The sequence below is a fragment of the Chloroflexus sp. genome (assembly GCF_049970315.1).
GTDB lineage: Bacteria > Chloroflexota > Chloroflexia > Chloroflexales > Chloroflexaceae > Chloroflexus.
In genome coordinates this window covers 1-57,671 of sequence record NZ_JBMFNE010000015.1, presented here as the reverse complement: position 1 = coordinate 57,671, position 57,671 = coordinate 1, and the positions used below count along the sequence as shown (strand labels likewise).

Annotated in this window: 48 protein-coding genes (1 of these 48 running past the window's edge); 23 read left to right on the top strand and 25 right to left on the bottom strand. The window is 54.6% G+C overall.

Annotation, left to right across the window (positions count from 1 at the left end):
- The 7 genes in view from ACP5OT_RS11515 to ACP5OT_RS11485 are tightly spaced (at most 32 nt apart) and all read right to left on the bottom strand, a layout consistent with a single transcriptional unit that may run on beyond the window.
- Positions 1 to 950: the 5' portion of a GGDEF domain-containing response regulator gene (locus ACP5OT_RS11515; protein ID WP_428112433.1), read on the bottom strand. The gene continues 73 nt to the left of window position 1, outside the view; 950 of the gene's 1,023 nt are visible here — the first part of the coding sequence; its start codon is at positions 948 to 950; the stop codon falls past the left edge of the window.
- 3 nt (positions 951 to 953) lie between these two features.
- Positions 954 to 1,289 (bottom strand): response regulator, encoded by a 336-nt coding sequence (locus ACP5OT_RS11510; protein WP_428112431.1) that lies wholly within the window; start codon positions 1,287 to 1,289, stop codon positions 954 to 956.
- Positions 1,290 to 1,292: 3 nt separating this feature from the next.
- The gene (locus tag ACP5OT_RS11505; RefSeq protein ID WP_424676376.1) at positions 1,293 to 1,439 is read right to left on the bottom strand and encodes a hypothetical protein; all 147 of its coding nucleotides are present in this window, start codon (positions 1,437 to 1,439) and stop codon (positions 1,293 to 1,295) included.
- A gap of 9 nt (positions 1,440 to 1,448) precedes the next feature.
- A complete protein-coding gene (locus ACP5OT_RS11500; RefSeq protein ID WP_424676375.1) occupies positions 1,449 to 1,910 on the bottom strand; it encodes an Hpt domain-containing protein in 462 nt (153 codons plus the stop codon).
- On the bottom strand, positions 1,891 to 2,289 hold the full coding sequence (locus ACP5OT_RS11495) for a response regulator (protein WP_424676374.1): 399 nt from the start codon (positions 2,287 to 2,289) through the stop codon (positions 1,891 to 1,893). The genes ACP5OT_RS11500 and ACP5OT_RS11495 overlap by 20 nt, the downstream gene beginning before the upstream one ends.
- 32 nt (positions 2,290 to 2,321) lie before the next feature.
- A complete protein-coding gene (locus ACP5OT_RS11490) occupies positions 2,322 to 6,026 on the bottom strand; it encodes a PAS domain S-box protein (protein WP_428132188.1) in 3,705 nt (1,234 codons plus the stop codon).
- 2 nt (positions 6,027 to 6,028) lie between these two features.
- Positions 6,029 to 7,465: an ATP-binding protein gene (locus tag ACP5OT_RS11485; protein WP_424676372.1), complete on the bottom strand. Its 1,437-nt coding sequence runs from the start codon at positions 7,463 to 7,465 to the stop codon at positions 6,029 to 6,031.
- Positions 7,466 to 7,796: 331 nt separating this feature from the next.
- Here ACP5OT_RS11485 and ACP5OT_RS11480 point away from each other — a divergent pair, with 331 nt between their 5' ends.
- The 5 genes from ACP5OT_RS11480 (at position 7,797) to ACP5OT_RS11460 (ending at position 14,282) form a co-directional block, all read left to right on the top strand.
- Complete coding sequence (locus ACP5OT_RS11480) at positions 7,797 to 9,050, top strand: GAF domain-containing protein (protein ID WP_424676371.1); 1,254 nt, start codon at positions 7,797 to 7,799, stop codon at positions 9,048 to 9,050.
- Positions 9,038 to 10,567: an HD domain-containing phosphohydrolase gene (locus ACP5OT_RS11475; RefSeq protein ID WP_428132185.1), complete on the top strand. Its 1,530-nt coding sequence runs from the start codon at positions 9,038 to 9,040 to the stop codon at positions 10,565 to 10,567. Before ACP5OT_RS11480 ends, ACP5OT_RS11475 begins: the two co-directional genes overlap by 13 nt.
- Positions 10,560 to 12,209 (top strand): hypothetical protein, encoded by a 1,650-nt coding sequence (locus ACP5OT_RS11470; protein ID WP_424676369.1) that lies wholly within the window; start codon positions 10,560 to 10,562, stop codon positions 12,207 to 12,209. Before ACP5OT_RS11475 ends, ACP5OT_RS11470 begins: the two co-directional genes overlap by 8 nt.
- 3 nt (positions 12,210 to 12,212) lie before the next feature.
- Positions 12,213 to 12,635 (top strand): hypothetical protein, encoded by a 423-nt coding sequence (locus ACP5OT_RS11465; protein WP_428112413.1) that lies wholly within the window; start codon positions 12,213 to 12,215, stop codon positions 12,633 to 12,635.
- 87 nt (positions 12,636 to 12,722) lie between these two features.
- A complete protein-coding gene (locus tag ACP5OT_RS11460) occupies positions 12,723 to 14,282 on the top strand; it encodes an ATP-dependent acyl-CoA ligase (RefSeq protein ID WP_424676367.1) in 1,560 nt (519 codons plus the stop codon).
- Positions 14,283 to 14,350: 68 nt separating this feature from the next.
- Here the strand turns inward: ACP5OT_RS11460 and ACP5OT_RS11455 are convergent, their stop codons facing one another.
- From ACP5OT_RS11455 to ACP5OT_RS11435, 5 genes are read right to left on the bottom strand one after another with little or no spacing between them, the layout of a single operon-like run.
- Positions 14,351 to 15,385: a Gfo/Idh/MocA family protein gene (locus tag ACP5OT_RS11455; RefSeq protein WP_424676366.1), complete on the bottom strand. Its 1,035-nt coding sequence runs from the start codon at positions 15,383 to 15,385 to the stop codon at positions 14,351 to 14,353.
- Positions 15,386 to 15,406: 21 nt separating this feature from the next.
- Entirely contained in the window at positions 15,407 to 16,876 is a 1,470-nt protein-coding gene (locus ACP5OT_RS11450) for a sugar transferase (protein ID WP_424676365.1), read from the bottom strand.
- 8 nt (positions 16,877 to 16,884) lie between these two features.
- On the bottom strand, positions 16,885 to 18,231 hold the full coding sequence (locus ACP5OT_RS11445) for an NAD(P)/FAD-dependent oxidoreductase (protein WP_424676364.1): 1,347 nt from the start codon (positions 18,229 to 18,231) through the stop codon (positions 16,885 to 16,887).
- Between the two features lie 24 nt (positions 18,232 to 18,255).
- Positions 18,256 to 19,353, bottom strand: coding sequence for a DegT/DnrJ/EryC1/StrS family aminotransferase (locus ACP5OT_RS11440; RefSeq protein ID WP_424676363.1), 1,098 nt, complete (start codon positions 19,351 to 19,353; stop codon positions 18,256 to 18,258).
- Entirely contained in the window at positions 19,350 to 19,958 is a 609-nt protein-coding gene (locus tag ACP5OT_RS11435; RefSeq protein ID WP_424676362.1) for a D-sedoheptulose-7-phosphate isomerase, read from the bottom strand. Before ACP5OT_RS11435 ends, ACP5OT_RS11440 begins: the two co-directional genes overlap by 4 nt.
- Between ACP5OT_RS11435 and ACP5OT_RS11430 the strand changes: the two genes are divergently transcribed.
- Entirely contained in the window at positions 19,953 to 20,198 is a 246-nt protein-coding gene (locus ACP5OT_RS11430) for a hypothetical protein (protein WP_424676361.1), read from the top strand. The genes ACP5OT_RS11435 and ACP5OT_RS11430 overlap by 6 nt on opposite strands.
- A gap of 49 nt (positions 20,199 to 20,247) precedes the next feature.
- On the opposite strand, the gene ACP5OT_RS11425 is transcribed toward ACP5OT_RS11430, so the two are convergent.
- A complete protein-coding gene (locus tag ACP5OT_RS11425; RefSeq protein ID WP_428112409.1) occupies positions 20,248 to 22,662 on the bottom strand; it encodes a penicillin acylase family protein in 2,415 nt (804 codons plus the stop codon).
- Positions 22,663 to 22,843: 181 nt separating this feature from the next.
- Here ACP5OT_RS11425 and ACP5OT_RS11420 point away from each other — a divergent pair, with 181 nt between their 5' ends.
- Positions 22,844 to 23,947 carry a sensor domain-containing diguanylate cyclase gene (locus ACP5OT_RS11420; RefSeq protein WP_428132182.1) on the top strand — a complete coding sequence of 368 codons (1,104 nt, stop codon included), beginning with the start codon at positions 22,844 to 22,846 and terminating at the stop codon, positions 23,945 to 23,947.
- 9 nt (positions 23,948 to 23,956) lie between these two features.
- Here the strand turns inward: ACP5OT_RS11420 and trhA are convergent, their stop codons facing one another.
- Positions 23,957 to 24,604 carry a PAQR family membrane homeostasis protein TrhA gene (trhA, locus tag ACP5OT_RS11415; RefSeq protein ID WP_424676358.1) on the bottom strand — a complete coding sequence of 216 codons (648 nt, stop codon included), beginning with the start codon at positions 24,602 to 24,604 and terminating at the stop codon, positions 23,957 to 23,959.
- Positions 24,605 to 24,726: 122 nt separating this feature from the next.
- Entirely contained in the window at positions 24,727 to 26,520 is a 1,794-nt protein-coding gene (locus ACP5OT_RS11410; RefSeq protein ID WP_424676357.1) for a S8 family peptidase, read from the bottom strand.
- 140 nt (positions 26,521 to 26,660) lie between these two features.
- On the opposite strand from ACP5OT_RS11410, the gene ACP5OT_RS11405 reads away from it, so the two are divergent.
- Genes ACP5OT_RS11405 through ACP5OT_RS11385 form a run of 5 tightly spaced genes read left to right on the top strand, consistent with a single transcriptional unit; the run spans position 26,661 to position 30,454 of the window.
- On the top strand, positions 26,661 to 27,680 hold the full coding sequence (locus ACP5OT_RS11405; RefSeq protein ID WP_428132180.1) for a lysylphosphatidylglycerol synthase transmembrane domain-containing protein: 1,020 nt from the start codon (positions 26,661 to 26,663) through the stop codon (positions 27,678 to 27,680).
- Positions 27,677 to 28,084: an HIT family protein gene (locus ACP5OT_RS11400; RefSeq protein WP_424676355.1), complete on the top strand. Its 408-nt coding sequence runs from the start codon at positions 27,677 to 27,679 to the stop codon at positions 28,082 to 28,084. The genes ACP5OT_RS11405 and ACP5OT_RS11400 overlap by 4 nt, the downstream gene beginning before the upstream one ends.
- A 9-nt stretch (positions 28,085 to 28,093) precedes the next feature.
- The gene (locus ACP5OT_RS11395; protein WP_424676354.1) at positions 28,094 to 28,945 is read left to right on the top strand and encodes a hypothetical protein; all 852 of its coding nucleotides are present in this window, start codon (positions 28,094 to 28,096) and stop codon (positions 28,943 to 28,945) included.
- A gap of 24 nt (positions 28,946 to 28,969) precedes the next feature.
- On the top strand, positions 28,970 to 29,425 hold the full coding sequence (locus ACP5OT_RS11390) for a hypothetical protein (protein WP_424676353.1): 456 nt from the start codon (positions 28,970 to 28,972) through the stop codon (positions 29,423 to 29,425).
- 30 nt (positions 29,426 to 29,455) lie between these two features.
- Positions 29,456 to 30,454 (top strand): ribose-phosphate diphosphokinase, encoded by a 999-nt coding sequence (locus tag ACP5OT_RS11385; RefSeq protein WP_424676352.1) that lies wholly within the window; start codon positions 29,456 to 29,458, stop codon positions 30,452 to 30,454.
- Positions 30,455 to 30,700: 246 nt separating this feature from the next.
- On the opposite strand, the gene radC is transcribed toward ACP5OT_RS11385, so the two are convergent.
- The 3 genes from radC to ACP5OT_RS11370 all read right to left on the bottom strand — a co-directional run bounded on the left by radC (position 30,701) and on the right by ACP5OT_RS11370 (position 34,926).
- Positions 30,701 to 31,390, bottom strand: coding sequence for a RadC family protein (gene radC / locus ACP5OT_RS11380; RefSeq protein ID WP_424676351.1), 690 nt, complete (start codon positions 31,388 to 31,390; stop codon positions 30,701 to 30,703).
- 86 nt (positions 31,391 to 31,476) lie between these two features.
- Entirely contained in the window at positions 31,477 to 33,189 is a 1,713-nt protein-coding gene (locus tag ACP5OT_RS11375; RefSeq protein WP_428132176.1) for a universal stress protein, read from the bottom strand.
- A gap of 135 nt (positions 33,190 to 33,324) precedes the next feature.
- Complete coding sequence (locus ACP5OT_RS11370; RefSeq protein ID WP_428132174.1) at positions 33,325 to 34,926, bottom strand: complex I subunit 4 family protein; 1,602 nt, start codon at positions 34,924 to 34,926, stop codon at positions 33,325 to 33,327.
- Positions 34,927 to 35,658: 732 nt separating this feature from the next.
- Between ACP5OT_RS11370 and ACP5OT_RS11365 the strand changes: the two genes are divergently transcribed.
- Together ACP5OT_RS11365 and ACP5OT_RS11360 are read left to right on the top strand one after the other, a co-directional pair.
- Positions 35,659 to 36,444, top strand: a complete 786-nt coding sequence (locus tag ACP5OT_RS11365) for a TatD family hydrolase (RefSeq protein ID WP_424675475.1) — start codon at positions 35,659 to 35,661, stop codon at positions 36,442 to 36,444.
- Between the two features lie 7 nt (positions 36,445 to 36,451).
- A complete protein-coding gene (locus ACP5OT_RS11360; RefSeq protein WP_428132172.1) occupies positions 36,452 to 38,824 on the top strand; it encodes a transglutaminase TgpA family protein in 2,373 nt (790 codons plus the stop codon).
- A gap of 68 nt (positions 38,825 to 38,892) precedes the next feature.
- Here ACP5OT_RS11360 and ACP5OT_RS11355 read toward each other — a convergent pair whose 3' ends face one another.
- The 3 genes from ACP5OT_RS11355 to ACP5OT_RS11345 form a co-directional block, all read right to left on the bottom strand.
- A complete protein-coding gene (locus tag ACP5OT_RS11355) occupies positions 38,893 to 39,387 on the bottom strand; it encodes a Crp/Fnr family transcriptional regulator (protein ID WP_424675473.1) in 495 nt (164 codons plus the stop codon).
- 110 nt (positions 39,388 to 39,497) lie between these two features.
- A complete protein-coding gene (locus ACP5OT_RS11350; RefSeq protein WP_428132170.1) occupies positions 39,498 to 40,628 on the bottom strand; it encodes a lysylphosphatidylglycerol synthase transmembrane domain-containing protein in 1,131 nt (376 codons plus the stop codon).
- A 41-nt stretch (positions 40,629 to 40,669) separates the two neighbouring features.
- Positions 40,670 to 40,948 (bottom strand): acylphosphatase, encoded by a 279-nt coding sequence (locus ACP5OT_RS11345; RefSeq protein ID WP_424675471.1) that lies wholly within the window; start codon positions 40,946 to 40,948, stop codon positions 40,670 to 40,672.
- A gap of 178 nt (positions 40,949 to 41,126) precedes the next feature.
- Here ACP5OT_RS11345 and ACP5OT_RS11340 point away from each other — a divergent pair, with 178 nt between their 5' ends.
- Positions 41,127 to 42,365, top strand: coding sequence for an MFS transporter (locus ACP5OT_RS11340; RefSeq protein ID WP_428113361.1), 1,239 nt, complete (start codon positions 41,127 to 41,129; stop codon positions 42,363 to 42,365).
- A 10-nt stretch (positions 42,366 to 42,375) separates the two neighbouring features.
- Positions 42,376 to 42,909, top strand: a complete 534-nt coding sequence (locus tag ACP5OT_RS11335; protein ID WP_424675468.1) for a shikimate kinase — start codon at positions 42,376 to 42,378, stop codon at positions 42,907 to 42,909.
- A 57-nt stretch (positions 42,910 to 42,966) separates the two neighbouring features.
- On the opposite strand, the gene ACP5OT_RS11330 is transcribed toward ACP5OT_RS11335, so the two are convergent.
- The 3 genes from ACP5OT_RS11330 to smc are packed head-to-tail and all read right to left on the bottom strand — an operon-like array spanning position 42,967 to position 48,246.
- Positions 42,967 to 44,037, bottom strand: a complete 1,071-nt coding sequence (locus ACP5OT_RS11330) for a deoxyguanosinetriphosphate triphosphohydrolase (protein ID WP_424675467.1) — start codon at positions 44,035 to 44,037, stop codon at positions 42,967 to 42,969.
- 11 nt (positions 44,038 to 44,048) lie between these two features.
- On the bottom strand, positions 44,049 to 44,696 hold the full coding sequence (locus tag ACP5OT_RS11325; RefSeq protein WP_428132167.1) for a hypothetical protein: 648 nt from the start codon (positions 44,694 to 44,696) through the stop codon (positions 44,049 to 44,051).
- Positions 44,662 to 48,246 (bottom strand): chromosome segregation protein SMC, encoded by a 3,585-nt coding sequence (smc, locus tag ACP5OT_RS11320; protein ID WP_428113364.1) that lies wholly within the window; start codon positions 48,244 to 48,246, stop codon positions 44,662 to 44,664. The genes ACP5OT_RS11325 and smc overlap by 35 nt, the downstream gene beginning before the upstream one ends.
- 265 nt (positions 48,247 to 48,511) lie before the next feature.
- Here smc and recO point away from each other — a divergent pair, with 265 nt between their 5' ends.
- The 4 genes from recO (at position 48,512) to ACP5OT_RS11300 (ending at position 53,775) form a co-directional block, all read left to right on the top strand.
- Positions 48,512 to 49,267 carry a DNA repair protein RecO gene (gene recO / locus ACP5OT_RS11315; protein WP_424675464.1) on the top strand — a complete coding sequence of 252 codons (756 nt, stop codon included), beginning with the start codon at positions 48,512 to 48,514 and terminating at the stop codon, positions 49,265 to 49,267.
- Positions 49,268 to 49,311: 44 nt separating this feature from the next.
- Positions 49,312 to 50,001 (top strand): PH domain-containing protein, encoded by a 690-nt coding sequence (locus tag ACP5OT_RS11310; RefSeq protein ID WP_424675463.1) that lies wholly within the window; start codon positions 49,312 to 49,314, stop codon positions 49,999 to 50,001.
- Positions 50,002 to 50,090: 89 nt separating this feature from the next.
- A complete protein-coding gene (locus tag ACP5OT_RS11305) occupies positions 50,091 to 50,909 on the top strand; it encodes a purine-nucleoside phosphorylase (RefSeq protein WP_424675462.1) in 819 nt (272 codons plus the stop codon).
- A gap of 61 nt (positions 50,910 to 50,970) precedes the next feature.
- Positions 50,971 to 53,775, top strand: coding sequence for a C1 family peptidase (locus ACP5OT_RS11300; protein ID WP_428132165.1), 2,805 nt, complete (start codon positions 50,971 to 50,973; stop codon positions 53,773 to 53,775).
- Here the strand turns inward: ACP5OT_RS11300 and ACP5OT_RS11295 are convergent, their stop codons facing one another.
- Entirely contained in the window at positions 53,776 to 54,432 is a 657-nt protein-coding gene (locus ACP5OT_RS11295) for an HAD hydrolase-like protein (RefSeq protein WP_428132162.1), read from the bottom strand.
- A gap of 251 nt (positions 54,433 to 54,683) precedes the next feature.
- Here ACP5OT_RS11295 and ACP5OT_RS11290 point away from each other — a divergent pair, with 251 nt between their 5' ends.
- From ACP5OT_RS11290 to ACP5OT_RS11280, 3 genes are read left to right on the top strand one after another with little or no spacing between them, the layout of a single operon-like run.
- The gene (locus ACP5OT_RS11290) at positions 54,684 to 55,655 is read left to right on the top strand and encodes an AAA family ATPase (protein WP_287906246.1); all 972 of its coding nucleotides are present in this window, start codon (positions 54,684 to 54,686) and stop codon (positions 55,653 to 55,655) included.
- A 10-nt stretch (positions 55,656 to 55,665) separates the two neighbouring features.
- Complete coding sequence (locus ACP5OT_RS11285; protein WP_424675459.1) at positions 55,666 to 57,096, top strand: VWA domain-containing protein; 1,431 nt, start codon at positions 55,666 to 55,668, stop codon at positions 57,094 to 57,096.
- 46 nt (positions 57,097 to 57,142) lie between these two features.
- Positions 57,143 to 57,538: a hypothetical protein gene (locus ACP5OT_RS11280; RefSeq protein WP_424675458.1), complete on the top strand. Its 396-nt coding sequence runs from the start codon at positions 57,143 to 57,145 to the stop codon at positions 57,536 to 57,538.
- The last annotated feature ends 133 nt before the right edge of the window (positions 57,539 to 57,671 follow it).

The window sequence follows — 57,671 nt, the reverse complement described above, 5'->3', positions numbered from 1 at the left end:
TCGACGTTGTCGATCATATCGTACATCAGACCATGCGCGCCGAGAGCTTGCCGCAGCAATCGCCGTTGAATTCCGTTGGCGCTGATAACGAGTGTGCGCCAGGTGGGTACGGGCACAGTTGAGGGTATCTCCGATCCTTCTTTGACACCCGGCACCGACTCTTGACCGGTAGTATCAACCACAACCCGGTTGCGTCCCTCTCGTTTGGCCTGATAGAGTGCTTGATCGGCTGCTTGCATCATGCCAATCAGACTGCGATGCTGTGGATAGCCGGCAATACCGGCGCTGAACGTCACACCGAACATACCTGCCGGCCCATAGTGATGTAATGCCGCAAAACTGCTGCGCACGGTGTCGATCAGTGTGAGTGCCTCAACTAATGAAGTATTCGGCAACGCAACTAAGAATTCTTCTCCGCCGTGCCGCCCCATCAGATCGCTCTTGCGCAAGCGTTGTTGGAGTAAGCGGGCAAAGCTCCGCAAAACATGGTCACCGACGACGTGACCATGCGAGTCGTTGATCCGTTTGAAATGATCGAGATCGATAATGGCAATTGCCAATGGCTGATTCAGTCGTTCGGCGCGGGCAAACTCGCGGGCCAGTTCCTCTTCAACCGCCTGATGGTTGAGTAGGCCGGTCAGGCTATCACGGATGAGAAAACGGCGGATATGGCGCGCACGTGTAGCGCGAGCTGAGATGGCGGCGACCAGTTCTGATGGGCCGATCGGCTTGGTGAGAAAATCGTCGGCGCCGAGCGACAGTGCCGATTGTCGTTGTTGGCGATTGGTTTCTGCCGAGAGAAAGACAATCGGTATTGCAACGTAACGATCTTGTTGGCGGATGATACTGACCAGTTCTTTGCCGTTGCAGAGCGGCATATACATATCGAGAATGACCAAATCCGGTTGAAATGCTTGTAGTTGTTCGAGCGTTTCGCGGGGGTCGGCAATTGCTCACGCGATCATGCCGGCCGCTTCTAAACTTTGGACACATTGCTGACCAAAGTCGGCGTCATCGTCGACGATCAACACGCGCAGTGGTTGATTCTCTTCTGAGCCGGTGAGACGGTCGAGGGCATCGATCAACCGTCCGGCATCAACCGGTTTAGTAAAGTAAGCATGACCGCCACTGCGAACTGCGGCCAAGCGAGCTGCAAAATCATCCCGCTGTGACACAAAGATAACCGGAAGTGGGGAGGTACGCTCACGCTGAACGATGGCGATAGCTTCGATGCCGACCAGATCGCCGTTGGGAAAGATGATATCCATAACAACCGCCGCCGGGTTCAGTACTCACACCACGGTCAGCAGTCCTTCGAGATCGTGGAAGACATGAACAGCGTAGTTAAAGAGACGCAGTTGTTCGCTTAAATTGGCGGCGAATGCCTGATCATCCTTGACAATAATGATCGAATGAGGGTAGCTACGGGCCTCTTGCACCGCTACTGTCTACGGGGTTAGTGGCGGCGATGTCGGCGATGGTGAAGCAGGAGGCGACTCTGGAACCGGTGCAGCTTCGGGTGGTAGTGACGAAAGTACTGCCGAAGGTTGCGCGGGGTCTGGTGGCAGTACCGCAGTGACGTTGCCCTCACGTAGCATCCGCTGCAAGTGTTCGATCTGCTGGGCAAGATGGTGACGGATCATTGTATTGAGTGACCGGCCGTTTTCCAGCCACTCTTTCAGGCCAATATCGATCTCGCGGGCAACAGCACCCAGATCGGCAAAACCGAACATAGCGGCAGAGCCGGCTAACCGGTGAGCCAGTTGCCGTGTCTCGGTACCGATGCTATTGTCCCATCCACTCTGCTCAAGCCGACGCCACGCATCGACGATGGCCTGAATGCGATCGGCAATTTGTGTTGCGTATCGGCGTCGTAACGCTTCAAACTGTTCAGCGGGATCCGGTTTCATGAGCTTTCGTCCAGATTGCTGCAACTTGGCTTGATAACGTCATCGGATCGAATGGTTTTGAGATGACATCGGCAGCGCCTAGCTCCAGATACTGTTCGATTTCGTGTCGCTGAACCCGGGCCGTCATGAAGACGACCGGTGTATTGGCCAGCGTCGGCTTCTTGCGTAGTTCGGTGAGGGTAGTTGGCCCGTCCATTCCCGGCATCATCACATCGAGCAAAATGAGATCGGGGGCAAACTGCTCGGCGACGGCCAGTGCCTCCATTCCAGAGCTACACATCTGCACGGTATAGCCCCCGCCTGCTTCGAGTGCGAGCTGTGCCACCATCTGAATATCGGGATCGTCTTCAACAAACAAGATTTTTTGAAGTGAAGCCACAGTTATTTCTCCTTCAGTTGCAAGAATCACGTTCACATGTTCGACGATGACAGCACCGCTGCCTGATTGAGCAATCGCACCACAGTGTTCCGCAATTCGGTGTTCGAGTTGCGTGATTTGACGAGGGTGACCGCGACTCTACCGGTAATGTCAGGCTCAAAATCACGCACCGAAAAGAGAATGACCCGTAGTGGTGGTTGTTGCTGTTCAATGAGTGGCAAGAGTTCAATCCCGCTTCCATCGGGAAGGTTTTGATCGAGAATAATCAGATCGAACAATTGTGCCTGTAGGAGACGTTGGGCGTCGGCCAGCGTTGCCACTTGCTGTACGTCAGCAATATCGGCCAGCAGCATGCTTATCACGGTGAAGACATCGTTATCGTCTTCGACGTGCAAGATTTGCGAGCGACCGGTGTTCTTGCGGCGGGCTGCGCGTTGGAGAGCAGCGAGCAGGCGTTGTTGATCGATTGGTTTGGGTAACCAGTCTATCACATCAAGCTGTTCCTCGCTAGTGATCTGCGCTTCGCCGGCACGTGCCGATACCACGATGATCGGCAGATCGCGAACCTTTTCATTGGCGCGTATTTCTTGAATAAAGGCTCTTCCATCGTCGTTCGGCCATATCAGATCGAGGGTCATAGCTTGGTAGTCGTGTTGAGCAAGTAAGTCACGCGCTTCGTCGAGGGAATGCGCTACATCCGTGGCATAGCCGGCCTGTTGTAACATCAACGACAGCAAGGCACCGATGTCCGGATCGTCTTCACAAATCAGGATGCGTGGCGCACGCGGTCGCGTTGGTAGTGGTAGCACATTGGTCGTGTTGGGGCGATATTCGGCCAAATCAACGTAGAACGTGGTACCGACACCGGTTGCCGTCACGAAGCCGATCTGTCCGCCATGGCGCTCCACAATCGCCCGACTAATGCTCAGACCAAGACCGGTACCGCCTTGCTGACGGGTATTCGAGGAATCGGCTTGCGCAAACTTCTGGAAGATACGATCACGAAACTCGGGAGGAATACCTGGCCCGTGATCGGTAACGGTAATCCGTACCCGTCCCTGCGGTTCACGGCCAATCGCGACTTCGACTTTGTACCCTGGCGGGGAGAACTTCACTGCATTCGAGATCAGATTCGTAATGACCTGTGTCATCCGGTCGGGATCGACGTAGACCTGTACACCGGGCAAAGTAGCGGTGAGTTCAATCTGAACATCGTACTGCTGACCAAAGCCGCGGTTCGCTTCGATAGTCTGACTAACCAGTTCGTCGAGTATGACGGGTTGCATCTTAAAGACCATCTTACCCGATTCGATCTTCTCGATGTCGAGGATGTCGTTAATGAGTCGCACCAGACGCTCGCTATTCTTCAAGGCAATATCGATCATTGCCGCAGCGCGTGGTGGCAATTCCCCGGCCACACCGCCGGCAATCAGGCCCAAGGAGCCGCGGATCGACGTAAGTGGTGTGCGCAGCTCGTGTGACACAACGGCCACGAACTCGTTCTTCATGCGCTCGATTGCCCGTCGTTCGGTGACATCGCGGAAGAACCAGACTCGTCCGTAATAATCACCTTCACTGCTGATCACCGGTGCGCTGTAGCGCTCGAAGGTACGACCGTCTTTCAATTCAATTTCCGCTTTGCCGGTTAGGTGTGGATGGGCGTACAGTTCCTCGATCTCGTTTCTCACTCGTTCGGGATCGCAAACTTGTTCGAGTATCTTTTCCATGCTCGCGGCGCACATTGCCTGCTCGACGTTAAGTTCGCCTAGCTTCCACATCTCGCGGAAGCGTCGATTGGCATAGAGACAGCGACGGTCGGGTGAAACGACCAATACGCCATCGGGTGATGCTTCCGTCTGACATTCGAGCAACGTCTTTTGAAAACGTAGCTCTTGTTCGGCATTCCGGCGGGCGGTAATGTCGTGGAAACTGGCGACGGCAGCATAGACATTCCCGTGCTCGTCACAGAGTGGCTGTGAGTTGATCGAAATCCAGATCAGTTCACCACTTGGCTTGCGGATACCCATCACCACATCGCTTTGCGGGCGACCGGTGGTGAGCGAAACCATAATCGGGTGTTCTTCACCGGGAAACGGCGTGCCATCTTCGTGGATTGCCTCCCAACGTGGATCGAAACTGGTGCGCCCGACGAGTTGATCGTAGCTGAGGCCGAGAATGCGTTCGGCGCTGGCGTTACACGTCTCAATCACACCAGCTTTATTCATGACGACGATGCCCTCACTCATGGCCGTAATTACCGAACGGTAGCGCGTCTCGCTGGCACGCAATTGTTCTTCGCTCTTCTTGCGACCGGTGATGTCGAACCGCACAGCGAGGTAGCGTTCGGGTTGACCATTATCGCCGATAAACGGGACAATTGTCGTATCCACCCAGAACAAATGGCCATCTTTAGCCCGGTTACAGATCTCGTTGCGCCAAATCCGACCGGCCTTGATCGTGGTCCACAAATCGGCAAAAAACTCCGGTGGATGGATGCCTGATTTGAAGATACGATGGTCTTTGCCGATCAACTCATCGGGCCGATAGCCGGTAATTGCACAGAAACGCTCATTTACTTCCAAAATACGCCCTTCAGGATCGGCAATTGATAAAATCGCCGATTGGTCAAGCGCATTCATAATATCACGACTCTCTTTGAGCGCCGACCGTAACATACGCTCCATCTCTTTCTGATGTGTAATATCCGATTCTATCGCGATGAAGCGAATGAGATTATGCTGTTCATCGTACACCGGTGAAATATCAAGCGATAACCAATAGGGTTGACCATCTTTTGTGTAGTTGATAATTTCGGTTTTGATCGATTCCCCATTCCGAATCGCCTGGCTAAGAGCTACTACCGTTTCTTGGTCAGTTTCCGGTCCCTGTAAGAAATCACCGGGTTTTTTACCGCGTACTTCATCAAGTGTGTAGCCGGAGATACGGGTAAACCCTTCGTTCACCCATTCAACCTGCCCGTTGCGGTCGGTAATAATCACCGCATTATCGGTATAACGTGCGACGAGTGAGAGCATGCGGAGTTGCTCGGCTTCCTGGCGTGCTCTACGGGCGTAGGGTCGGATAATCAGGACTCCCCCAAGAATCAGTAACGAAAGGATCAGTACTACAACCCCGGCTTGGATGAACGCAATCTGATCGCGTAATGCTTGGCTTTGCATCAGCAAGATGCTACTCGTTGCGCTCAGATCACTCTGAACGACAATGAGGTTGGTCTGAATCGCCCGTAAGTCAGTATTGTTGCGATTGAGCAAAGCAGGTGGTGCGACGGTAAGATTGTCGACGTAGGTAAGAAATCGTTCGAGTACCGTGGTTGTACGGTTGAGTGAGTCAGTCGGTACGTCGGCGAGTAAACGCTGATGGGTTCGCCAGAGTTCGTCTCTGAGTACATGCAATTCGGCGCGAATGGAAGTTGCTTGTGAGGCATCGGCAAACAGTGCCAACTCGTTGGCGAGCAAAGCGATCTGCTGTGCGCGGATCTGTTGTTGGTGAGTGAGGTTGAGAAGACGGTCGTACTGGGCCAGTCGTTGTGAGTTGACGGTCAGGAGCCAGTACCCACCGATTGACGCCAGTGCAATTAGGATGAGACCACCGATGTACGCTAGAATCAACCGTTGGAGTGAAGACGTGTGTGCCGTCAAAAGGTCGCGACGTAAATCATCGGTGAGACGTCGAAAGACTCGGATCAAGCGACGTTGAATCGGAGACGTGTTGGTCATCCTTAAGCTCTTTCTAGTGGGTCAGCCGGTAAGGTAAACCAAAATGTGGCGCCCTGACCCGGTGTAGGAGAGACATCAATGACGCCACCGTGCGCCAAAACGACTTTACGCGCAATAGCTAACCCCAGACAGGTGCTCTTTTCGCCGCCGGTCGGCCGAGCTGATAGCCGGCTAAATGCTTCAAACATGCGACTCCGCTCTTCTGGACTAATGCCCGGACCTTGATCGGTGACGGAAAACTTCCACCAGTTGCCGTCTCGCTCGACGCTGATGGTAATAACGCTACCGGGTGGCGAAAACTTGGTAGCATTCGGGATCAGGTTATCGAGTACCTGCCGGATGCGGAGCGAATCGGCATACAACTTTCCATTGAGTTCATCTGTTAGCTCGATCCGGGTGTGTTTGGGGGCTGCGAGCATTTGATGGCGGTTGACCGTTTCTTCGAGCAGTGACTCAATGGGCACCGGTTCAGGGGATATAGTGACGGTCCCGTTTTCGATCTGGCTCAGGTCGAGGAGATCGTTGAGCAGTAGCAGCATGTGTTCGGTCTGTCGGTAAATCTCGTCAAGGAGGCGTCGGCGCTCTTCTGGTGACCGTGGCAAGTTCGGGTTGCGGAGAATAGCCGTCATCATTTGGATGATCGCCACCGGGTTGCGCAGATCGTGTGCGACCATGCCGAGCAGGTTGTTTTTCAGGACTGAAAGCCGTCGCAGTTCTGCATTCTGCTGTTCAAGAAGTTCTTTCTGCGCAGCTAGTTGTGAGACAAGGTTACCCTTTTCGACGATTACCGATAACTGTTCGGCGATCTGCATGTAGCGCTCGATATGTTCGTTCGTGTACGTGTTGGTTTGGGTATTCGAAAAGAAGATAAACCCGATTGGCACCCCGTTGGCGATTAACGGACAGGTAAGTGATGAGCGAATCCCTTCGTTAACTATCAGGCGGGTCGATTCTGATTCGGGTTTTTGGCGCAGGTATTGCACGAGATCGTTAATGATTCGTGGTTGTCCGGTCTGTATAATCTTTTCCAGGCTGCTGCCGGCCATTGCCGCAGCATAGCCTCGTTTGAGGTGAACGGTAGGTAGGCTGGTACGTGCCCAGCGTGCGCGGACCACCTTGCCGCCCTCTTCAAGCAACGCACAACCGATCCGCTCATAGGGGATGACATCGCGAAAGTCGTTGTAGACCCCATCGAGAATTTCGTCGAGCATAGGACCGGCGTTGATCCGGCTGGTGATACGGTGGAGCATTTCAAGCTCATGCTGACGACGGGCGAGGGTTTTGACCAGTTCACGAAGCGATGCCGCTAATCGGGAGAGACATTCGTCGTTGTTACACGGAACCGGTACATCAACAGTAAAGTCACCGTCGCGTAAGTGTTCGGTAATTTCGACGAGCCGTTCGATTTCGTCGGCTGTAGGTGAGCTGTAGGGCTCCATAGTCGGCTCCTCTTTGGTATCGTTGTCTACAATTATACGTTGCGCTGCTTTCCATGGTATTTCGGTTCGCTAACAGATGGGGGAGAGTTACGACAACGTTCCACAATAATTACGTTTCGTTGCGATAGTTGCGACAATCCCTACCGATCGTGATACGGGTTTGGCAAGGGTTGTTTGCTACAATACAAAAAATCGCGGATGTTGTACCGGTGATGCGATGAAGCGTCTATTCCTCGCAAGATACCACGTACCACTAGTGGGAGGGTACCTGCTTCTAGCCGCCGTTTGGCTATGGGCGACACATCTCTGGTTGAATACCAGGCCGGAGGCAGTGTCGTGGCTGCGTCCGTTGATCGATGTGTCTTTCGTTACTGTAACACTCGGTTGGGGTTTTGTCGTTTTTGGTTATATCAGCCGGGAAATGAAGGTATATTTGCAGTTGAGCCGCCTGGTAGGCGAGTTGCACCGGCTCTCGCTCAGTGGAGTCTCGTTACCGGCTTTTGAACAAGCGATTTGCCGGCTTGCTGTTGAAGAGGTTGGGTTCAAGCTGGCGTGGATCGGTCTGCTCGATCCAGGGACGCAGAGTGTCTTACCGGTAGCCCGTTGGGGGGATGCGAGCGACTATGTCGATCTTGTTCAGGTTCGGATGGACGATCGGGAACGGAGTCGTGGACCAACTGGGACGACCCTGCGCATGGGGATACCGGTTGTGTCGCTCGACATTGCGAACGATCCGCGTATGAATCCATGGCGTGAAGCAGCATTAGCGCGGGGGTTGCGCTCTTCGGCAGCCTTGCCACTCCACATCGATGGAAAGATGATCGGAACACTCAATCTCTATGCCGACCAACCGCACTTTTTTACCGACGCGGTTGTCGAGCTAGGGATGATCCTGGCTGCGAATGTGGCACAGCTTATTGAGTCACGACGACGTGTCATCGAACGAGATGCTGCTCAGGCTGCATTGGCCCAGAGCGAGGCTCGTTTTCGACGTTTGGCCGAGCAGGCATCCGACATCATCTTTCGGTACCGGTTGCAGCCCAACCCCCAACTCGATTTTGTTAATCCTGCGGTAACCAGCATCTTGGGCTATGAACTGGACGAATTGTTTAACCAATTTCCGGGTATTCCCTCGTTTCTCGATCCTTCCCAAATTGGGCAGGTCGAACGGTTGATCGAGCAAGGGCGCGGGCAGCTTCTCTTGCACACTCGCCGGCGCGACGGTAACTATGTGTGGCTTGATCTCCGGTTTGTGGTTGCGAACAGGGTGATTGAGGGTATTGCCCGTGATGTGACCGATCAGGTGTTGGCCGCTGCGCGCCTCGCGCGTTATGAGCTGCTCAGTGCCCATGCCCGTGATATTGTGTTGTTTATTCGGGCCAGCGATGGTCGCATTCTTGAAGCCAATACGGCGGCTGAACGTGCCTATGGATATTCACGGGACGAACTCTGTACTCGCACCATCTTCGAATTGCGGGCGCCGGAAACACACCCGTACATTCTTGATCAGATGCGACAGGCGGATATGGGGGGATTCTGTTTGAAACTCTGCATGTTCGACGCGATGGGAGCGTGTTTCCGGTAGAAGTGAGTTCAACCGGCGCCGATATTGATGGTGAACGGGTGTTGCTCAGTGTCATTCGTGATATAAGCGAACGTAAACAGGTGCAAGCAGAACTTGATCTGTTGCGCAGGGCATTGATTGCCTCCGATCAGGCGATAGTGATTACCGATTCTAATAGCGTGATCGAGTGGGTGAATCCGGCTTTCACGGCATTAACCGGCTATCACGCCGAGGAAGCTATCGGTCGGCATACGCGCATCTTGAGATCGGGCAAGCAAGACCAGGCGTTTTATGCCACCATGTGGGCAGAGATTCTGAGTGGTCGGACGTGGCGTGGCACCTTGATCAACCGCCGTAAAGACGGTTCACGCTATCACGAAGAGCTGGCGATTACGCCGGTGAAGCAGGAGAATGGCGTTATTGCTCACTTTATCACCGTTAAGCAGGATATTTCCGTTCGGGTACAGCGTGAACAGCAACAGCGTGCCCTGAGGCAATTGAGTGCGGCGATGCGTGTGGCTCAAAGCTGTGCTGAATTGATGCAGACGGTGGTGCATGAGTTGCAGGCATTGGCAGCGGCGCAGTCGGTGGTATTCTGGCGTTTTAAGGACGAAGGATGGCAGATCGAACAGCTTGCAGGTGAGGCAATTCGGTTTGATTGGGTCGCCGATCGGCTTGCCACAGTTGGTAGTGATACGATACCGTCCGAGCCAACTCCACCGATCGTCTTACCCGGCGGAGAATTGGTTGTCGTCCCATTGACGGGTAGTGTCTGCCCTGAATATCGGTTGTGGGTAGCGATAACCCTCCTCGCGAGCGAGCCATTCTCCGCAGTGACCATCGAACTGTTGCGTGCCACCACCGAGATAATCGGGAATGCGCTATACCGTACCGAGCTGTTCGAGAAGGTGCAGCAGGCTAATGCCGAATTGCGCCAAGCCTACGATGCCACTATCGAGGGCTGGGCACGGGCACTCGATCTACGTGACCACGAGACTGAAGGCCATTCTCGGCGTGTCACGGAGCTAACCATGCAGATTGCTGCCCGTATGGGCTTCGGTGCCGAGGAATTGGTGTATATTCGATGGGGAGCATTGTTGCATGACATCGGCAAAATGGGGATTCCCGATGCCATCCTGCGCAAACCCGGCCCGCTCGATGAACAAGAATGGGCGATTATGCGTACCCATCCCACGCTTGCAGTCGAACTCTTACGTCCGATCTCCTTCCTTGCACCGGCACTCGATATTCCGTGGTGTCATCATGAAAAATGGGATGGAACCGGCTATCCGCGCGGTTTGCGTGGTGAGGAAATACCGCTCGCTGCTCGTATTTTCGCGGTTGTTGATGTGTACGATACGCTGACCAGCGACCGGCCCTATCGGGCTGCGTGGTCACACGAGCGGGCATTGAGCTACATACGCGAGCAATCAGGTCGCCATTTTGATCCGCAGGTGATTGAAGTGTTTGTTTCGCTCTTCGCCACACAAGCGAGTCTTGTCTCGCAGTCGGCTAGTAAGGATTCATACCATGCTTGATCGCTGTATTACCGATGTGTCGCTCTCTAAAGCGGAGTACCAGCGTTTGGTCCCTGAGTTGCAAGCGCGGCTCTTTGATCTGGAGCAGATGCTACTCGAAGCGCGCATTCCTACCATTTTCGTGTTTGAGGGCTGGGCCGGAACGGCCAAGGCGCGCACGATTGCGACGCTTACCCGTCGGCTCGATCCGCGCGGTTTTCGGGTGTATCCGATCACGCCGCCACGAACTTACGAGCAGCAGTATCCGTGGCTTTATCGCTTCTGGCTCAAGATTCCCAGCTATGGTCAGATGACGTTCTTCGATCGGTCGTGGTATCGTGAATTACTGGCTGCCTATACGACCGACGGTGATCAAGACCGTTGGCGGACGCGCTGCGAAGATGCGGTTGTTTTCGAGCGCCAATTGGCCGATGATGGGGCGCTCATTCTTAAGTTTTGGCTCCATATTACCAAAAAACAGCAGGCTCGTCGCTTTAAGAAGTTGTTGTCCGATCCGTTGCAGTCGTGGCGGGTGACCGATGAGGATCGTTGGCAACACCGTCACTACAAGCGTGTCTACCAAGTAGTCGAGGAGATGCTGGTACGCACCGATACAGCGTTTGCACCGTGGCAAATTGTTCCGGCGGCCGATAAATACTATGCGCGTTTGCACATTTTGCAGACGATTGTCGGTGCGCTGGAAAGTCGCCTGGGTATCACTGCGGTTGATCGGGGCGCCAGTATTGATGATAGTGGTGAAGCACTCCGCCGCTACAACTTGTCGATCCGAATACCGGTGCTGGGTGGTGCGACCAACACAGACACGGTTCGTCCGTCACCACCGGCGGAAGAGGCCGGTCATCAGCTCACCACAACACCAATGTCAAACGGATCGGCGGTGGTAACGGTCCCGGTAGGGTCACCAACCTACGCGGCTAGTCCGTTGCAACGGGTTGATCTCAGTCTGCGCCTCGACGATGAGACCTATCATCGTGAGTTGAAACGGTTGCAGGCTAAGCTGTACTTGCTAGGGTTGCAAGTCTACCATCAGAAACGACCGGTGGTGATAGTGTTCGAGGGATGGGATGCCGCCGGTAAAGGTGGGGCGATCCAGCGTCTGACTGCTGAACTCGATCCACGGGCGTATATCGTGCATGCGATTGCAGCACCGACCGGCGATGACAAAGCGCGCCACTACCTCTACCGCTTTTGGCGACGCTTGCCACCGCGTGGTCAGTTTGCGGTGTTCGACCGCTCGTGGTACGGTCGGGTCCTGGTTGAGCGGGTCGAAGGATTCGCGCGACCTGAGGAATGGCGACGGGCCTACGCCGAAATTAATCAATTTGAACGCCAGTTGGTCGATTTCGGTACCATCATTGCGAAGTTTTGGTTGCACATCAGCCCTGAAGAGCAGTTACGTCGGTTTGAGCAACGACAGAATGTGCCGTACAAAGCGTGGAAATTGACCGACGAAGATTGGCGTAATCGTGAGAAGTGGCCGGCGTATCTCGCGGCAGTTGATGAGATGTTACTGCGCACCAGTACACCATTTGCCCCTTGGACGATTGTTGAAGCGGAGGATAAGAAGTTTGCTCGGATCAAGGTGTTGCGCACAGCGGTTGATGTGTTAGAGTCTGAGTTGGGAGTTGTTGAGCTGGAGTAGCGTATGGATGTGAAACGATGGGTGTGGTGGAGCGGTGTCGTGGTAGGGATTGCCCTCTTGGCCGTGGGTTGCGAGTCGCTACTCGGCGCCGGCGGTGCTGGGCTGGCAATTGCCATGAGCGTCATTGCCGGAGGGATAGTGACGCATTGGCGCCAACGAGATACTATTTCCTGCCGGATCGATGGGCCGCGGTTGCGTCCGCTCCAGGTCAGTGCATTCGGGTTGATGGGCTTAGGCGTAGTATGGTACCAATTACACGGTGGTGGAGCTATCGCAATCCTGAGAGCTCTGTGGCCAATCTTTGGGGAAAGTTGGGTACCGCTGGTGCTGGTGGCTGCTGGTGTTGGTTGGCTTGGCTTCCTCAGCATTGGTAGTGATTGTCGTGATGAGCAATTGCTCGCGGCGATGGGCGAACGTGAACGGTAGTCGGGAACGTTGGCGTGTCGTTTGCATCATCGCACAAACATCGAGTACAATAGTGCTCATCAACTGAAAGCAATGTGCATCACGCCTATGGATACGATATGGCATGCCCTGGCTGCTCAAGCCGAACAACACCCTGATCGCATCTTCCTGCGTTTTGCCGACCGGCAATGGCACTACGCTGAAGCGGTAGCTCTCGCTCGACGAGCTGCCGGCGTCTTTGCCGACCTCGGGATCGGCCTCGGTGATCGGGTCGGGTTGATGCTCGGTAATACGCCCGATTATCTGTGGGCATGGTTCGGCTGTGCTTGTCTTGGTGCGGTGACGGTACCGATCAACGTACACCTCAAAGGGGATGTGCTCCACTACATCCTCGAGCATGCCGGAGTGAAGGTGTTGGTGATCGAACCGTCATTACTCGAGCGCGTGCTCGTCCTCCGTGACCGTTTGCCGGACCTGCACCACATCGTCGTGCGGGGTGAGTCTGGGCCAAACGGAATGCTTGCGTGGCCTGCCGCATTGGCCGGTGCGAGGATGGCCGAACCTACCCCCGGAAACGCGACCGATCTCCATAGTATCTTGTATACGTCCGGCACCACCGGTCCACCAAAAGGTGTCATGCTCAACCATCACGCCTATCTCCACTCGGCGGCCCTCTTCGCCGATGTGATGATCGGCGCAACCGCCGATGATGTGTTCGGAACCAGCCTACCACTTTTTCATATCAATGCTCAGGCGCATACCGTCTTACCGGCGATCTATCGTGGGACGAGCGTTGCCCTGCTTGAGCAGTTTAGCGCTTCGCGCTATTGGCGACAACTGGCCGATCTAGGGGCGACGATCTGCAATCTCTTGGCCGCGATGATCCCGATCTTGATGAAACAACCACCGTCACCCGACGACCGTGCTCATCGGGTGCGGATAGCGGCCTGTGCGGCTACACCACCTGATCTGTGGCGTGCCTTTGAGGAACGATTTGGGTTGACGATTATCGAGGGCTATGGTCTGACCGAAACGACCGGTTTTTGCGTTGCGAATCCGCGTGATGCGGTGCGGGTGGGTACGTTCGGAACGGCAATGCCCGGTTTTGCGTTGGCGATTTTTGGCCCTGACGATACTCCGTTACCGCCCGGTGTCCCCGGTGAGATAGTGATTCGTCCACAGCGTGACAACCTGATCATGATGGGGTATTACCGTCAGCCCGAACAGACGGCAACTGCTATGCGCGGTGGCTGGTTCCATACCGGCGATCTTGGGCGTCTTGACGAAGCCGGCTACGCCATCTTCATCGACCGGCTCAAACAATCGATTCGGCGGCGGGGTGAGAATATCTCATCGTGGGAAGTTGAACGGGCAGTTAATGCTCATCCGGCAGTGCTCGAAAGCGCGGCAGTCGGTGTACCGAGCGAACTAGGCGAGGAAGAGGTTAAGGTCGTGGTGGTATTACGCCCCGGTGCTACCCTCGATCCGCTCGACTTGGTGCGGTGGTGTGAAGAACGACTGGCCTACTTCGCCGTACCGCGCTATATCGAGTTCCGCGAAAGTTTACCGAAGACGGCAACCGAGCGAGTTGAGAAGTATAAGCTGAAAGCCGAAGGTGTAAGCAAGGCGTGGGATCGGGAAGCTGCCGGGTATCGAGTGAAACGGTAGGAATGAAGGGCGGACAGAGCGGGGACAATCTGTCCGCTCGTTCTGATGATTAGCATCTCAGCGTGACATCACCCGCCCAACGCTAATGCACGTTCGATCAGGCGGGCTGCCGGTTGGTTACGTAAGCCAATCTCGACCATCTGATTAGCAATCGCAAGCGCATTCACACCTTCCTCACCGTTCACAAGCGGTTCGGTTCCGTAGCGAACTGCCTCGCAGAAGCTTCGCAACTCTTCGTACAGCGGTTCGCGGCGTGGTATTTTCAACCGAATGCTACGACCTTCACTAACCCCGATCAGCGCCAATTCGGGCCATGCACGGCCTTGACACGCATCGTTTTCATAGAAGGTCAGGTCTTGTGTAAGATAATTGGCGACAAACATCCCGCGCTCGCCAACGACGCTCAGTTCTCGAATCTTGGTCGGTGTGAGCCAGTTGATATCGAGCACGCCGATCATCCCGTTCTCAAACCGCAAGAGTGCCGATAACATGTCTTCGTGGCTTTGGTGTAGGTGCCGGTGGAGTTCGACGTACATTCGTACAATTGGCGAACCGATCAGGTAGTTGAGAATATCGATCTCGTGTGTTGCCAGATCGATCACCACCCCCACATCCATAATACGTGCCGGGAAGGGACCAACTCGACGTGACATAATCTGAAAGAGGTTGCCGAGTTCATGGTTCTGAAGCTGCTCTTTGAGAGCGATGATCGCCGGATTAAAGCGCTCAATATGGCCAACCGTGAGCAAAACACCTTGGCGACGCGCTGCCTCGATCAACATCCAGCCCTGTTCAACTGTTGCGGCAATCGGCTTTTCGATCAGAACGTGTACACCGTGGGCGATCACAGTTCCTCCCACGGCAAAATGATACTTCGTTGGTACTACGACCGAAACCAGATCTAGCTTCTCGTTTGCCAACATTTCGTGGTAGTCAGTGTAAATGCGACAACGATAGATATTGGCAAGATTACTGACCACAGCATAGTTGGTGTCACACAATGCAACCAGTTCTACCCCCGGTAAACTGGCATAGACCCGGGCGTGATTACGTCCCATACTTCCCACTCCGATCACCGCTGCTCGTAATGTGTGTGGCGTCATAGTTCCCTCCCCGCAATATTGCTAGTAAGCGCCTTCTCCCTTCAACAAGACCGGGACAGTACGGTAGATAATGAATAGATCGAGCCAGATCGAATAGTTGCGGATGTAGTGCATATCGAGTCGCACACGGTCGGCATAGCCGAGATTGCTTCGCCCACTGATCTGCCAGAGGCCGGTTAAACCAGGTCGGACCATGAGTAGATTGTGCTGCCAACGCCCGAAATGGTGCATCTCGCTTGCGGTGATCATACGTGGCCCGACGAGACTCATCTGACCGAGCAAGACATTGATGAGTTGCGGTAATTCGTCGATGCTCGTGCGACGCAGCCACTTACCCACGCGCGTAATTCGCGGATCGTCAATCAGTTTACCCTTCTGGGCCAACTCAGCGCGTTGTTCTGGTGTCAGCCGCCGGTCGCCATCGATGTACATCGTGCGAAACTTAAAGGCGGAAAACTCGCGATAGCCGACCCCAATGACGCGCCGCCGGTAGATGATCGGACCGGGACTATCCAGTTTGATGGCAATCGCGACGCAGATCAAGAGTGGAGACAGTAGCATCAGTCCTACCAACGCGCCCACCACGTCGACGATCTTTTTACCGATGGCGTGCAGTCCGGTAATGCGCGTCTTGTTCAGGCTAAGCAGTGGTACCGCACCCTGCTCGCGAACCTGTACCCCAATGGTCAAGAGATCGAAAAGACCGGGGGCGAGCATAATCTCCAATCGACTGAGCACATCCATTGCACCGTTGATGGTAATGAGCTGCTCACGGATCAGGTTCGTATCGGCAATAATGATCGTCTCAATGTTGTTATGTTGGATCAATTCGGTAAAATCACCGGTGGTACCTAGGACCTTTACCTTGCCGTGAATTACATCGCTGCCCACCGGTAGTGTGTTATCGATAAAGCCAACGATCGTTGCACCGGCACGTTGCTCGGCCAAAAGCTGCTCGGCAATTGCTCGACCCTCCTCGGTAGCGCCGATGATCAAGACCCGTTTGTGCAGGTGGCCGTGTTTCCGCAGCCAGTAGACAAACCGACGAACGCTGAATCGCCACAGCGTCATCAGACTCAGCGAGAGAAACCAACTGAGAAGTAACCAACCGCGTGCCACCACAAGGTTATCCCAGAAGAATGTGAGGAGAACGACAATGAGCATACCCATGCTCGTAGCGTTGGTAATGTGTTGGTACTCTTGGGTGCCGTTGAACAACAGCTTGTCATCGTAGAGGTGATATACGGCAAACAGTGCGATCCAGCTTGGGACCAGCATCATAATCAGCAGCGTATAAAATTCCGACTGCATTGCACCTTCGTTAAAGAAGGGTAAATTAGTCAAGAATCGCATCACATAGGCAAGTACAAAACTGACGGTCACGACGAAGGCATCGCCGACTATGAGTGCACCGATTAAGGCGAGACGATGGAATTGCCATCCGATTCGCTCAGAACTGTTAGCTTTTAGTTCAACGCTGGTCAAGCTCATGGGTTGCCTCACATTCGTGTTAGGAGAGCCGATGGAGTTCCCTGAACTAATCGTGGTGACAGTTGATCTGCTACCGATCGCGCAAAGGTACAAACCGACTCACCATTGGTCAATTGAGGGTAGATTTGGCCGGTATTGGCGAGGAAGAGACCGTCGATCTCGGTAGTTAATGGCGGTATTAGGTCGGTTGCGCCAATAGGATGAATCGGTTCCACGTACCGTTCACGTCCGATCCGGATCGCTGCGATATCTTCATCGCGTAAATCGGGAAACATTTGCCGTACATGACCGAGAAAGACGGTGCGTAACTCATCATCGGCCATACGGGCGAAGGGGCTAGTTGCTGCGACGTATTTCGGCAAGTAGACGAGGTGGTAGCCGCCTACGTACTGTGGGTCAATCAGATTCGTCGTCTCGATGACGCCGGTAAATGGAATACGCTCATCGGTGATGTTGAGGGTATAGTACGGAGTAAGTCGACGGCGCAAAACCAGCAGCACACAGACGATACCAAGAAACTCATCGAGTTGTCCCCAGCGCTGTGCGACAGCGGTGGCAACCGATGGCAGTAAACGACGAGCAATCGGCGTTTGTGCAGTGATGACGACGTTTGTTGCCGGTATCTCGTACCCGTTGACAACCAATCCACTGACATGACCATCGACAATCTGTATCGTATCAATTGCAGTGTTTAGCTCGATCTGTCCGCCGTGCTGTCGGATCGTTGCAGCCAAGGCATCGATCAGCTCTTGATAGCCATGAGGCAGGTAGCACATCAGCTCTTGGCTACCGCCCTTTGTGCGTGTATCGGTCGTGCGCATTAGTCGCGACCAGATGTACGTTGCCGGAATGCGGCTGTAATCGCCATCGAATTTGGCGCGCAGTAATGGTGCCCACACATGGCGGACGGTACGTGCCCCACTAAGACGAGTGAGCCACTCGGCCACCGGTATCTGTTCGAGTTGACGCCAATCGGTAATCCGGCGGCATGCGAGAATGGTGTAGGCGAGGCGGAGACGGTCGATCAGGCGCAGTGGTGGAAAACGGAGAAACTCTAGCGGTGTTGACATCGGATAGATAGTGCCGTTGTGGTAAAAGCCCATCTTTGTCGCAGTGTAGCGCAGTCGGTGGCGTAGGCCTAGTTCGTCAAACAGACTCATAAGCGTGCGATCGCTGCTCAGGATTGCGTGGTAGTAGCGGTCGCACTCCATTCCGCCGAGTTCGGTGAAGCGTGTACGCCCCATCAATCCACCAAGGGTTGGCGCTCGCTCCCACACGCGCACCGATGTCCCGCGTTTGATCAACTCGTAAGCAAGGGTAAGGCCTAAAATACCCCCACCGATGATGTCGATCATTACCCCCCCTTTTTTTGTGTAATGTTAGATGGTTAGCACCGGTTCGCGAATTTGTAGCTCATTGACTGCGGTCGCAATCTGATGCAGCTCCTCTTCACTCAATCCCGGATGCACCGGTAGTGCGATAATCTCGCGGGCAACGCGGTTGGCGACCGGCGTTTCGGCTTCGATCCCCAATTGACGGTATAGCGGTTGTTGTGGGATTGGTAATGGGTAGAAAATAGCTGTGCCTACGCCGGCAGCGTTTAACTGCTGTATGACCGCATCCCGATCACCGATCACGCGAATGGTGTATTGATGGAAGACGTGCCGAACATCAGGCCGTACAAAGGGTGTGATCACTGTCGGATGGTTGATGTATTGGCTGAGAAACGCAGCGTTGGCAATTCGCCGGCGGGTAAAGCGGTCACACTTTGCCAATTGTGCGCGCCCGATGGCTGCAAGCACATCGGTCATACGGAAGTTGTAACCGAGCGATTCGTGGTAATAACGCATCCGACTACCGTGATTGCGTAACAAACGGAGTCGTTCGGCGATGGCCGGATCGTTGGTCGTGATCATCCCGCCTTCACCGCTCGTGATATTCTTGGTGGCGTAGAGTGAAAAGCAGCCCACACCAAAACTACCGACCGGCTGACCACGGTAGGTTGCACCGATCGCTTGTGCTGCATCCTCAATCACGGCAAGATGGTAGCGTCGCGCAATTTCCATAATCGGCGCCATATCGACCGGTTGACCGTACAAATGCACCGGCATAATTGCTCGTGTGCGTGGCGTGATTGCCGCCGGGATCAAATCGGGGTTAAGGTTGTAGGTCTGCGGATCAATATCGACGAATACCGGGGTTGCACCGGTCATCAGAATGCTGTTGGCGGTGGCAACAAAGCTAAACGGAGTCGTAATCACTTCGTCGCCTGGCCCAATATTGTGGGCTAGGAGTGCGAGGTAGAGTGCAGCAGTGCCGTTTGTAACTGCCACTGCATAGCGGGTACCACACACGGCGGCAAATTCGGTCTCGAAGTGCTCTACTTCCGGCCCTTGTGCGATGATGCCCGATCGCAGCACGGCTAGTACGGCTTCTTCTTCTTCGTGACCGATCAGAGGACGGGCAACCGGGATCATAGTGAGTCTCCTACCGCAAGCTCTCGTAGGGTATCCACTTGGAGCGATTCCTCGATCTGGTGGCCTAAATTGACGGCGAGTGCATGGCAGATCGTGCTGTGAATATCTTCTACCTGCGGCATGAACCGGTTATTCACGTGCAGGCCGATTTGGGCGATCCGGTAGAGCTTTCCACCGTCAAATCCGGTCAAACCAACGGTGACGGCGCCGACTGCGTTGCCCCACTCGACGGCACGAATAACGTTTGGTGAATTACCGCTGCCCGATATGGCAACGATAATGTCGCCCGGACGATACAGCGCCTGTAATTGTTCGACAAAAATGTCGGTATACCCTTGATCGTTCGACCATGCCGTGATAAGAGGAATGTTATCGGTGAGGGCAATTGCTCGGACACGACGGGTTTGTGGCTTGATCGTCCATTTTGCTAGATCGCAAGCAAAGTGCGAAGCAGTCGCAGCGCTGCCGCCGTTTCCACACACAAAAATGGTAGCATCACGCTGATACGCTTCCCACAGTGCGTTAGCCACACGCTGAAGTGTCTGGAGTGGTAATTGCTCCAGTGTTTGGCTCATCTGCTCGAAGTAGCTTGCTAAGCTGTGCATGATCGTTCCGGTTGGGTAGGCGTGATGAGTGGCTTGCCCGATTGGAATAACCTACCTAAACGCAAAATCGACGTAACCTACGGTGTAGTGCAAGCTTACAACAGTGGTCAGCCATTACGGTTGGCCCTCTATTCGGCAGACAGTGCCTACCACAGTGGTAAATATTTTGTATCGAGCCGTACCGGTGATTGGAATGCCCACAACCGACCAACGTTGGTGGTCGTGTTGTCTCGTCCGTGAACATGCACCGCGGGGCCGCACAGGAGCGGCCCCGTCTGCGGTCTTCACATCACGGCGTCGGTCGCAATACCAAACGCTCACCATCAACCTCGGTATCGAAGCGCATCGGAATATCTTCTCCGCGCTGCCATAATCCTAGAAAATCACTGTATCGGCTACTCAGCACATTTCCTGATTGACCGGTCGTATGTATAAATCGTGAGTTGGCGAGATTACTCAAGTCGATAATTTGGCGGTACGACGGACCATTGTATTGCAAATACGGCTCACGGATCCGTACCGGCCCAACGTTGACGGTAAAAGTATCGCCCCCGGTCGGTACGCGCCGCTCGAAAAAGCCGCGCAGCGCTTCAACTTGGCTAAAAGGGTTATGTGGGAAGATCGCCTGATGCACCCGGTCCCACCGCCAGCGGGTTAGATCGCTTTCGCCCTGTAACGTTGCCATTGTTGCGAGACCCTTACGTAACGCTTGTGCTAACGTCGTGGAGCAATCCTCTACCACGTCAATCGTTGTCACGTTATCACACCACTCGTCGTGACCGCTAAGTAATACGCTCCGTAGGGCTAATGCCGGAAAATTGTTCTGAAAACGGTAAATATCGGTAAAAAACTCACGCAGTTCGTCGGCGAAGACTGCTTCCAGTGCGGCGTAGTAGTAGCTTTGGTAGACGGCGGCGGCTGCACTCTCACCATTCATTGCGCCATCCCAACTGCGCAGCAGTTCGAGTGCCACCGTCTCGCGTGGTTCGGTTGGAGTCACGTTGCGTAGTATCGGTAAAAGTTCACGTGCTTGAATTGAAACAACGTCGCTTAGCATTGCGCGCATATCATCGACCGTCAGCTTATCACCCTGCTCGATCAGCTCGATGATCCGCTGTGCCCTGAATGGTGCAGCCCACGATGTACCTAGCAGGTAAGGATAATCGTCACCGATAACGCGATTATTGGCCGTTACCACATAATCTTTTGCCGGGTTGAAGATATGCGGAAGCTCCTCAAAGGAGATGTATCCAACCCATTCATACTCATCTGTCCATCCTGGTACCGGTAAGCGACCATCGCCGTTCCGCCGGATCGGTACTGCCCCCGCCGCGTAGTAACCGATATTGCCATCAACATCGGCGTACACGAAGTTTTGCATCGGTGCTTTATAATCGCGCAGCGCTGCCACAAACTCGTCCCAGTTTCGCGCCCGATTGATGTTCAAAAAGGCACGTAAGGTAGCATCGTCGTCGTCAAGTGCCGTCCATCGGAAGGCGAGAGTTTCATTAATATCGTCGCTCACGTCGCTGATGATCGGCCCGTGACGGGTGACCCGCACGGTCAACGTGATCGGATCGGCTCCTTTAATCTTGATGATCTCGTTAATCACGGTGACCGGTTCGCGCGTGTTGTTATACTCGACATAATTTTGGGCGTCAATCCGCTCGATAAACAAGTCCTGCACATCAGGGCCGGTATTGGTAACACCCCACGCAATCCGCTCGTTGTGGCCGATCACAACCGCTGGCAAACCGGGAAACGTCGCGCCGATAGCGTTGATGTCGCCTCCTGTAATGTGGGACAGATACCAGATGGATGGTATACGCAGGCTGAGATGTGGATCATTAACCAGCAATGGTTTACCGCTGGCCGTCCGTGAACCGCCGATGACCCAATTGTTCGAGCCGGCAAGCTGGTCGCCCAAGCCGGTTGTTTGATAGACAGTTGCCCACAAGTCGAACATTGCACGCGCAGTAGTCAGTTGCAACGGCGTACTCTGACCACTGATTGGCGACGGTGCGCTGGTGGGCATGCCTTCCGGTAAAATTACCGGTCCATCGGGTGTGAAAGCCGGCATAAGAAAATCGGCATCTTCGGCGCCGACCTGTGCGATGAGCAGCGAACGTCTAATCTCATCGCTCCACGTCCCACCGAGATCCCACGCCATCATTTTGGCCCAGACCAAAGAATCAATAGGTTTCCATGGCTCTGGTTGTACACCGAGAACGAGAAACTCTGGCGGTAGCACCGGCTTAGTTGCCAAAAAAGCATTTACACCGGCAGCATATGCCTCTAGTATGGCAATTGTTTCGCGGTCTAGCTTCGCTAATGCACGTTGTGCCGCTCGAGCTACACCGAGCGTGCGGAGAAATTTGTCGGTCTGTAGAGTTGGTTCCCCAAAAATTTCTGATAGTCGAGCGTGTCCGATCCGACGCTGCACCTCCATCTGCCATAGCCGTTCTTGGGCATGAACAAAACCTAACCCGAATACCCCATCGGTCTCGGTTGTACCGGTAATGTGCGCTACCCCGTTCTGGTCACGAACAATTCTGACCGGTCCGCTTATTCCAGCTACGCGAATCTCCCCACGTGTCTGCGCGAGCGATTGACGTAACCAGAGATACCCACCACCACTCCCTAACACCAACACCAACGCGACAACGACCGCTATCCAGCCAGCAATCCGTCTCAGCAACCTCATTGTTGTACCTCGTTCCTTTCAAATTGAGCTTGTTCTCGTTCTCGGTATGGCACTGATTGTAGCATATAGAACCACACAAAAAGTGATTGTACCGGTCGGGCGTACTCCTTACCATCATATTATGCGATGGATTTTGTCAAATATGTTATGTTGTATGATATGCTCGATAAGGAGTATGCTTATGAGTGATGGACCGTTGGAACATCCAGATGGATTATGTCCTCCAATCCCGGCAAATGAGACCGAGCGGCTTCGCGAACTTGAGAGTTACCATATTCTCGATACCTTACCTGAGCAGTTTTATGAGGATATTGTCCGTTTAGCAGCGTATATTTGCCAAACGCCAATGGCCTTGGTCAGCCTGATCGACCACGACCGCCAATGGTCGAAAGCACGATTGGGTTTTACCGATGGTGAAGTTGATCGCAAGTTAGCTTTCTGTTCCTATACGATCAACTATCCCGATGACGTGTTTGTTGTTCCAGATGCTACGTGCGATGAGCGATTTGCTCACAATCCCTTTGTTCGCGGCGATCCGTACATTCGTTTCTATGCCGGCGCGCCGTTAGTGACACCGAATGGCTATGCATTAGGCACAGTATGTGTCGTTGATGTCCGGCCACATCAGCTAACACCGGAGCAGATCGAGATGTTGCGCGTGTTGGCGAGACAAGTGGTGCGTCAACTCGAATTGCGTCGCGATGTGCTGGCGCTTGAACAGCGATTACTCACCAACGAACAAGAGAAGTTATCGTTACGCGCGTATTTGCTCAGCATTGAAGCACAGTTGGTACAGGTTCAGCAACAGGCGCTGACCGATCCGCTCACCGGCCTTCTCAATCGGCGCGGTTTTGAACAGCGACTACAAGAAGAAATTGACCGGTCGCTGCGGTATAACGTGCCGATGGCGTTGTTGATAGTCGATATCGATCATTTCAAGGATATCAACGACACCTTTGGTCATGTGATCGGCGATGAGATTTTGCGTATGGTGGCGCAACTGTTACGTGAAAACGTGCGGCGCCACGATATTGTGGCGCGCTACGGCGGAGAGGAGTTTGCGATTATCTTACCGGCTACCGGTTGTGAAGGCACCCCGATACTTGGTGAACGGATCCGTCGAGCAGTACAGCAAGCAGCCTGGCCCTACATTCCGGTAACGATAAGTGTCGGTGGTGCTTGTCATGATGCAACGATGACCAATGCTACCGATCTTCTCACTGCCGCCGATCACGCATTGTACGATGCAAAACGCAGTGGACGTAATCGCTGTATCTTCAGGTAATCCATATTCCTACAACACAATTGACACAACTGCTGCAAAGTGACACAAGCTGCCAAGAAGGACAAACACGTGCCAAATGTTGTGCATGTAGCGGCGTCGTGAAAGGATGTAGAATGGTGTCCCGGCAGTATACGCAATCCCACCGGCAAGCAATAAGCTGATAGTAGCGGGGTTCAATGCATTAAGCACTTTATCAGCCGCGACAACAACGATCCACCCAAGTGCGACGTAGACGAGGGTGGAGAGAATACGGAACCGTCCGGTGAGAAAGAGCTTCATGACAACTCCGACTAGCGCCAACCCCCACACCAGACCAAACAAGATCCATCCCCATGTGCCGCGTAAGCTGATCAGGGTAAACGGTGTGTAGGTGCCTGCAATCAGCAGAAAGATCGCACTATGGTCGAAGATTTCGAGGATCGCGCGTCGACGCGGTTCGCGGCTGGCATGGTACAGCGTTGAAGCAAGATAGAGTAAGGTGAGTGTACCGCAGAAGGTCATCGTGCCGGCCAGTTGCCAGCCATCACCACGTTGCCAGATCGCACCGACTAAGACGATACCGGCGATTGCACTAAGCACCGCGCCGGCGCCATGGGTGATAACGTTGATCCGCTCTTCGTCAGGTGAAAAGTGTTCTGAAGGTGTGTGTTGGGACATACGTATCAATTAGTTATCTCCAAATCTTAAAGCTATCCATGTTCAAGATACCAGATCGAGAATACCTCCGACGAGTAGCGCACGTCCTGATCTGGCTATGACGATGGTCACCGGTTAGGCCGTTATCGTCCGACCAACTCATTCCCCAACAACCCCAACAACACACTTCCGTCGGGATGTAACTCGAAGCGGGCGCGCTCAAACCACTGCACGATCAAAACCTTGCCGGGTTGCGTCTCTTCAATGCGCGGCATAGAAAGTGGTAAACCGAACAATGCGAGGCTCTCGGCATAGCTCTTGCCGGGTTTCCTATCGAATTCAAGACCATGGTTCCGCCAATAGCTCAAGAACGGCTCACATAATGCCTGATTTGTTTCGGCAAAGTAGAGGCAACCCTGAATCGGACCGCTCCGTTCAAAGGTATACCAATCCCGACCTTGCCGACGCAAGAGATCATCACCCATCCGTGACAGCAGGACGTGATACGGTGGCGTGTTCTCTGGCCGCCACTCAAAACGATGACGCTCGAAATATTGAACCGTAACCGGTTTCCCATCGCTGCCGATTTCGGTAAACTCTTCACTGATTGGAAAACCGAAAATCGGCAGCCCACCATTCTGTTCCCAATACGTGCGGAAGCCACCGCCGAGTGTATGACCGGTTTCCGGGAAGTAGGAACGTCCATCACTCGGTGGGTCTACCCGGGCAAAGGGATCGAAATCGCGGTTACCGGTTGTCGTTGGTACGCCGAGCGGGCAGCCGCCGTAGGTACTTGCCGTCATAACGGCATGCCAAACGTTCAAGCGCCCGTAGCCATACTCGTCATCACGGCCCGGTGTCCCACGGTCATCGGCAGAAATAGCGAGAATACAACGGACATCGTTATGCGATAGGTCGGGACGAATCGCCATCACCAGCGCTGCCGCTCCCACAACGAATGGCCCGGCAAAGGAAGTTCCGGTTACGATGGCATACCTGTTGTTGGGTAAGGTCGTCGCAATATTGATCCCCGGTGCAACGAGATCGATGAAATTGCCGGTGTTCGAGAAACCGGTAACTTCATCGTTATAGTCGGTTGCACCAACGGCAATCGTTTCAGGGTAGGCAGCCGGATAATTGGGTGAATTGCCATCCGCACGCTCGTTACCACTCGCTGCTACCACCAAGACACCTCGCTCACTCGCATAACGCACGGCATCGCGCAGTGCAGGCGAGTCAAAACTTCCTCCCAGACTCAGATTAATGATGCGTGCGCCGTTGTCAGTAGCCCAACGGATGGCACTAATGACACTCGAATCACGGCAACGTCCGTTGCTCAAACAAGCCTTGACCGGAATAATCAAGCAGCTCCAACACAGCCCGGCAATGCCTTCACCGTTGTCACCGGCGGCAGCGATTAGCCCTGCGACAGCAGTGCCATGCCCATTGTCATCGCTGGCATCGGTGCTTCCGGTGATCGCATTGAAACCACCGAGCACCCGCCCGAATAGCTCAGGATGACCGGCATCAACCCCGGTATCGATCACGGCGATGGGCAACGGACTGCCGGTGGTGATCTCCCACGCATCGTATACACCTATCGTGCCGAGTGACCATTGTTGGGCCAGCAACACGTCGTTCGGTGTCCGGCTAACCGTGCGTTCATAGTCAGGGACGGCGTAAATAACTCCCTCCGCATTACGTATCCGCCTCTCGGCGAATGTGGCCGGCATGCCGTCCGGCAAGCGCATTAAATAGGTCTGTTCGCCGAGCTTTCTGATCTGGTAGGCGCCAAGCATGCGCCCGACAGTCGAGGTGTAGCGTGCATCGGTAACTTTGACGATCAGATCGGTCGTATCGGCGGCTTGTACAGGGGTAGGCGGAATCACACCGGTGAGTAAGGCGATCAAGTATAAGCAGATCAGGTGGATACGCATACGGGCTTCCCGAAGTGCATACGGCCATGTTATGTGGCTCCATTCTACATCATACACCTCTTGGCGTGTCTCCTACATGACCTCAAAGTACTATCACCGGTCAACTGCTGTCAGTACCCTTGTGCTATAATTGAGCCGCTATGGAACAAAAAAGTGCTACAACCTCGCTGCGCGCCGGACTGCGCAAATCGATACTTACCTCGCTGGTGATCGGGATCGCTGTCATCATCTTGATCAGTCTGTTCAGTGACCTGCGTGCTGTGGGTGATGATCTGCTTGCCTTCGATTGGCTGCTCTTACCGCTGATCTTGATCGGTACCGTTATCAACTACTGGCTGCGGTGGCTCAAATGGGATTATTACCTCCGCTACCTCAAACTCGATCACAGTATCGATCATACCACCAGCGGCCTGATCTTTACCGCGGGCTTGGTGATGTCGGTAACGCCGGGTAAGATGGGAGAGGTGCTTAAATCATTTCTCTTGCGTCAGCGTAACGGTACGCCGATCAGTCGTTCGGCGCCCATTGTGCTGGCCGAACGGCTTACTGATGGTATTGCTATGCTCTTGCTGATGGGGTTGGGATTGACACTCTACCCGCCTGCGCGCCCGCTCTTTGTCGTGCTCGTTGTGCTGACAGTGGCCGGGGTGATCGTTGTCCAACGTCAATCATTGGCATTGGCCATAATTCGGCTGGTGGCCCATCTGCCGTTTGGTCGGTGGATTGCGCCGCGTCTGGAGACGATCTATACCACAACGGCCCAACTTCTCGATTGGCGGATTTTGCTCGTCTCCACCTTGCTCAGCGTGATCTCATGGGGTTTTGAGTGTCTTGCCTTTTTCTTTGTACTGATGGGGGTGGGGAGTGAACCATCGTGGTTGCTGCTGTTGCAGGCAACCTTTATTTTTGCCGCCAGTACGCTGTTGGGCTTGGTTTCCTTCTTACCCGGTGGCTTGGGCGCCTCAGAGGTTAGTAGTGTCGGTCTGTTACTCGCATTGGTTGGCGTAAGTGCGAGTGCGGCGACGACGGCAACCATCGTGATTCGCTTTTGTACCCTTTGGTTCGGCGTGTTGCTTGGCATGATAGCATTGGCATGGCTAGGTCGTCGTTCTGGACCACAGGATGATCGGACAGTACTAGATATTTCGGAGGTGTTATGACATCGGTTTTTACCCGTATTGTGCGTGGTGAGATTCCGGCGTTTAAGTTATATGAAGATGAATTGACGCTGGCCTTTCTCGACATTAATCCGGCGGCTCGCGGCCATACACTGGTGATTGCCAAGCCTGAATTACCCGGTTTGCTCGATTTACCGCCGGAATTGGTTACCGCAACTGCGCTGACAACCCAACGAGTTGCACGGGCGATTGTCGCTGCGCTGAAACCCGATGGCTTCAATATTATTCAAAATAACGGTTCGGCTGCCGGTCAGGTGGTGTTTCACTTTCATATCCACATTATCCCGCGCTGGGAAGGTGATCGCTCGGTAAAACTGTGGCGTCCTGGCACTGCGACCGCTGATGATCTGCGCGTGGTTGCTGATGAGATTGTTGCTCATCTTTAGGAGCATCCTATGAGTGAGACCGTCTCACCTTCGTCTAATCCATCGCCGTCCAGTAGAGAACGCAGCGGTGCCGGTAACGCATCGGTTACGACCGAAACTCGCCCAATCCGTCGGCGTTTCCTGCTCAACGATCGGTTGCGTGCCGGGATGCTGGTGCTGTTGGGTGTATTGGTAATCGTCATCTTGGTACTGTTGGTGTTCGGTATCACCGGCTGGTCGCTTTCCGCACGCCCCCAAAGTCGGTTGACGCCGCGGGATCTCATCTTGCAACCGCCGACGGTTGCTCCGGTTGCCGGTAGCGTACCGTCGGTGCCAACGACTGTCGTTGATGTGGCACCGCGATTCGCCGCTGCCTACGAACAGCTCGGTGGTTTGCGTCGACTAGGGTTGCCGATTAGCCCGGCGCTGCTGTACAACGGGCGCGAGGTGCAGTGGTTTGAACGCGCCCGCATTGAGTATTGGCCGGAACTGAGCGGTACACCTTACGAGTTTCAAATCGGGTTAGTTGGTGTGGAATATGTTGCCGGACGCACCTTTCTCCGTCCCGATCCCTTTGAGTCACGTCCCGATCTCCGTTATTTTCCAGAGACGGGCTTTGGCGTAGGTGGACTCTTCTTACAGTATTGGGAAGAGAATGGCGGTCTGCAATCGTTTGGCTATCCGATTAGTGCAGAGTTTGATGAAGTACAACCCGATGGTCGAGCTTTCCGTGTGCAGTATTTTGAGCGGGCGCGGTTTGAGTTGCATCCCGAAGCAGCCGGTACGCCCTATGTCGTTCAGTTAGGCCTTCTCGGTTCGGCGCTCTATTTCGGTGAGCCGCGTCCGCAGACGGTGCAACCCCGACCAACACCGGTACCATAGGAGCGCATCACCACGGAGAGACGAATGACGGTGTACACCGATATAGCGCTATTGGTCGCTGTAGTAAAGCAAGCCGGTGGTGATCCGGCTTGTGTGCCGAGCGGCTTGGATCGGTTACGGCAGCGGTTGATCGCCGATGGTCAAGTGTTTCCAAATCTGTTGTATGTCTATCGTACAGAGAAACGAACGACATCGCAAACGACAACCGCATCCACCCAACCGCGGGTGCGTCGTTTGCTCGCCTTTCTCAGTGCTGATGCTGCGGTTAGTTTTGCCCAATGCACCGGCTTGGCGCGTTCACCACGATTAGTCGCTCTCTCACCTGCACGGTTATTAGCAGTGTTTATTCGTCAACCTGACTTTGTCGCGTTACATATTGCGTATGATGATATGCCGGCAACGAACGGCTTGCCAAATGGTTGGCATTTGTTGCGTGCAGATGTTTTAGCGTTGTTTGCTGTCGAGGCTAATCCTGCCTAACCGGTACCCACACCATAAGGAGGAAGAAGAATGGGCAGCCGTTTCGATGAGATGCGGATCTTTACCGGGAGTGGAAACCCGATGCTCGCGCGTGCAATCAGCGAACGCCTCGGTGTGCCACTTGGTGATGTGACGATTGTCAAGTTTAGTAACGAAAACATCTTTGTCAAACTTAACGAAAGCGTGCGCGAAAAAGATGTTTTTGTGATTCAGTCATTATCGATGCCCAATCTGAGCGATAAAATTATGGAATTATTGATTATGCTTGATGCTTGCAAACGGGCTTCGGCCGGTCGGATTACTGCGGTTATTCCGTATTATGCCTATGGCCGTACCGATAAGAAGGATCAACCACGGGTGCCGATTACCGCCCGCTTGCTCGCCGATATGATCCAGGTGGCCGGTGCTCATCAGGTGATGACAATTGATCTCCACGCCGGTCAAATCCAAGGGTTCTTTTCTATTCCCATGGACGAACTCACGGCGATGAATTTGTTGGTGCGGTATTTTGCCGATAAGGGTTGGGACGATCTGATTGTCGTGTCGCCAGATGTGGGTTTTGCCAAGCGCGCACGTAATTTCGCCGAGGCGCTCAATGCGCCGTTGGCAATTGCCGAAAAACGTCGTATGCAGCATTTCGACCGTGCCGATGGTTCGCTGACGGTGCCGGAGATTCTGAATCTGATCGGTGATGTGCGCGGAAAACGCTGTGTGATCGTTGATGATGAGATCGCTACCGGTAGTTCGATCCTCGAAGTGGTGCAGTTGTTGGAGAAGGAAGGTGCCCGCGAGATTTACGCTTGCTGCGTTCACCCGGTGTTTGCCGGTAATGCCGTTGAACGTCTGCGTGCTAGCTCGATCCGTGAGCTTGTCGTTACTGATACTTTGCCGGTGGCTCCCGAACGGCGTTGGCCCGGTTTGACCATCCTCTCGGTCAGTACGTTGATTGCCGAGGTGATCCAGCGTATCCATAGTGGAGTCAGTGTTGATACAATTTTCCAACACCGTCGCCATCCGGCTCTGAGTTAAGGTTGTTGCCTGCCAAGCTCGTATCTGATACCCGTATGCTTCAATCTCTCTACTCTCAAAGCGAAGGGGTGGTGATGATGTGAATATCGCCGCTGTCTTCATAACCGCTCATAGCTTTAGCACCTTCGCGTCTTTGCGTTAGGCACCTTCGCGCCTCTGCGTTACCATCTTCGCGCCTCTGCGTTACTATCTTCGCGTCTTTGCGTTAGGCACCTTCGCGCCTTCGCGTTACCGTTCTGTCATTCCCTACTCAAACCCTAATCCCCGCTCACGCAAACTCACATAATGTCCACGCCCAATAATGAGATGGTCGAGCACCTCAATATCAAGCAGATGACCGGCGGCTACGAGCTGGCGTGTCACTTGAATGTCTTCGGGTGAAGGTGTTGCCTCACCGGAAGGATGATTATGTACTACAATGATCGCAGCACTGTTGCGTCGTACCGCTTCTTTGAAGACCTCTCCGATGCGGATGGTCGCCGAGTTGAGACTACCGATATATACCGTGTTGATCTGCTGCACGCGGTGCTTGGTATCGAGCAGAACAGTGCGGAGGTGCTCTTGGTCAAGGTGACTCATTTCAACCATCAATAACGCGGCGACGTCACCGGGTGAGCGAATGGGATAGCGTTCTTCGACGCTACTCCGGGCTAAACGCCGACCAATTTCAAGCGCTGCTTTGATGGTTGCTGCTTTGCTCGCTCCGATCCCCGTGCGCCGACAGAGATCGTTGTAATCGGCAACCTGTAACCCTACCCAACCGCCATATTCGCCGAGAAGCTGTTGGGCTAGCTGCAAGACGTTGGTGCCACTGATCCCAACTCGTAACAAGATAGCCAGTAACTCAGCATCGCTTAACGCACCGGCGCCTAGACGGGCCAGTCGTTCGCGCGGTTGATCATTGACCGGCAGTTCGTGCATCCGTAGTGATACCATGCATTCCTCGCGCTGCAATTCCGGTTCTATATATACACCGTTTGAGCGCGCCAAAAGATGCGCCGAATGTTGCCATTTTTGTTGGATTATTGGCAGATGATCGTGGGGAGACGGCGGGTGCGCAATACTGCCTCGGCGGTTGAGCCGATCACCAGATCGCTGAACGGATCACGATGACTGTATCCGCCCATGATGAGAAGGTCAGATCGGGTCTGTTCAGCAGCGAAGATAATTGCCGAAGCCGGTTCACCACGTTCGACGATATACCCGGCAGCGATGTTGCGTTGTTCGAGATAGCTAAAGGCACGGAGCCGAACTGCTTCAGCACTAGCTTGTCCGTCGAGGACGGTGACGACATTCAACACCAGATGCCAACGCACTGCCAGGTACGCTGCAAGATAGAGCGCTTCTTCCGCTTTGCGGCTACCGTCGTAGGCTAATAATATTCGTTCGACACGATCTACAACGCATGGTACGGTCAAGACGGGGCGAATCGAGCAGCGTAGAATGGTGCGTAGGCCCGATGCTAATCGGGCCATTGGTGAGGGGCGGGGGGGATGATTAACCTGTATCGCAACCAGATCGACCAGGCGCGTGCGCTCACGAATAGCTCGATCTATCGGGCCGACTTCCACAGCACATTCTCCATGCACTCCGGCTGCGGCACAGCGCTCGATAAACTCCTGTACTACTGCTTGGGCTGCTGCTGAGGTGCGCTGGTGTTTGGTGCGTACTACATGTAGGCCTAATGGTCGGATCGTCTCGCGTTGCGCCCACGCCAATACCTGATCGAGCACTTTCCAGCCGTCGGCATTGCCGCTGACCGGTACCAATATCTCATGAAACAGCCAAGATGCCGGATCGATCCGACGATGACGGCGCCAACTACCGGCCGGAACTGCCGGCTCAAGATTATCGGGAATGACCCGCTCGAGAAGTTGCTCGGTACCCCGAGGAGTCGTGACAAGGTTATCCGCTGCTTGGGCGAAGCTGATCTCCCAGCCGGACTGTTTTGTCAGTTCATCGCGATGATCACATAACCACACGTAAAGATCGGTCTCGGTTCGCTTGGGAAAGTCGCGTAGGAGACCGCGTTCTCGGATCAGATCGACTATCGGTTGGTACATTTGGTCATACCACGCACAGGCCGCTTCTGGGAGCGATGCAGACTGATCGGCAGTGCTCGATTGTTGTCGGAACTGTTCGATGTGACGTAAGAGCTTCTCGTACTGACCGGCGATGGTTACCCGCAAATCACAGCCAGGTCGCCGCTCATCGAGCTGGGTTAGTTCAAGAAAGGCAGCATATTCACCGGCAATGATAATCTCTTCCAGGGTCATAGAAGGATCGATCGGTGCCCGTGAACGCAGTGGTGTCACATACGCTTGAATGTGATCCATTCCCAACTGACGGGCGACCGACACGCGATGATTGCCGTCGAGGACAAAATAAGCGTCACCGATCTGATACACCTCAATCGGTGGCCAGCCGTGTAAATTATCGACCGATACCATAACCCGTGCCCAGCGCTGCCAGTCATCGTCACGACGAGGGAGAAAACTGCGATTGAAGTCGTGGTACCGGCCTACACTACCGACAATGGCATCCAGCGGAATGTCGCGTAACTGACGGTCACCGGCGATTGTTGCCCGTACTCGTTGGCGCACCTCTTCAAACGGCAATAGATCATCAGACTGACCTCGCAAGCGGGTCAGGAGATGTTCGATATCTGCGCGCCAACGCAGTCGCTGAAAATCGTGAAGCGCCGCTGTCATCCGACCGTCTGGTGGTTCCGCCATAGTATTACTATAACAAAAAGGTTTGCGTGCGGCAATATCGAGCGGGATAGGGGTGCTCTGGGCGTTGATGGTGTGTCGCGCAGCATAAAACCGGAGCGGACTCTGCCGCTCCGGTTTAGTAACAGTGCATTGGGTTTACCGCCAACTATTCAATTGCACTGCTGCCTGTACTGCCGGTGTTAAGGCATCGACTAGCCCTTGCACCGAGCTATTCATGCCGCTGAGCAACACGTTGGGGAATAGGCCAATGGCGACGATCACAACAGCCAACGCCCCTAGTGTCATCAACTCGCGGCGCTGTAAATCGGGCAGGTTGAGATTGGCTGTATTGCGTACTTCGCCCATAAAGCCCATACGGAACAGGTTCAGCGCATAAACGGCAGCAAAGATTATTCCGATCACTGCGCCAAAGGCGAATGGCCATCCCAACAGCGGTGAGGTAAAGACACCTTGCAACATCGTAAATTCGCCGACAAATCCGCTCAGGCCGGGTAAGCCTGCCATCGCTAACAGCGTGAGGAGGGTCAAACCGGCATAAACCGGTGTCACGCGCCATAAGCCGCCTAACGAGGCAAGCTCGCGGCTATCGCGCCGCTCTTCGATCACAGCGATAATCAGCAGTAGGGCAGCCATAATGACGCCGTGTGCCACCATCTGCAGAAGAGCACCGTTGATCCCGATTGTCGTCATCGTTACGATGCCAAGCGCGATAAAGTTCATATGGCTCATCGAAGCATATGCAATCATGCGCTGCATATCATGCTGCGTGAAGGCAATCAATGCGCCGTAGATAATCCCGATCACTGCTAACACGGCAATCGCCGGCGCAGCCCACGACGCAACTTCGGGGAAGAGGGTCAAGTTAAAGCGGATGAATCCATACGCCCCAAACTTTGCCATCAACCCAGCCAAGATAATAGCGACCGGTGTTGGCGCAACACTGTAAGCATCAGGCAACCACGAGTGTAACGGCCACAGTGCTAGCTTAATCGCAAACGAGAGGAAGAATGCGCCGAACAATAATTGCGCCATCAAGGGGTCGAGGCTAAAGAGACCTGATCGCAGATCGGCAACAATCTGATTAAGCGCGAAAGTACCGGTAAAACCGGGGTTAATCGTTGCAATAGCGTTGCGATGCAAAATATGCAGTCCGATAATTGCAAAGAGCATCAACAGTGAACCACCGAACGTGTAGAGAAACAGCTTCAACGTTGCTGTGACCCGCCCATGATACCCCCACATCCCGATCAAGAAGATCATCGGAATCAGGGCTAGTTCGTAAAAGACGTAGAACAATAGCATGTCTTGGGCAAGGAATACGCCGAGAAACGCCGTTTCGGCAAACAGCAAGAGGGCCAGTAGCAGACGTAAGCTGCGCGTCTGTCGCTGCCACGTGGCTGCAATTGCAAATGGGGTGAGGAAGGCAGTCAGACCAACCAGCCATAGGTTGATCCCATCCACACCAATGAAATAGCTGGCACCAATTGCCGGTAGCCACGCTACCGTGTCAACGAATTGCAACGGCGGACCGATAACTGTGCCTGTTGCTGGGCCGTAAGGTCCTGTGTAAAAGAGACCGATTACTGTTCCGGCAACGAGTAAGGTTGCCAGCGCTATGCTCATAGCCGTCCAGCGGTAGAGCATAGGTCGCCCATTGGGCAGCACGAGGAGAATAAGGGCACCGATTGTCGGCAGCCAAAGCAACAACGAAAGGATAGGCAGGCCGAGCAGGTTCATAGCTCTATTCCTTCTTTCTTGTGATACGAAACAATAACCAGCTAACACAACATCACCCGATGTTGTGGACGAAAAGCGGACGTGGCTTCATTACCGCAATGATGACAACGTTGTCTGGAAAGACAAGCAGTGTTGCCGGTTAACCGGCTGCGATGTGGTTAGTTAGAGAGTGTGCGTGACAGGTGTCCCATAGTTTTTCACCTGTATGAACGTTTGTTACTGCAGCTACTTTCAGTTAATGTCTGTCACCGGAAGGTCGCTGTGTTGCTAGCCTTCGACTTGTGACATACCTCACATTTACTATACACATAGTTTATAGCCCGATTTCGCGTTTTTGTCAACCAGGTGTCACAAGGTTCTCTACGGGTTTTAAAGAGTTCTGAAGAGTTAAAAAGTATGTTAGTCGTTCAGAACGGTTCAGAAAATCGTGATATTTATCACAAAAATGGTGTGCTTGTAATGTTAGGAATGGGTAATCGTAGGTCGAATGGGCCGAGATGGTTTCTGACAACCGGTTACATGCGACACTACTGATGATGGGTTGCCCGCGTGAGTTATCGGGACGGTTTGTCCTTACATGATGTCGGCGAGGGTTGGTGCGTAGCGGTTGGGTAACGCTTTTTGCGTTTGGTCTATCGAGTATGTGACGATAGGCGGATTGGTTGCACGCTTTTGTACCGCTATAATACTTTCAGGATGAGGAGGTATGCTACAATGTGCAAGAGAAGGCTTATGAATACGCAAATTCGCCTCATTGATACTCATCTTCACCTTGCCTCGGTGCAGTTCGATGACGATCGCAGCGAGGTTATCACTCGCGCGTTGGATGCCGGAGTAGCCGCTCTGATCGAGATCGGCTACGATCTTGCTTCTAGCTACGCGGCGATTGCCCTTGCGAACACCCATCCGGCGATTTTTGCCGTGGTCGGTATCCAGCCTAATCATTTGCATGACCTGCCGCCGGATTGGATCGAACAGATTCGAGTGTTGGCCTCCCATCCCAAAGTGGTTGCCATCGGTGAGATCGGGCTTGATTTCTACTGGATGAAGTCGCCCCCTAGCGAGCAAGAAGCTGCTTTTCGGCAGCAGTTGGCGCTGGCCGGTGAGTTGGGATTGCCGGTTGTGATCCACTCTCGCGATGCTATGCGTGAGACAATTGCCGTGCTGCGCGATGCGGCACGGGGTCCGGGCGTGATGCACTCGTTCTCCGGTGATTGGGAGGCGGCACAGGCTTGTCTCGAACTTGGATTCTATCTGTCGTTTTCCGGCCCTCTGACCTTCCCGAAGTCGACGGCATTGCACGATGTAGCGCGGCAGGCACCGGTTGATCGACTTTTGATTGAGACCGATAGCCCTTATCTCAGTCCACATCCGCACCGCGGTCAACGTAATGAGCCGAGTCGCCTGTTCTATATCGGTCAGAAATTAGCCGAGTTGCGCCAGCAGTCGCTTGCCGAATTAGCACCACAGCTCTGGCACAATGCAATGTGTGCCTTTCCGCGGTTAGCCGCAGCATAGGAGTAGTATGACATCTCAGGTGCGTGTTTCCCCGTCGTTGAGCTTGACCGACTTCTGGTGGTTGCTGCCCGGTCTCGGCTTGGTAGTGCTCATGACCGGCGCGGTTGTGCGTAGTCTTGCCGAATCGGGCTGGGCCAACGGTCTATCGATCCTCCCGGTCGTCGCCGGCATGGCGTTTGTTGTTGGTCTGGTGTTGGCCCTGTGGCAACGCCTTTCCAACTGGGCTGCCCATGCTGTTGCATTGGTGGTGGGATGGGTGTGGATAGTGCAACAGGTGGGGCCGTTGCTCGATGAACGGCTTGTCAGTTGGCGCGACCGTGCCGTGGAGTTGACGATCCGCTTGATAAGCTGGGGACGTGTGTTGGCAAGCGGTGGGCGTGGTGAAGATATTGTGCTGTTTGTGGTGGCGCTTGCCCTGCTCTGCTGGTGGCTGATGTATCTGACAGTGTGGACAGTGGTGCGTCAGCAACGTCTATGGCTGATGATCATCGCCAACGGTGTAGTGTTTTTAGTGAACTACACCTACGTGTTGCCCAAGCCCGATCTGGAAGCAATTGTATTTATCACCGGATCTTTACTCCTGCTCGTCTATCAGCACGTGATGCAACGCCGTACCGTCTGGGAAGCGCAGCAGATCAGTTACCCAGATTTGTTGCCGTTGCAAGCGATGTGGTCGGCGACGGTCGTCGGTGTGGTACTGATTGCGGGCACTGCGGTGTTGCCGGCTCAGATTCCACCTGATCAAGCGAATCAGACGTGGGAAATGATCCGAGCACCATTTCGGGCGGTGCGGGCTGCGTGGGAAGATGCGTTCAGTACGATTAATGCGCCGCCCGGCGCCGGTAGTGTTTCGTTTACAGCGCGTGTTGCGTCTCTCGGTGGCTCGCGTCTCGCCGGCTTTGATGAGGTGATGACTGTTCGTTCGACGCAGCTCGACTATTGGCGGGCAGTAGCTTTTGATCGTTACGATGGTACCGGCTGGGTAAATACCACCGGCGAACTGGCACGCGCTGCCTTACAAGTTGCTACCGCTGAGCAGGCGCGCACGCCGCTCGCTGCTGGCGAGACGATTCCACTGACCGATAGACGTCTGCGTCGTGTCATTACCCAAACGATTACGCTTGCTCAAGAACGAAATGACGATCTATTATTGGTCGGCGGTTCACCACTCCAATTTAGTGTGCCGGCCCGACTCGAACACCTGATTGTCCGTGATGAGAATGGTGGCGTTGTTCCGTTGTACGATGATCTGACCTTAGCAACGTCGACGGTACCACTTGTTGCCGGGACGACCTACACCGTGACGGCGCTGGTGTCGCTCGCCGATGTACAAAGTTTACGGACGGCCGGTACCGATTACCCGCAGTGGGTGCGCGAACGTTATTTGCAACTACCGGCTAACCTACCGGCACGGGTGCGCGCTGAAGCGGCGCGGGTGATTGCTGCTGCCAATGCCGAAAATCCCTACGATCAGGCGATTGCGATACAAGAGTATCTCCGTCGGTTGACGTATAGTGAAGATATTCCACCCCCGCCAACCAATGCCGATCTGGTGGATTGGTTTCTGTTTGAGCAGCGGTCTGGCTATTGCGATTATTTTGCTTCGGCAATGGTCGTTATGTTGCGCTCGGTTGGTGTGCCGGCGCGGTGGGTGCGCGGGTACGCAAGCGGTGAGTTTGACCCTGAGCAGGGAGTGTATGTTGTTCGCGAGAATGTGGCTCATAGTTGGCCGGAAGTCTATTTTCCCGGAATTGGCTGGGAGCGGTTTGAACCGACAGCGGCTAGTTATACCTCAGAACCGCAGCGACCGTTGCAGTCGGTATTCGGTACCGAAGCCGAAGAGGAATGGGGTGGTACGAATAGTGCTGTCCCTAATCCCGGACGGTTTGAGGATTTGGAAGACGATGGTTTAACGGCGAGTGGAGTGAGTAGTGGTGCCGCCACGACACCCGAGTCAGCTCAGCGCAGAACCGTTGCCGATGATGGTGTGCGTAACTGGCTGTTGATGATCCTGGGCACTTTGGCTTTGGTTGGTAGTCTCATGATCGGTTTTCGTTGGTGGTTGGCTCGTGAAGTCCGTGGTTTGCGACTGGCGGCAGCAGCGTACACTGAGATGAGCTGGTTGGCGTATTTCAGCGGTCTTGGTCAGCAGAGCTGGGAAACGCCGAGTGAGTATGCGCAACGCTTGGCCCGTATCTTACCAGAGCATGCATCAACAATCTACGGCATTGCCGCCGCGTATGTTACCGAGCGTTATCGCCGTGGCGCAGGATCGTACCTTCCACCGGAAACGGCGCGCCAAAGCTTACATCGTGCATTGTGGCAATATGCGCTGAGGCAAGCTTTCGTGCGGCTCTGGTCGCCGGTAGGCTCTCGATAGTGCCAGATTGGAAGTCGTACCTTTCTATCCGAATCCAGCATCCGGGGCGTCAGCGGAGGACACCCCGTTCACCTCCTACCTAGCTCTCCCTCCTGCCAACGGATATTGCCGCGCAGCAACAGGTTGGACGAGCGCAACTTATACGCTAGATCGGCGGCTATGTTGCGCATGACCAAATAGCCGATGCGTGGGTTACGGTCGCATAACGCTGCGAAATCGCGTTCACGGATCACCAACAGCACGCATGGATCAACGCACGTTACCGTTGCCGAACGAGTAGCTCCGCCGAGCAGAACCATTTCGCCAAAGCTTTGCCCGCTGTAAAGCAAATTGATCGTCGAAGGTGCAAATGTGCCGTTTGCGGTACGGGTATTGATCGCAATCCGGACACACCCTTCGTGGATAATGAACAATTCATCACCCTCATCACCTTCGTTGAACACCGTCTGCCCGGCTCCTAATCGTCGCACCTTACAGATGGTAGCGATCTGTAACAACTCCTGGTCGTTCAAGCCGTCGAATAACTCAACCCGCCGCAGGTTTTCAATAATGTTTTGCTGCATGTTCCCCCCATCTTGCTATCGTGTATCGTATTCTTGATCGATGCACAGGGGCGACACGTATGTCACCCCTGTAACTATCATCGCTCATTGTGATCGGTGTAGCAATTAGTTTAATCGTGTGAAGGGGCTTCACGTTGCCCACGTGACAACTTCGCCTGAACTAGCGGTGTCACCGGCTCGTGCATAAGCCAGTAATAGCAAATTGCTGCGATTGGGGCCGCCAACCAGTAATTAAACAGTCGAAAAATAATGGCTGCCGGTACTGCCGCCGGTCCTACTCCCATCTGGCTTAATACGGCGACCAACGCCGCTTCAACCGTCCCACCACCACCGGGGAGAACATTAAAGGTAGACGTCACCAATGCCACGCCGAAGGCGGACAAGACCACCGCAAAGGTTACATCCGTACCCAGAGCGTGTAACACAAGCAACATCGCCAAGCTATGACCACTGAGGGCGGTGAGCTGGACCAGAACCAGCAGGATCACATCACGCCGTCGGTGAATGAGTAAGGAACGAGCACGGACTAAATCTGCGACAATGCGGTCGATCCATGTGCTTTTCCAGCGTTGACCGAACAGATGAGCTACCCGATCTTGTAGGCTACTCAGCCAGCGCCGCAATGTCTCTTCACTGCGAGTAAGGATAAAGATCGCAAGGCCGATCACTGATAATCCGATCAGCCCCGCAAGATAGCTCGCCCCGGCAGCTCTGAGTCCATGCCATGCGAAGTAACCGAGGCTAAACGAGAAGATGAGCAGCATGGCAACAACATAACTCAGTGTTTCCAGTGAAGCGATCAGCGCCGATTCGCCGGCCCGAATCCCACGGCGGTTGAAGTTACTCATCAGAAAGGCATAACTACCAACGCCACCGGCAGGCACTGATTGACTGATGATAATTGCAGTGAGTGCAGTTGCCCACAGGCGTAAGAGGTTCATGCGATAACCGAGGGAATGGAGCACGATATTAAAAACTTGCGCACTGATGAGATAGCTCAAGGCAATCAGGACGAAAGCGGCGAATAGCCAACCGGGTTTGGCATCGTTCAGCAAACTGAACGCTTCGGTAATCCACGCCCGATTAGCAATAGCTAGCGCGATGACGGCTAGGCTAATGAAAACACTCGTAATCAGTTTCCAGCGATGCACGCCCATAAACGACCTTTCATTCCATGAGGGATCAGGCGGTTGGTTAGGGTGTGAACTCGGTGCAGGTGACGATGAAATATCGTTATGCATGCTTGCCACAGGTCCTTTGCCTTATGTTACAACGATGTCCCTTACCAGACAATGGAAAAAGTACTCTCTTGGCCGGTCGGTTCTTCCCATTGGACTTCCACCCGTTCGACCTGCGCTTGGCTAGGACCGCTATAGCACCAACTAATAAGCTTTTGGACGGCCGGTCGACTTCCTTCAAAGACTGCCTCTACGCGACCATCACTCAGATTGCGTACCCAGCCTTTGACGTTTGCTTCGCGTGCCCGATCACGGGTATACGCACGAAAGCTGACACCTTGAACGCGGCCGGAGATAAAGACATGAGCACGAACGATATCCACACGCCACCTGCATGATCAGCATACAACAAAATCTCTAAAACTATATCTGAGTATAGCGCACCGATGCCTCATCTGCAACAGTTGAAAGATACAAGCTTTGTCGGAGCCGACGGAGGGGCAGATAAGTTGTGGTATGCTAGACGTTTGGCGGCACATGCCGAACCAGTGTGGAGCGGTTATGACTCACATCACATCCAACCTGCGCGTATCGATCCTCAAGATTCCGGCTGCGGTTTGGCGTATTTTGGCCCACAGTTTTATTTACGGCTTCGCCCTCAGTATTGCCGATATTTTGTTCAATTTTTACCTCGTTAGTCAAGGTTATACCATCAATGACGTGGGTTTGCTCTCGATGGTGAGCCGGGCTGCTGGTATGGTAATGGGGTTACCGATCGGTTGGCTTATCGATCGGTTCGGGCCACAACGCGCGATGATCGGTGGTGTGATAGGATATGCGCTTGGCTGGGCGGCACTCTTACAGGCGCCGGCATTGCCGTGGCTTATTGCTGCTCAATTTGTCGTTGGGGCTTGCTATCTGTTGGCTGCTACCGCAGTTACTCCGTTGCTGGCGTTGGTGACCACCGAAGAGCAGCGTCCTCTCGTCTTCGGTATGAATGCCTCGGCGACATTGATAGTCGGCTTGCTCGGCAGTGCTGTCGGTGGGGTGTTGCCGATGGGGGCAGCCTTGATGATGGCCGTTGAGCCGCGATCTACTGTGGCTTACCGGGTGGCTCTCACGACAGTGATAGGGTTGAGTATTGTGGCGTTATGGCCGGTACTGGTGCAGCTCCCGGCGGTGGCGGAGACACGTGCCACTGGTGAGGAGGAATCTGTTGGATCACACCGGCTCTCGTGGTTCATGCTGCTCTGGATGGCCTTGCCCTCGTTTCTGCTTGGTGTTGGCGGTGGCGCAATTTTGCCGTTCCAGAATCTCTTTTTTCGCGATCAGTTTGGTTTGAGCGACGCCGGAGTCGGGTTGGCTTTATCGCTGGCTTCACTTGGCGCCGGCGTTGGGGCATTGCTGGGTGCGCCGGTAGTCCGCCGTATCGGCTTGCAACGCGGCGCCGCACTGCTACGGTTAGGTGCGACACCGGCAATGTTGCTGATGTTAACGCCATGGTTGCCGCTCGCCATTATTGGGTTTTTTGCCCGTGGCTTTTTTATTGCTGCCAGTTATCCGATGAACGATGCCTTGGTGATGGGGGCTACCCCAACCGCTCAGCGTGGGCTTGCTATGAGCTTGATGAGTTTGCTCTGGGCCGGTGGTTGGGCTATTTCGGCAGTGATTTGGGGCTGGGTAACACCGATCTTTGGGTATGGGCCGCAGATTGTTGCTGCTGCTTTGGCCTATGCCCTCTCGGCGTTGGTGATTTGGAGTCTGCGTCTGCAACGATCGGCAGAGCAGACGGCTGCATAGGAGCAGGGGTATGGTCTGGGATCCTAATTGGCTCGAACGACCGATTGCGTTGATCGGGTTGAGCGGATGTGGCAAATCAACGTTGGCCCGCTTGTTGGCCCGCGCTTTGTGTTGGCCGTGGTACGATACCGATGCCGCAGTAGCCGCCTCGGCCGGTATGAGTGTTGCCGATCTGTTTCAGGTGTATGGTGAAGCCGAGTTTCGTGCTCGCGAATCGGTGGCCCTGGCCGAGGCACTGCGTGAGCCACAAGTGATCGCTACCGGTGGCGGGATTGTCTTGCAGGCTGAAAACCGTCGAATGCTGCACGATCAGGCGACCGTGATCTGGCTCGATGCGACTGATGCCACTATTCTTGCGCGCCTCGCTGCTGATGCCGAACAGCGCCCTTTGCTGCGCGGTGACGCTGCGGCTCGTCTGGCCGAATTACGTGCTCAGCGCACGCCGCTCTATGCCGAGTTGGCCGATTTAACCTTCCAGACCGATGGAGTGATGCCTATCGATCTGGTGCAGCGAATGCTAGCAGCGTTGCGCTACGGGCGTTAGCTGCTCCGGTATCCGCAATCGTGGTGTTACCCTTGCGATGGGTTGATGGCTCCGATGCTAGAGCGTGCCCCACGTGCGGGGGACGAAGATACGTTTGAAAACGGTGAGTGCGTACCGGTCGGTCATACCGGCAATGTAATCGACAACCGCTTGTTCAATCGGTTCGCCTCGCCGTTCAACGATTGCCATCAGTTCAGCCGGGATCGCTTCAGGATGGTGCATGAAATAGTCGTACAGCGTTTCGATAATGAAACGAACTTTTTCATCCTCGGTTTTGGCTTCTGGCCGGTGGTAGACCGTCTCATACAAAAAATGACGCAGTTTGTTGGTAGCAGCTAAGATGGTCGGACTCATCGATAACGTAAGGGTATCGGGAGCAGTGCCCTCGCCGGTTGCCCACCAGTTGTGGTAGATCATGTCACTAACCATGGTGGCTAGTCGTTTGCTATGGGTGTCGCCGAGGATGGCGATGCAATCGGCAGGTAAGTCTTCGGTACGCAGAATGCCGGCACGGATGGCATCGTCAATATCGTGGTTGATATAGGCGATACTATCGCAGATTTTTATAATCTGACCTTCAAGCGTGCTGGCTACCCCCCAGGCTTTGGCTGTGATGTCGCGTCGCCCCTTTGAGTGCATATAGATGCCCTCGCGCACCGCAAACGTGAGATTCAGGCCAGCTCCCCCGTTTTCAAGTACTTCCACAATGCGCAGTGATTGTTCGTTGTGGCGAAAGTGACCAGGGCAGATCCGACTCAGCGCCGTCTCACCGGCATGCCCGAAGGGAGCATGACCAATGTCGTGCCCAAGGCCGATCGCTTCGGTCAGGTCTTCATTGAGCCGCAGGGCACGCGCCACGGTGCGAGCAATTTGCGTCACTTCGAGGGTATGGGTTAAGCGAGTACGGTAGTGGTCACCGAGGGGTGCGATAAATACCTGTGTTTTGTGTTTAAGCCGCCGAAACGGTTTGGAGTGCAAAATACGGTCACGGTCACGCTGGTAAGCGGTGCGGATCGGACACGGTGGTTCCGGTTGTTCACGCACGGCAGCAGCACTTTTGGCGGCGTAGGGTGAGAGGATGCGCGCTTCGAGCGCCTCGTGCATTTCACGTATCGAGGGTTGGGACATACGTGGCTCCGTTATTTATTTGTCGTGTTCGGTGTATCGCTCGTCTCCCGCGATCGCAATTCGGTGGAAGAGATGTCACGCCGAAAGAGATGTTCGGGGATGGGAATGAAGAGCTTTTCGTAACCAATCGGGAGGTTTAGATCGGCGAGCGTGCAGAAACGCCCGTCGATTAGGCGTCCGGCGACGAAGAAGCGGCAGTGAGCAGCGGCAATAGTTGCGAAGGCGGCTTGCATAGCTTCATTACTGCCGTAGTACGTTGGTGAGATCAGCCGGAGGGCTGTGTCATACCCAAGCACGAAGGCTCGTCCGGGGTAGAGACGCGCCTTCTGGACAAACAGTGGTGCTGCGGCAAGAATGACGTAATAGCGACCGCGAAATTGGGCGACCCGCCGTTCGATGTCGGTTAGCGATAACTCACCTTTATCGGCGTTGCGAATGGTCAGCTCGAAATGGACCGGTTGACCGGTCATAACTATCACCGCCCGCTGCAACCCGATATGGCCCTCATGCAACGGATTAAAACTGCCGGGAAAGATGGCTCCCGGTGGTGGATCGTCAATGCGCAAGGTGCCATCAGGGGCAATCGTCAGTGAATCGATGCAGCCGTTGAGAATGTCGGCTAATTCAGCGGCGTGGATCATTGTGTGCAGCTCCCACATACTCTTCGACGCGCAGTGAAACAACGCGCGACGCACCATCATCGCCCATACTGACCCCATAGAGCGTATCAGCTACCTCAATCGTACCACGATTGTGTGTGATCAAGATGAATTGCGTTCGATCGGTAAGCCGTTGCAGCATTGTGCGGAAGCGTCCTACATTACTTTCATCGAGTGCTGCGTCGGTCTCATCGAGAATGCAGAACGGACTCGGATTGACTTTCAAAATGGCAAACAACAGTGCTACCGCCGTCAGTGTGCGTTCGCCGCCGGAGAGCAAGGCAATGTTCTGGGGCCGTTTACCCGGTGGACGAGCGATAATCTCGACGCCTAGCGTCGTGCGTTTGCCATTGCCTTCATCGCCGGTATCATCGGCATCGATTAGTTCAAGGCGAGCGCTGCCACCACCGAACAGCTCTTGAAAAGTGGCGCTGAATTCCGCTGCTATCGCTTGAAACGTGTGCTGGAAGCGATGATTCATTGCTCCATCGAGTTCGACGATCAGTTGGTGCAACGTCGCACTGGCTGCGCGTAAGTCGTCGGCTTGAGCGGTCAGAAACGTATGGCGTTTGGCCGCTTCTTCATACTCTTCGAGGGCCAACGGATTCACAACACCAAGCCGCACAATGCGCGCACGTAGCGCTTCGATAGCCGCCGGTAGTTCGTCTGTGGGTGGTGCGGGGCTAGTAGGTGGTGGCTTTGTCAGATCAACACCATCGGCAACTGCACGCTCGAACAGGGTTTCGAGTCGGTCGGCGGCTCGTTGTGCCTCTCGCACGAAACGGCTATGATCGGCTTCGGCGGCCAGCAATTCGGCGGTAGCACGGCTCTCGGCTGCCTCTAACTCGGCTAATTCAGCTTCAGCAGTCTTCAGTTCAGTCTCTGCCGGATCGATCTGCGCCCGTAGGCTATTCAGCTCAGCCAGTACGTGTTGTTGACGGGCAAGGCCGGTAGCGTAGGTCGTTTCCCGTTGCGCACGTTCCGTCTGTAACGCCTGTAATGCCACCTCCAATTCGCGTTGCTGTTGTTCGATACCGGCTATGGTTTGCTCGTGTCGGTTTCGCAGTTCGGTCAGCATCTGTTGCCGGCTCCTGGCAGCGGTGAGCGCTGCCCGTTGGTTGGCTAACCGATCTTGGACGGTGCGGCCGGCGAGAACGTGCTGCTCGTAGCGTTCACGCACCACTGCCAGTGCAGCTTCGGCAGCAGCGTGCTCGTCACGCAACGTTGCCTGGCGTGCTTGCAATGCCGTTATCTGTTCGGTGAGTGCGTTGAGTTCGTTAAGGAGTCGTTCTTGTTGCGTGATTACCCATTGCTGCTCTTGTTCGACCTGACGGGCATGGTGCTGAGCCTGATCAAGTGCGTTGCGTGCCGTCTCGCGGCGGCGATGGGCGTCGCGTTCCGCTTGCTCGGTCTGCCGCAAACGATGAGTGACGGCTTGTAACTCGGCCTCGATCACTGCCCGTTGTTCATCGATAGCGGCTAGTTGCGCACGAGCCTCGGTGACGAGGGTTGGTAATTCACGCAGTTCACGTTCACGACGTAACACACCGCTTTCGCGAGTTGGGGCACCACCGGTGACGGCGCCGCCGCTCTGAACCTGTTCACCGGCAAGGGTGACAATCGTCCAACCCGGTGGAAGATGGCGCAATTCAGACCGTGCTGTTGCCAGATCGGCGACAACAAGCATGCGACCGAGCAATTGCTCAACGACAACGGCATAGTGGGGGTCATACTCGACAAGCTCGGCTGCAATCCCGATGACGTTGGTGGAAAAAGTCGGGCGACGCCCATCGTGCTGCGGTCGGCGCAGTGTATCAAGTGGCAGAAATGTCGCTCGTCCTGCGCCACTACGGCGGAGTTCGGCGATAGCGTCTTCGGCGTCACGCCACTGTTCGACCACAATGTGTTGCAAGCGGGCGCCGAGTGCGACTTCAATCGCCGTCTCTAGGAGAGGAGGGACGCGAATGATCTGTTGAACGAGGGTAAAACCAGTTCGTCTGTTTCGTTCTGCCCATTCGAGCGCTGCCTTAACGCCGGCGAAGGCGCCGGCGTGAGAACGGGCAAGGCGGGTAAGGGCTTCGAGACGCGCCTCACGTTCGGCCACTGTGTGGCGACAAGTCGCGCGCTGCTCATCGATAGCGGTACGGGCAGCACGGAGGCGGTCAAGTTCTTGGCGCGCAGCTTGTACCGCAGCGCTGATCTCCTGATACATCTGTTCGGCGTGTACCAATGCGGTTTGGGCGTCCGTCACTGCAATCCGAGCGGTGTCGGTGGCGCCGGTTGCCTGAGTTAATGAGGTGGCTAACCGTTCCAGTTCGGTACGTAGTCGTGCCTGTTGGGTTGATAGCTGCTCGATCTGGCTGACGACGGTTGCTTCGGCGCGGGCGGCTTGTAATGCGCGCTCTTGGGCTGCTTGCAGCTCAGCCGCCAACGCAGCCCGTGCTTGTTCGTCAACACCGCGTTCATGATCGGTACGTGCAAGCTCGTCTTGGATGGTAGCAATCTCTTGTGCGAGCTGCGTCAGCATCGCAACGACACGATCACGCTCGTGAAGTGCGGCTTGATACTGTTCGGCCAATGTCATCAGATGCCGTTCCATCTCTTCGCTACGTTGGGCCGCAGCCGCTAATCGCTCGTGCTCAATCGCCAAATCGCGTTGCAGCGTCTCAGCCTGTTGGTGCAAGACGGCAGCCTGGTGGTGCAGCGCGCTGAGTGCTTCACGCCGTTCACGGAGAGCCGCGCGTTTCGTCTGCACCGCGGCGACCGTCTCGGCGTGGATCGCACGCCGGCGGGCCACCGCGTCGTCGGCCTGTTGGGCGAGCGTTTGTGCCTGCTGCGCCAGCGCTTGCGCTTCGTGCCACTGGGCGTGATGCCAATGCGTCAACAAATGGTGTAATTCGGTCTGCCATTCGCGGTACTGACGAGCCTGACCGGCCTGCCGACGTAACGTGCGTAGACGTGGTTCGAGTTCGGCCAGCAGATCGGCGACTCGTTGCAAATTCATCTCGCTTTCACGTAAACGGCGCAGTGCTTCGGTCTTGCGCAACTCAAAGCCACCGATTTCTGCTGCATCTTCAAACAATCGGCGCCGATCGGCAGGGCGCAGGGTCAGAGCTGCATCAACTAGACCTTGATTGATAATCGTGTACGACCCACCGAGCGGTTCAACTGCCGCCAAGAGATCGCGGAGCCGAACCCGTGCCCGATTAATGAAATACTCATTTTCACCGGTGCGCGTCACCCGACGAGTAATCGTCACCTCATCAAAATCGAGCGGGAGCACCCGGTCGCTATTGTCAATCGTCAGAGCGACCTCGGCCAACCCCGCCGGAGGGCGGCGTCCGCCACCGGCAAACAACAACTCGCCGGCCTGCTTACAACGCAGTGCGCTCATACTCTGCTCACCGAGTACCCAGCGTACTGCGTCGGCCAGATTCGATTTGCCACTACCGTTCGGGCCAACGATGGCGGTAATACCCGGCTGAAACTCGAAAACGGTACGTGATGCAAAAGTCTTAAAGCCTTGAATTTCTAATCGTTTGAGGTACATTATTGTATCAGTAACGCTTCATTGACCAGCCTATAGCTGATGTGCCGACCGACAATTGTACTTCAGACCGGTAAAGCAGTAAAGTTCAGAGGCTTGATCTACCCCCTGTGAACGGCTATAATACAGCGTGCAAAGATACAATTAGGCCCTGAAAGGGAAGAACGAACCGGTCAACCCAATTTAGGATAGCGGAGAACCTTACACCGATTCCCGCATAAGGCGCATCGCCGGCAAAGACCGACGGCGCGCACTGGCGACCAATTCCATGCGAGAGCGAGTTTATCGCAGCGAAGCTGTCATTCTTCGCCGTAGTGATGTTGCCGAAGCCGATCGTCTCTTGCTCATTGCTACCCCAAAGGGTAAGCGATGGGTCATTGCCAAAGGCGCGCGTAAAACAAAAAGCCGACTGGCCGGTCACATCGAACTCTTCACGCACGTACACATGATGCTTGCCGTCGGTCGTAATCTTGATATTGTCACCCAAAGTCAGATAGTACATGCTTTTCCAACCTTACGCTCCGAACTGAACCGTCTCGGCTGTGGTTATTACGCTGCTGAATTGTACGATCGTTTCACCGTTGAAGAAGACGAAAACCCGCCACTGTTCCAGCTTCTCGTCGAGACCTTCATGTCACTCGATCGTAGCCCACAGCCCGATCTCACCCTGAGCAGCTTCGAGCTACATCTCCTCCACCTGCTTGGTTATCGCCCACAACTGCACCGTTGCGTCGTTTGTGACGATGTTTTGACACCTGATGCCGATCAGTATAGTCCGACACTGGGTGGTGTGCTCTGCCCGCGCGATCGGGCCGCCGATCCGGCTGCGTTATCGATGAGCGAAGGGGCGTTTCGTCTGCTCCGCTATCTCCAGACGCAACCGATAACCGTCAGTGAACATTTACGCATCTCGACGGAGACCCGTCGTGAAGTTACCGATTTGCTACGGGCCAGTTTGCGGCACCTGCTCGAACGTGATCTGAAATCGGCTGAGTTTCTTGATCGTCTCTTATCGTTATCGTAGAAGGCTATGTCAACAACGTTGTCTGCATCAGAGGAGGGCGGGCCATGAGTTATGTTGAAAGCCTGCTCGGGCGGGGCGAACAGATTCTGTATATTGCCCGCCAGCATATTTTTGTGTTGATTATCAATATTTTGACTGAACTGAGCCTCATTGCCGTGTTAGTTGCAGCGGGTGTTGCTTCCAATGTGGCGTTTCGCAATAATCCAACGGCAACGATCGGTGGAATCAGCATCAGTAGTCTGATCCTCCTGATCTGTATTGTGATTAGTGTGATGGTGCTGATCAGTGGATTTCTCGATTTTTTACGCTGGAATTCTGAACAAATTGTGATCACCGACCGGCGCGTGTTACAAATTCGTGGCGTGTTTAACAAACGGGTGATCGATTCATCGTTGGAAAAGATTAATGATATCGAATTGCGTCAGAGTATTCTAGGCCGAATCTTTAATTTTGGTACTATTGAGATTCTGACGGCCTCAGGGGCAGAGGGTGCAAACGTCATAGATCGGATTGAAGCACCGCTTGAGTTCAAACGTGCATTACTCGAAGCAAAGCACAACCTCGACCGCGGTTATGGCTATCTCGATACCGATGGCTACACTCCCGGTCGTCCGGTCGGCGGCGCAATCGATATTCAGCGTACCCTCGAAGAGTTAGCTCGTTTGCGTGATCGCGGTATTCTGTCCCCAGAGGAGTTTGAGGCCAAGAAGCGCGATTTATTAAGCCGAATCTAGGAGTGAAATCGTAGTGTTGTGTTGCCATTCCGCCATCACTATGGTGATGGTCGATTACAGGTTCTGTCGCTTTTTCATTGTGGTGATTCATGTATAACGACATCGAACAAGCTCGCGCAGCGATTATGCCATGGTTACGTCATACCCCACGAGTCGGCCTCATCCTTGGTTCGGGGTTAAGTGCGTTGGCCGACGAGATGGATGATCCGGTCGTCATTCCGTACCGAGATATTCCTGGCTTTCACGAGCCAAAGGTAATCGGGCATCGCGGTGAGTTAGCAGTTGGTCTGCTGGCCGGACAGCAGGTAGCAGTCATGCGTGGCCGCTTTCACTTTTACGAAGGGTACAGCATGCAAGAGATCACCTTCCCGGTGCGCGTCTTGCGAGCATTGGGGTGCGATACACTCATCGTCACCAATGCGGCAGGTGGTCTGCGTCCCGATTGGAAGGTCGGCGATATTATGCGGATCAGCGATCAAATCTTCTTACCGGGGATGGCCGGTCATCATCCGTTGCGCGGTCCAAATGATGAGCGGTTGGGACCACGCTTTCCGGCTATGGTCGGCGCATTCGAGAATAACCTCGTTCCACTTGCCCGCACTGTCGCTGCGGAGTTGGGTGTGGTGTTGCGCGAAGGTGTCTATTGTATGCTGAGCGGTCCCCATTTCGAGAGCGCTGCTGAGCTACGGATGGTGCGCATGTGGGGGGCCGATGCAGTCGGCATGTCGACAGCGCCGGAAGTGATTGTTGCGGTGCATAGTGGAATGCGCGTGCTTGGCTTCTCGCTGATTACCAACCTCGCCTTGCCTGACGGTCCACCGGCTAATCACGAAGAAGTTATTGCCGCCGGTGAGGCAGCAAAGCCTCAATTTGCTGCACTGCTGCGCGGTATCTTGGCGCGAATGTGACTATCACCTACAGACTCGTTGCCCCTTCGCTCCTTTGCGTCGTTGCGTTCGGAGAAGTGCTATGCGTGCCTTGACCCCGCTTACCGCAGTGCCTACGATCGATGAGGTAACCCGGAGGGTGTTGGCCGACTACTGGATTACTAGTGTCGAAGAGTTGGTAGCAACGGCGCGTGCGAGTAATGCCGGTCTTGGGAGCGGGCTTGCTGCGCTTGCTCAAGTGTTGGGGCGAAGTGAAAACGATGTGCGGGCAATGGTGATGGCAGTGCAGGAAGTGGCGCCTGATGCCAGCTCGTTTAGCGTTGATGTCGCGATGGAGCCGGTCGGTACCGGTGCAATCTTCACCGATTTGCCGGAGGTTGATGCAACTTCGTTTAGTCCACCGGTCGGCTTGCCTGCCGAAGTACCACCGATTGCGACTCTACCTCCGCCAATCAGTCAAGGACCACGCAATACGTGTGTCGCGTTTACGGTGGCTGCCATGGTGCAGGCACTTAGCAACGACCCCACCGACCTCTCCGAACAGTTTATTTACTGGATTAGTAAAGCGCGTGATGGTATCCCCGGTGATGTCGGTACGAACCCATTGGTTGCATTACGCGCCGTTGCCGAGTTGGGGGTTTGCCGTGAGGAGACGTGGCCCTATCGCCCCGAACCGGTAGACCACACCAACCCCGGTCACGAGCGGCCAAGTGACCGGGCGTTTCAGGAAGCTAAGCAGCGTCGGATTAGCGGGGTTGAACAATTACCTCCCCGTGATGTGAACCAGATCAAGGCCGCACTGGCCGCCGGCCGACCGGTGTTGATCGGTTTGATGATCGGTGAGCATTGGACGAGTAGTGGGCAGGTTCGTCGAATTGGGCGGGTGCGTAAGGCGTTGCCCGGTGAGCAACGGTTGGGTGGCCATGCGATGTGTGTATTGGGCTACCGTGATGATCCGACGGCTCCCGGCGGTGGCTATTTTATTGTGCGGAATTCGTGGGGGAGCGAGTGGGCGAACGAAAATCCTGATGGTCCCGGTTATTGCCATGTCCCATATCAACTCATCTATGAAGAAGGGTTGGCAGCGTTGATCGCTACTAGTGTGATCATTGAAGCAGCAACTGCGTCGACAGTGACGTTGAGTGCGTCGACTACCTCGGAATTGGCGGCGATTCTGGCCGAAGCCCAGGCGATCCGTGCCCGGCTTGAGACGTTGATCAATCGGTTGCAGGCGCTGGTAGGTGGGCAACCGCAACCGGTCATGAGAGCCGTTGAGCCGACCCCGGCGTTACCACCATCACCTGAACCGGTAACGGTTGTGGCCGGCTATAGCGGCCCATTGATCCTTATTGCCGATGAGCAAAGCAGTGATGAGTTGTATCCGAATGGGATCGATGGCCGCCGAGGCGAACCGTTGTTGCGGATCGATGCTAAAGCCGCCAGTGAATTGGCCCAACGTAGCGATGATCCGAAAGAATTGCAGACACTCCACAAGACCCGTAACGAGGCTGAAGAAAGACATTTTGGTGTGGTTGCCGATGTTGATCAAGAAGACCTCGCGCAAGCGCGGTGGGCAGTTATGGTGAACGCGGTTGACGATGCTCGGATTATTCAGGCGTTGTGGCCGCTCATCGAGCATCGTGCCTACCAGCAGGGTATTGCCCTCCCACTAGTTGACTTCCGTCCTGGTGAGACGTGTGCTGAATGGGCTAGTCGCTACGCCGATCTCAAGCAACCGTGGGAACAACGGGCACCGGTCTTAGTGTATCGTCCGGGTGAGCGAGTCAATAGCTGGCTCGCCCGCCATGGCACGATGCCCGGCCCGGTCAAGCCGAGCCAAGGCGTTCCCTTCTACATCCTGATTGCAGCGCGCCCCGGCCCGCTTACAGCGAACGATCAGGCATTTATTAGCTTCAATGTCCAATACGAACTCGATATCTTCTGGGGAGTGGGTCGTCTCTGTTTCACCGACGAACGCGGTCAACATCGCTATGCCGATTACACCACCTATGCGCAGCGCCTGATTGACTACGAACGAAGGTCGGTCAACGATGTTCGGATACGCCACGAGATTGTATATTTTGGTACCCGTCACGATCTCGATAAATCGACCGAACGCAGTGCGCTTGAGTTAGTTAAGCCGCTGGCCGAGTGGCACGACCGTGGTCTACCACAGCGATTGGGCTACGGGAAGCGGTTGTTGTTGGCAAACGACGCAACCCGCAGTAACCTTGAGCAAGCTCTGCGTGATGAAAACCGGCCACCGGCGATCTGGTTTAGCGCGACGCATGGTCTAGGCCTGCCGGTCACCGACCGCGAATTGATCCCTTATCAAGGAGCACTGGTGACGCAAGACTGGACCGGTTTTGGGGGGATTAAGCGCGAGCATTGGTTTGCTGCCGAAGATTTGCCGAGTAACCTCTCGCTTGAAGGTATGGTTGCCTTGCTGTTTGCCTGCTATGGTGCCGGTTGCCCACAGCGAGATGAGTTTATCTTTGACCCAGAAAAAGGCCGGCCGGTCATCGCCCCGTTTACCTTCGTCGCCCAACTACCGCAGCAGCTCTTGTTGCGCGGTGCGCTTGGGGTAGTTGGTCACGTGGAACGGGCATGGACATACGGTTTCAGCATAGACGGCGCGCGTGGTCAGACCCAAGCGTTTGAAGATGTGATCGGTCGGTTGGTGGCCGGGAAGCGGCTGGGGAGCGCAACCGATCAATTCAACATTATTCAAGCGGCGCGCTCGATGACCTTAGCCGAGGAACTTGAGAATATCAAATTCGGCAAGCAACCGGAACCGCGTGAGTTGTCAACGCTGTGGATGGCTCGTAACGATGCCCGTAACTATATGTTGTTGGGTGATCCGGCTGCTCGCTTGCCCATACCGTAACTATTCTAGGACCAAGTGACGTAATGCTGTTACCGAGTCGGCCAGTGCTAATGGTGCCGCGAGATAGAGATCACGGTATGCACCGTATCCATAGGTTACCGCAATACATGGCATACGGTGCGCTCGTGCGCCGCTAATGTCGTAGATGGTATCACCAACCATGACAGCCCATCCTCGATCAATACCGAGACGCGGCAGCAGTAAGGCGATAACCATGGCTTTGTTGCCATCGCGATCGTCGGGATCAACGGCGGCAATGGCTTCGAAATAGGTGCGTAGTCCAAAGTGGGCTAAGATCCGTTCGGTTGGTGGGCGTATCTTCGAGGTGGCAACAAACAAGCGGATACCGGCTGCCCGTAGATCGTACAGCAATTCGGGAATGCCGGGAAACACGCTGTTCTCGAACATCCCGATTTCCCAGTAGCGTTGTCGATAATGGGCGACGGCTTGATAGGCCAATCTTGGGTCGCCGAGCACCTGCTCGAAGGAGGCGTGCAACGATGGCCCAATCCAACCGCGCAGTTCTTCATCACCGAGGGGCGAGTGACCGATCTGTGTCAGTGCGTAGTTGACGCTGCGACTAATGCCGACAAATGGGTCGGTCAGAGTTCCATCAAGATCAAACAGGATGGCACGAAAGCGATAATGTCGTTTCATAACCATAGTATACCGCAGGAATAATTCCCGGTATGCAGCGTAAAACGGTGATATAATAGTTGTATCCGGTGGTTAACTCAGGAGGGTGTACATACGCAAGTAGCACGTAACGATACCCTCGCACAACGGTGATTGTTGACGTTGTACGGCAACCTGGCCTTGTGTTACCAACCTCTCGCGATCGTACCGGCGTTTTTCACCCTCAAGGTGGTTTACCTCCGCTATCACGCAACGTAGAAAGGCCCATGGGCATGTTTCATTCGATGACTGATGTTCGCGATATGTTGGGGCGGCAAAATTATATCGCCTCCGATGAGATCAGCACGGCAGTCTTCCTTGCCGAACGTCTCGGTAAGCCGTTGCTGGCCGAAGGGCCGGCTGGAGTAGGCAAAACCGAACTGGCTAAGGCGTGGGCGGCAGCACTCGGTCGTGAGTTGATCCGTCTACAGTGCTACGAAGGACTTGACGAGACAAAAGCACTTTACGAGTGGGAGTACGCCAAGCAGTTGCTCTATACCCAACTCCTCCGCGATAAGTTGTCCGATCTGCTCGGTGATGCGCAGAGTCTTCGTGAAGCTGCCGACCGGTTAGCTGCACAGGAAGATGTTTTCTTCTCGGAGCGTTTTTTGCTGCCGCGTCCATTGTTGCGCGCGATTACCAGCGATAAACCGGTAGTACTCCTGATCGATGAGATCGACCGGGCTGATGCTGAATTCGAGGCCTTTTTACTCGAGGTTTTGAGTGATTTTCAGGTGTCGGTGCCTGAATTGGGAACGCTGAAGGCGAAGCATGTTCCTACCGTGATCCTTACCTCGAATAATACCCGCGAGTTGAGTGAAGCGCTGAAGCGACGCTGCCTCTACATCCATATCGATTATCCCGATTTAGAAGCCGAACTACGTGTTGTTCAGTTGAAAGTGCCCGGTTTGGCGCCAAAGTTGGCCCGTGAAGCGGTGGCTTTGGTACAACGTCTACGCACGCTCGATCTGAAGAAGCATCCGAGTGTTTCCGAGACCCTTGATTGGGCGCGGGCATTAGTCGAATTGAATGCGCGTCAGCTCGATAAGGCGACCCTCGATACGACGCTGAATGTCCTGCTTAAGTACGAGAGCGATTTGCAGCGGGCACGCCGGCTCCTACAGCAGGGTGATCGCCCGGATCGACCCGATCGTCCGGATCGACCGCGCGGCGGTTACCGGGGGAGCGATTGGACGAACAACTGACGGAGTAGATATGGATCGACGAATTACCGAGTTTATTGCCGGGTTACGCGCTGCCGGCGTGAGAATTAGTGTTGCCGAATCGGCCGATGCGTTGCGGGCAATTGAGCAGGCCGGCATCAGCGATCGGAATATCTTTCGTTTGGCGTTGCAGACGGCATTGATCAAGGAACGACAAGATCAAGCCATTTTTAACGAACTCTTTCCACTCTACTTTGGCAAAGACTCGCCGCCACCTTTGCAGCAGGCCGGTGGTGGTCAGCTCTCGCCTGAAGAGCAGCAGCAACTTATGCGTCAGTTGCAGCAGATCCTTGCCCAGTTTCCCCCCGGCCCACTGAGCCAACTTTTTCAGAGTATGGTCAGTGGTCAACCGCTCAGTAATCAGCAGATTCGGGCGATGTTGGCCAACGTCTCGCCGCCTCATCTGACCAATCCGCGCTACCGCGATTGGATGGCGCGACAGGCAATGCGTGAATTGCAGATGAATCGGCTGCAGCAGATGTTGCGCCAACTGCTCGAACAGTTGCGCGCACAAGGGATACGCGAAGAGGCACTGCGGGCGATTGAACAAGCTGCACGTGAGAATCTCGCGACGCTCGAACAGCAGATTGGTCAGCAGGTTGCCCAACAGATGCAAGAACAGGCCCAAGGGCAAGGGCCACGCCAGGGAAGGGGGCGGCCAAGTGAGCGTGAATTGCTCGATGTGCCGCTCGAACAGCTCGATGAGAGTCTGTTGCCCGAAATGCGTACCCTTGTGCGCAAACTCGCTGCGCGTCTCCGTACTCGACTGGCGTTACGTCAGCGTCGTGGAAAGACCGGTACGCTCGATGCGAAGGCTACCATCCGCACTAATCAGCGCTTCGGTGGCGTCCCGATGTTAGTACGTCATCGCAAGCGTCATCTCAAGCCGAAGCTGGTCATTCTGTGCGATCGCAGCGTGAGTACCCAGCACGTCATGTCGTGTATGCTGTTGATGATCTACGCCCTGCACGATCAGGTGAGCCGTACTCGCTCGTTTGCTTTCATCGACCGGCTGTACGACATGTCGCACTACTTTGCCGAATCACGCCCCGAACAGGCAATCACGCAAGTATTGACCGAAATTCGTCCTACCCGCAGTTATAGTACCGATCTTGGTAACGCTCTCGCCGAGTTCTGCCGCGATAAACTGCATCTGGTTGACCGGCGTACAACGGTGATCGTGCTTGGTGATGGGCGTAACAACGAGAATGATCCGAACTTGCCGGCGTTTGAGCAGATTCGACGGCGAGCACGGCGGATTGTCTGGTTCGCAACTGAAGAACGATGGAAATGGGGTGTCTACGATCCCGGCTCACTGAGCAGTGACATCTACAAATATGCACCGATGTGTGATGCAATGCATGAGGTGACGACGCTACGTCAGTTGGCAACAGCAATTGACCGACTGTTTCTGCATCCGTGAACCGGTCACGCCACTTTCGGTGCGATACGATCAGGCGGGTGGTAACATGCGAGTGGTGATCCGCGAAGTGTTGAATGTTGGCGGCTTTTTTGCCGGTGAGACGGTGACCTTGACCGCACAACCATGGCCCGATGGCGGTCCTGAGCAGACATTGACCATCGATGATGCAGCGTTACGTAACGTGACTGCACGCCATCTGTTGACACCGGGAATGATCCTCGAATTGCACTGGGCTGGTGAGCGGATCGATCAGGCAACCTTGCTTGGTGCAGCCCGGTTTACCGATTTACAGGCAGCACGACGTTTGCCTCCTATCCCGCCATTATTCTCGCCGCAAGTGCTCAGTTTTCGTTGTCCGACTTGCAAGGTGTGGGCGCTCGCAGTCGGTGATCCACCAATGTGTGCTGTATGTGGGGGAGTAGCGCCGCACGTGAGCAATTGAGGGTCAAGACTCGCGTATTGCACATCGTACTCTATCAGATTGCTCGCTGCGCTCGAAATGACAAGGGGGAGCGAACCCTGCCCGTGTCATCGTGAACGGAGTATACCACCGCCACCCTCGTTGTCCTGTCGAG

Excerpts from the sequence above, each read along its gene's own strand:
- ACP5OT_RS11285 (WP_424675459.1), top strand. The coding sequence starts at position 55,666 with ATGGATCGACGAATTACCGAGTTTATTGCCGGGTTACGCGCTGCCGGC.
- ACP5OT_RS11305 (WP_424675462.1), top strand. The coding sequence starts at position 50,091 with ATGTATAACGACATCGAACAAGCTCGCGCAGCGATTATGCCATGGTTA.
- ACP5OT_RS11335 (WP_424675468.1), top strand. The coding sequence starts at position 42,376 with ATGGTCTGGGATCCTAATTGGCTCGAACGACCGATTGCGTTGATCGGG.
- smc (WP_428113364.1), bottom strand. The coding sequence starts at position 48,246 with ATGTACCTCAAACGATTAGAAATTCAAGGCTTTAAGACTTTTGCATCA.
- ACP5OT_RS11465 (WP_428112413.1), top strand. The coding sequence starts at position 12,213 with ATGGATGTGAAACGATGGGTGTGGTGGAGCGGTGTCGTGGTAGGGATT.
- recO (WP_424675464.1), top strand. The coding sequence starts at position 48,512 with ATGCGAGAGCGAGTTTATCGCAGCGAAGCTGTCATTCTTCGCCGTAGT.
- ACP5OT_RS11310 (WP_424675463.1), top strand. The coding sequence starts at position 49,312 with ATGAGTTATGTTGAAAGCCTGCTCGGGCGGGGCGAACAGATTCTGTAT.
- ACP5OT_RS11450 (WP_424676365.1), bottom strand. The coding sequence starts at position 16,876 with ATGAGCTTGACCAGCGTTGAACTAAAAGCTAACAGTTCTGAGCGAATC.
- ACP5OT_RS11390 (WP_424676353.1), top strand. The coding sequence starts at position 28,970 with ATGACGGTGTACACCGATATAGCGCTATTGGTCGCTGTAGTAAAGCAA.
- ACP5OT_RS11340 (WP_428113361.1), top strand. The coding sequence starts at position 41,127 with ATGACTCACATCACATCCAACCTGCGCGTATCGATCCTCAAGATTCCG.
- ACP5OT_RS11485 (WP_424676372.1), bottom strand. The coding sequence starts at position 7,465 with ATGGAGCCCTACAGCTCACCTACAGCCGACGAAATCGAACGGCTCGTC.
- ACP5OT_RS11420 (WP_428132182.1), top strand. The coding sequence starts at position 22,844 with ATGAGTGATGGACCGTTGGAACATCCAGATGGATTATGTCCTCCAATC.
- ACP5OT_RS11440 (WP_424676363.1), bottom strand. The coding sequence starts at position 19,353 with ATGATCCCGGTTGCCCGTCCTCTGATCGGTCACGAAGAAGAAGAAGCC.
- ACP5OT_RS11395 (WP_424676354.1), top strand. The coding sequence starts at position 28,094 with ATGAGTGAGACCGTCTCACCTTCGTCTAATCCATCGCCGTCCAGTAGA.
- ACP5OT_RS11355 (WP_424675473.1), bottom strand. The coding sequence starts at position 39,387 with ATGCAGCAAAACATTATTGAAAACCTGCGGCGGGTTGAGTTATTCGAC.
- ACP5OT_RS11365 (WP_424675475.1), top strand. The coding sequence starts at position 35,659 with ATGAATACGCAAATTCGCCTCATTGATACTCATCTTCACCTTGCCTCG.
- trhA (WP_424676358.1), bottom strand. The coding sequence starts at position 24,604 with ATGTCCCAACACACACCTTCAGAACACTTTTCACCTGACGAAGAGCGG.
- ACP5OT_RS11455 (WP_424676366.1), bottom strand. The coding sequence starts at position 15,385 with ATGACGCCACACACATTACGAGCAGCGGTGATCGGAGTGGGAAGTATG.
- ACP5OT_RS11445 (WP_424676364.1), bottom strand. The coding sequence starts at position 18,231 with ATGATCGACATCATCGGTGGGGGTATTTTAGGCCTTACCCTTGCTTAC.
- ACP5OT_RS11400 (WP_424676355.1), top strand. The coding sequence starts at position 27,677 with ATGACATCGGTTTTTACCCGTATTGTGCGTGGTGAGATTCCGGCGTTT.
- ACP5OT_RS11435 (WP_424676362.1), bottom strand. The coding sequence starts at position 19,958 with ATGCACAGCTTAGCAAGCTACTTCGAGCAGATGAGCCAAACACTGGAG.
- ACP5OT_RS11425 (WP_428112409.1), bottom strand. The coding sequence starts at position 22,662 with ATGAGGTTGCTGAGACGGATTGCTGGCTGGATAGCGGTCGTTGTCGCG.
- ACP5OT_RS11280 (WP_424675458.1), top strand. The coding sequence starts at position 57,143 with ATGCGAGTGGTGATCCGCGAAGTGTTGAATGTTGGCGGCTTTTTTGCC.
- ACP5OT_RS11375 (WP_428132176.1), bottom strand. The coding sequence starts at position 33,189 with ATGGCGGAACCACCAGACGGTCGGATGACAGCGGCGCTTCACGATTTT.
- ACP5OT_RS11500 (WP_424676375.1), bottom strand. The coding sequence starts at position 1,910 with ATGAAACCGGATCCCGCTGAACAGTTTGAAGCGTTACGACGCCGATAC.
- ACP5OT_RS11290 (WP_287906246.1), top strand. The coding sequence starts at position 54,684 with ATGTTTCATTCGATGACTGATGTTCGCGATATGTTGGGGCGGCAAAAT.
- ACP5OT_RS11470 (WP_424676369.1), top strand. The coding sequence starts at position 10,560 with ATGCTTGATCGCTGTATTACCGATGTGTCGCTCTCTAAAGCGGAGTAC.
- ACP5OT_RS11410 (WP_424676357.1), bottom strand. The coding sequence starts at position 26,520 with ATGCGTATCCACCTGATCTGCTTATACTTGATCGCCTTACTCACCGGT.
- ACP5OT_RS11300 (WP_428132165.1), top strand. The coding sequence starts at position 50,971 with ATGCGTGCCTTGACCCCGCTTACCGCAGTGCCTACGATCGATGAGGTA.
- radC (WP_424676351.1), bottom strand. The coding sequence starts at position 31,390 with ATGGTATCACTACGGATGCACGAACTGCCGGTCAATGATCAACCGCGC.
- ACP5OT_RS11385 (WP_424676352.1), top strand. The coding sequence starts at position 29,456 with ATGGGCAGCCGTTTCGATGAGATGCGGATCTTTACCGGGAGTGGAAAC.
- ACP5OT_RS11360 (WP_428132172.1), top strand. The coding sequence starts at position 36,452 with ATGACATCTCAGGTGCGTGTTTCCCCGTCGTTGAGCTTGACCGACTTC.
- ACP5OT_RS11330 (WP_424675467.1), bottom strand. The coding sequence starts at position 44,037 with ATGTCCCAACCCTCGATACGTGAAATGCACGAGGCGCTCGAAGCGCGC.
- ACP5OT_RS11370 (WP_428132174.1), bottom strand. The coding sequence starts at position 34,926 with ATGAACCTGCTCGGCCTGCCTATCCTTTCGTTGTTGCTTTGGCTGCCG.
- ACP5OT_RS11295 (WP_428132162.1), bottom strand. The coding sequence starts at position 54,432 with ATGAAACGACATTATCGCTTTCGTGCCATCCTGTTTGATCTTGATGGA.
- ACP5OT_RS11460 (WP_424676367.1), top strand. The coding sequence starts at position 12,723 with ATGGATACGATATGGCATGCCCTGGCTGCTCAAGCCGAACAACACCCT.
- ACP5OT_RS11325 (WP_428132167.1), bottom strand. The coding sequence starts at position 44,696 with ATGTGGGAGCTGCACACAATGATCCACGCCGCTGAATTAGCCGACATT.
- ACP5OT_RS11490 (WP_428132188.1), bottom strand. The coding sequence starts at position 6,026 with ATGACCAACACGTCTCCGATTCAACGTCGCTTGATCCGAGTCTTTCGA.
- ACP5OT_RS11405 (WP_428132180.1), top strand. The coding sequence starts at position 26,661 with ATGGAACAAAAAAGTGCTACAACCTCGCTGCGCGCCGGACTGCGCAAA.
- ACP5OT_RS11350 (WP_428132170.1), bottom strand. The coding sequence starts at position 40,628 with ATGCATAACGATATTTCATCGTCACCTGCACCGAGTTCACACCCTAAC.